Source organism: Pseudomonas sp. 13159349 (assembly GCF_013305685.1).
GTDB classification, from domain to species: Bacteria; Pseudomonadota; Gammaproteobacteria; order Pseudomonadales; family Pseudomonadaceae; genus Aquipseudomonas; species Aquipseudomonas asiatica.
Genome location: NZ_CP045553.1, coordinates 3314714 through 3372123 on the forward strand (window position 1 = coordinate 3314714; position 57410 = coordinate 3372123).

The following is a 57410-nucleotide window of genomic DNA, read 5'->3' on the forward strand; positions in this document are numbered from 1 at the left end:
CCAGATTCGGGGGTGCTGCCAGGGCGCTGGACTGGCTCAACCATCTGCCGCCACAGGGCGACGGCCAAGTGCTGCGCCTGGCCCGAGCCAACTTCGCCGAACAACTGCGCAACTGGAAGGAAACCATCGAGCAGTTACAGCCGCTGGCCGAGCAAGGCCAATTGCCTGCGCAGGACTGGCAGCGCCTGGCCAATGCGTATATCCAGCAGGTGGATGAAAAAGGGTTGAACGCGCTGTTGCCCAGCGCCCCTTCCCCCGAAGCAGCCAACCAGGCCCGCCTGGCCATGGCCAACCGCGCCATCGCCGTCGGCCAGAACCAGCAGGCCCGGCATTGGCTGCAGGCACTGCCCGCCGAGCAGTTGAACCAGCCCGAGCAGCGCCAGCAACTGTGGGAGCTGGCCCGCGCAGGCGACGACGCGCCGCTGGTGCAGCGCCTGAGCAACGAACTGCAACGCCCCTGCCTGGAAACCGTCGACTGGCTGTCGCGCCGCGACCCGCAGCTGGCGCGCGAGCAGTTCAAGGGCTGCACAGCCAGCACTGACCCAAAGGCCTACGCCGTGCTCAAGCAACGCCTGTACGGCGACCCGCCCCAGCCCCCGCAACCACGTACCGCCGCCGAGTGGGAGCAACGCTATCGGCAGAGCGGCGATATGGCCGCACTGGAGCAAGCTACCTTCCTGCTGATGCAGCAAGGCCATGACGAACACGCCCGGCAATTGCTGGAGCAGGCCTACGACCGCCACCAAGGCCGCCTTGCACCGTCGCTGCTGCAACGCCTTGGCAACCTGTATGCACGTAACGACGGGCCGCTGGACACCCGCCGCATGCTCGGCCTGGTCCCTCGGGTCGACGCCAGTACCCGGGCCCAGTTGCTCGGCCGCCTTGCCGAGGCTGGCCAGTGCGATGCCGTGCGCCAGGCAGTACCGGCCACCCCGAGCGAACCTGGCCAGTACCGCGCCCTGGGCCGCTGCGCCATGCCCGACCAGCCAGGCGAAGCGGTGGTCTACTACCAGGCCGCCGAGCGCCTGGGCGACAGCGGGAGCCGCCTGCCCCTGGCCTATGCCCTGGAAGCCGCTGGCGACTCCGAAGCGGCCCTGCCCATCTGGCGCACCCAGCCGGACAGCGCCTGGACCGACAACGCCCGCCTCACTGCCGCTCGCGGCGCGTTGAACGCCGGCGACGCACAAGCGGCCCGGCGCTATTGGGACGCCGCCGCACACGATAGCGCCGACGATTGGGCCCTGGGTGCCGCCATCGCCCAGCGCCAAGGCGATTACCAGGCGGCGCTGGGCTTCCAGCGCCAGGCCCTGGCACACAACCCGCGGGCCGACCACTACTACGCGGCCTCCAGCACCGCGCAACTGGCTGGCGACAGTGCCCAGAGCAGCGCCTGGCTGGCAGAAGCCGTGCGCCTGGCTCCCGACCAGCCACGCTACCGCGCCGACTACGGCATGCGCCTGGCCGGCTCGACGGACAAGGCCCAGCGCCGCCAGTCGATCCCCTACCTGGAACGCGCCACCCACGACTTCCCCGAGGACTACCGCCTTGGCGAGACGCTGGCCTTGCGCTACGACGAAGCCGAAGACAGCGCTTCGGCGCGCCGCGAACTGCGCCGCATCCTCGATGTGGAGCAGGACCTGGTCGACGGCGACGACGAATACGGCAGCCTGGAAGCGCGCAAGTACCGCCAGCGCCGCGCCCACGAAAGCCTGTCACGGCGCGACACCATCACCCTGGCCAGCACCTGGTCGCCGGCCGGCACCTCGACCAACGACAAGTTCCTCGACAATGGCCAGCGCAGCGGCACTTCGCGCCGCGCGCAATCGCAGAACGTGCAACTGGCCATGTGGGACCACGCCCTGGGCGAAGAGCCCAGCCGCAACGGCAGCACCCTGTCTGTGTATGGCCGCGTGCTGTTCGGTGGGCAAAGCCGCACCGACTACGCGCAAAGCATGGGTACCGGTGTCGGCCTGCGCTACAAACCATTCGGCCAGGCCAACCTCAACCTGTATGCCGAGCTGTACCACCAGCGTCAGATCGACGAGGAACACTACCGCGGGCTGAGCCTGGGCCAACTGCTTAGCCCCGCCAAGGTCGGCGGCAACTGGGGCGACCTGCGTCACCACGCCGAATCGAGCAACGACCTGCTGTTGCGGGCCACCGCTTCTTTCCTCGACCAGGGCGACTGGCGCAACGACTGGCGGGTCGATGAAGACGACTGGAACGAACGCTTCCTCTACCTCGACGCCGCCTGGTGGACCCGTGCCGGCGACCACGCCTGGCTGTCGCGCTACCAGCAAGGCCACGCCTGGAAGCTGCCGGGCAGCTCACCGCAAACCATCATGCCCTATGGTTTTGTCGAGTTTTCCAGCCAGGACCCGAGCAACGACTGGCGCCAGGACGCTCGGGCCGGGGTGGGCGTGCGCTGGCAATGGTGGTTCGATGACGACCGCTACAATGCCTACCGCGGTTCGCTGAAAGTGCGTGCCGAATACCAGCAATCGCTGGGCGGCAATCTATACGAGCGCGCCAATGGCGTGCTGGTCGGTGCGGAGATGACCTTCTGATGCGTACGTTCCTGGCCCTCTGCCTGGTTGCCCTGTGCCTGCCAGCCAGCGCCGACCAGCGCCTGTTCTACCAACCCCTCAACCGCGACGCCAATGTCACCCCCGCCCAGTGGCAGCAACTGTGGCACGCCACCGTGGCCCAGGGCGGCAAAACCCTGATCGTGCAGTGGAGCGCCTATGGCGACAGCGATTTCGGCGGTGCCCAGGGCTGGCTGGCCGACAGCCTGCGCAGCGCGCGTGCCCAGGGCCTGCAACTGGTGCTGGGGCTGTACATGGACCCGGCCTATTACCAGCGCATCGACGAGCTGGACGGTGAAGGCCTGAACAGCTACTGGAAGGCGCAGCTGGGGCGCTCGCTCAGCCAGTATCAGCAACTGCGCCAGGCGTGGCAGTTGCCGGTGGACGGCTGGTACCTGCCCATGGAGCTGGACGACCATCACTTTCGCGAGGCCGAGCGCCGGGATGCCCTGCGCAGCCAGTTGCAGGCCTTCAACCGGCAACTGGACAAGCCTTTGCACATCAGTGCTTTCAGCGCCGGCAAACTCTCACCGCGAGTCAATGCCGCATGGCTGGATCAACTGGCCGGGTTGGGCTTGACTGTGTGGTGGCAGGATGGCGCCGGGACCGGGCGCTTGCCCGCGTTGGTGCGCCAGGGTTACGAGCAGGCTTTGCCGTGCCGGGTTGGCGTGGTGCGCGAGGCGTTCCGCCAGGTGAGCGCGCCAGGCCAGGCGTTTCGGGCTGAGCCTGCCCAGCCGAAGCTGGGCGCCGGGTGCCATGCCGAGGCGGTGTTCGACCTGCGTTACCGGCCATGGGCCCGGGGTGTTCTGCCCACCAATTGAGTCCCCAGGCCTGGCCTCTTCGCAGCACAAGGCTGCTCCTACAGGAGAAATGCGTCACCTGTAGGAGCAGCCTTGTGCTGCGAAAGGGCCGGGACCGGCATGGTAGTACTCTCAGGAGCCCGAATGTTCAAGACCATCGAAGCCCACGTTCGCAAACAGGTCGCCCCCGCCGCCCTGCGCGCCGAATTCCGCCAGCACGAATTCGAGCTCATGCGCCCGTTCTGCCTGCTGGTATTCTGCGTCAGCATTCTGATCTGGCTGGTTTTCGACCTGATCGTCAGCTTCCTCGGCGGCCAGGGTTTCACCTGGCTGTCCTATCTGTTCATCACCCTGCTCGGCAGCCTCACCGTGGTACTGCGGTTCACCCGTCGCAGCCATCACTTCGATGTACTCAACCTGCTGTTCATCGCCGCCATCACCCTGGGCATGCGCCTGGTGATCGAAGGCATCCCGGTGGCCCAGCGCCCGGTATGGCTGGTGCTCGGGGTGTCCACCGTGCTGTATGCCGTTTCGGTGCTACCGGTGCGGCGCTGGTCGTTCTTCTGCGCCATGGCCATCACCTGGGTGGTGCTCAACCCGTTCTACCACACCCGTATCGGGCCGGACGAACTCGAAGGCGCCATGCTGATCAGCTACGCGGTGTTCCTCAGCGGCCTGGTCATCTACAGCTACCTGCAGATGCGCAAGGCCAAGCTGCACAACTTCTACCTGTCCAAGGTGCTGCTGGACCAGGCCTATGTCGATGCCCTGACCGAAATCCCCAATCGCCGCTCGTTCATGGCCCAGGCCGGCCACCAGCTGCGCCTGGCCACGGCCGAGCAGTACCTGGCGATGATCGACATCGACAACTTCAAGCGGGTGAATGACCGTTTTGGCCATGACGTGGGCGATGAAGTACTCAAGCGCGTGGCCCTGCATATCAAGGCGAGCATGGCCGGTTACGAGTTTGCCCGACTGGGTGGTGAGGAATTCGCGATCTTTTTCCAGGGGCTGGACCAGCAAGGCGCCGAGCAACGAGTGGCGGCGCTGTGCCAACGAGTACGTGAAGATGTTGGCGAACACCCGGTAACCATCAGCATTGGCCTCACCCGGGTGGACCAGGGCGACAGCCTGACCACGGCGCTGGTGCGCGCCGACCAGGCGCTGTACGAGGCCAAGCACAGTGGCAAGGACCGGTTTGTGCTGTGGTCTGCCCGGCTGGCAGAAAGTGATTAGCAGGCCCGGCCCTTTCGCGGGTAAACCCGCTCCCACAGGTGCTCCACAGTGTTTGAAATCTGTACGGCTCTTGTAGGAGCGGGTTCACCCGCGAAAGGGCCGGCACAGGCACCCAATCACCCGGCAGGCAAGCGAATCCGGAACTGCGCGCCACCCAGCGCCGACTGCGCCACGGTCAAGGTGCCACCCTGCCCCTCGATCGCCCGCCGGCTGATCGCCAAGCCCAGGCCAAACCCGCCGGTATTGCGGTCACGGCTACGGTCCAGGCGGTAGAACGGCTGGAAAATCCGCTCGCGCTCCTCCACCGGAATACCAATCCCGTCATCCTCCACCGTCACCAGGCAGGCGCCATCGTCTTCCAGGCGCAAACGCAGCAACAGGCTCTCGTCGCAGTAACGCATGGCATTGCGCACCAGGTTCTGCACCGCCCGTGCCGTCAGCCGTGGGTCCAGCACAAAACGCGGCAGATCCCCCTCGGCCCGCACCTCCCACTGGATACCCCGGCCATCGAGTTCCTCGGCAAAGCCGCCGAGTACACTGTCGACCAGTTCCAGCAACGACACCTCGACCCGCTCGCGGGCCTGGTCGGCGTTGTACAGCCGGCTGTAGGACAACAGCTCCAGCACCAGCTCATCCAGCTCACGCACATGCCCCACCAGCTCCAGCAGGCGCTTGCGGCTGGCCGGCGGCACTTCGTCGAACAGCAGCACCAGGCCGAAATCCAGCCGGGTCAACGGCGTGCGCAACTCGTGCGACACCGCATTGAGCAGCTCGCGCTGCTGGTTCACGTGGCGTTCCAGGTCACTGGCCATGGTGTCGAACACCCCAGCCAGCTCACCGATGTTGGAGTGCGGCGAGATGTGCGTACGCTCGGCCATCTGCCCCTGGCCCAGGCGCCGGGCGGTTTCCTTGAGGCGCTCCAGGTCGCGCCAGTGCGGCCATACCCACAGCAACAGGCAACCGAGCATCGCTGCACCGATCAGGACGGTCACACCCCACGACAGCACGTTGATATCCAGCGGGTCTGGCGGTGAGTGCAGGCGCACCAGCCATTCCTTGTCCAGCGGCGCCAACACCGTCTCGTAGTAGCCCCATTCGGCAATGCGCACGGCGTACAGGCCGTGCTCCAGGCGCGCCTGCTCGTCCTCGCTCAGGTCAGCCTGGTCCATGCGCAGCAGTTGCAGTTCCAGCGGCGCGAAATCACTGGCCAGCTCTTGCTCCACCGCCGGCCACTGCTCACGCGGGGCCTGACGGAACTGGCGCACGATCAGCGACTGCACGCCCTTGGCCTGGTCCAGGTTGTAGGCCATGAAGCGGTCCTGGAACAGGCCGACGATGGTGTCGGGGATGAACAACAGTGCACCGGCATAGGCAACGATGATCACCAGGTACAGCCGCACCAGAATCTTCAGCATGGGTGGTCAGCACTCCCACTCGACACGGCTGAACAGATAGCCCTTGCCCCACACGGTCTTGATCTTGCGCGCTTCGCCGGCGTTATCGTCGAACTTGCGCCGCAGCTTGGAGATGGCCACGTCCACCGAGCGGTCGGTGCCGTTGAACTCGATACCCCGCAGTTGCTGCAGGATGCGGTCGCGGTTCAGCACTTCGCCGGCATTGCGCGCCAGTACCACCAGCAGGTTGTACTCGCCGCTGGACAGCTCCACCTCTTCGCCACGCCAGCTCACGGTGCGCTCGGCCAGGTCGATGCGCAGGCCACCGATCAGGATCAGGTCGTTGTCCAGGCGCGGCTCGTTGACGCTGCTGCGACGCAGCAGGGTACGCACGCGGGCCAGCAGTACACGCGGTTCGCAGGGTTTGGTCACGTAGTCGTCGGCGCCCATTTCCAGGCCCAGGACCTGGTCGTGGCTGTCGTCGCGGGCGGTCAGCATCAGGATCGGCAGGCCCTGCGACTCCTGGCGCAGCAGGCGGCACAGCTGCAGGCCGTCGATGCCCGGCAGCATCAGGTCGAGGATGACCAGGTCGGGCTTTTGCCGGCGGTACTCGTCAAGCACATGATCGCCACGGGCGATCACCTGGACATGGAAGTCATTGCGTTGCAGGTAGCTGGCGATCAGTTCGGACAGGGCGCTGTCGTCTTCGACCAGGAAAATATTCGGCATAGGCGCTTGAGAATCTGGGTTGGGGTAAGACCTCACCGGCCTCTTCGCGGGCTTGCCCGCTCCCACAGGGACCCAACAGCACTTGAAAGCTGTGCAGTCCCTGTGGGAGCGGGCAAGCCCGCGAAGAGGCCGGTACAGGAATACTCAGGATATAGAACACTACAGGCAGACAGGATTGTTCTTCACACTTTTTCACACTCGTCCTACAGGTATTAACAGCCACGCAAGGAACGCCTGCCGTAGCATACCGGCGGTCATCATCGGAAGATCCGTATGTCTACTACCCTCCCCCCACGCTTGCGCCCGTTGGCGCTTCTGGCGCTCCTGAGCCTGTCCCTGGCCGGCTGCGACGACAGCGCCGAACAGGAAGAACAGGCCCCCACCCCGCAAGTGCGGGTGGAAACCCTGCAACTGCAGCCACTGGCCATCAGCAGTGAGCTCAGCGGCCGCATCCTCGCGCCGCGCACCGCCGAAGTGCGAGCACGTGTCGCGGGCGTTGTGCTCAAGCGGGTGTATCGCGAAGGCAGCGACGTCAAGCAGGGCGATGTGCTGTTCCTGATCGACCCGGCACCGTTCAAGGCCGACCACGACAGCGCCCGCGCCACCCTGGCCAAGGCCGAGGCCACCCTGTACCAGGCACGCCTGCAGGAGCAGCGCTACCGCGAACTGGTCGACGACAAGGCCGTCAGCCGCCAGGAATACGACAACGCCAAGGCCAGCTACCTGCAGGCCGATGCCGCAGTGGCCGAGGCCAGGGCCGCCCTGGAACGCGCCCGCCTGAACCTCGGCTACGCCACCGTGACGGCTCCGATTTCCGGCCGTATCGGGCGCGCACAGGTCACCGAAGGTGCGCTGGTCGGGCAGAACGAGACCACGCCCCTGGCGACCATCCAGCAGCTGGACCCGATCCACGCCGATGTCACCCAGTCGACCCGCGAGCTCAACGCCCTGCGCCGCGCCATGCGTGCCGGCGAGCTGCAGCAGGTGGGCGACGGCCAGGCCCGGGCCACGCTGATCCAGGACGATGGCAGCACCTACCCGTTGCCGGGCAAACTGCTGTTCTCCGACATCAGCGTCGACCCCAGCACCAACCAGATCACCCTGCGCAGTGAGTTCCCCAACCCGGACCTCGACCTGCTGCCAGGCAGCTACGTGCGCGTGCGCCTCGAGCAGGCCGTGCAGCCCAAGGGCCTGAGCGTGCCGCAGCGCGCCATCCTGCGCGACAGCGCTGGCGTGCCCAAGGTGCTGGTGGTCGACCCGCAGGCCCGGGTCAGCGACCGCCAGGTAGTACTGGGCAGCGCCCAGGGCGACCGCTGGATCGTCAGCGAAGGCCTGGCCCCCGGCGAACGGGTGGTGGTCGAGGGCCTGCAACACGTCAAGGCCGGTGACCAGGTGCAGGTCGACAACGCATCAGGGGCATCGCCCATCGCACAGCACACTGGCCAGTGAGGGCCTGATTCATGCCGCAATTCTTCATCGACCGCCCGGTATTCGCCTGGGTGGTCGCCCTGTTCATCCTGCTGGCCGGTGCCCTGGCCATCCCGCAGCTGCCGGTGGCCCAGTACCCCAACGTGGCCCCGCCGCAGGTGGAAATCTACGCCGTGTACCCGGGCGCCTCGGCGGCGACCATGGACGAGAGCGTGGTCAGCCTGATCGAGCAGGAGCTTAACGGCGCCGACAACCTGCTGTACTTCGAGTCGCAGAGCAGCCTGGGCAGCGCCACCATCACCGCCACCTTCGCCCCGGGCACCAACCCGGACCTGGCCCAGGTCGACGTGCAGAACCGCCTGAAGGTGGTCGAGTCGCGCCTGCCGCGCCCGGTGACCCAGCAAGGCCTGCAGGTGGAAAAGGTCTCCACCGGCTTCCTGCTGCTGGCCACCCTCACCTCCGAAGACGGCAAGCTCGACGAAACCGCCCTGTCGGATATCCTTGCGCGCAACGTGATGGACGAGATCCGCCGCCTCAAGGGCGTCGGCAAGGCCCAGCTGTACGGTTCGGAACGCGCCATGCGCATCTGGATCGACCCACGCAAGCTGATCGGCTTCAACCTCACGCCCAACGACGTGGCCGAGGCCATCGCCGCGCAGAACGCCCAGGTGGCCCCCGGCAGCATTGGTGACCTGCCCACCCGTGGCACTCAGGAAATCACCGCCAACGTGGTGGTCAAGGGCCAGCTGAGCACCCCCGAGGAGTTCGCCGGGATTGTCCTGCGTGCCAACCCGGACGGTTCCACGGTGACCATCGGCGATGTCGCCCGGGTCGAGATCGGTGCCCAGGAATACCAGTACGGCACGCGCCTGAACGGCAAGCCGGCCACCGCCTTCAGCGTGCAGCTGTCGCCGGGCGCCAACGCCATGGAAACCGCCACCCTGGTGCGGGCGAAGATGCAGGACCTGGCGCGCTACTTCCCGGAAGGCGTCAAGTACGACATCCCCTACGACACCTCGCCATTCGTCAAGGTGTCGATCGAGCAGGTCATCAACACCCTGTTCGAAGCCATGCTGCTGGTGTTCGCGGTGATGTTCCTGTTCCTGCAGAACCTGCGCTACACCCTGATCCCGACCCTGGTGGTGCCGGTGGCCCTGATGGGCACCTTCGCCGTGATGCTGGCCATGGGCTTCTCGGTCAACGTGCTGACCCTGTTCGGCATGGTGCTGGCCATCGGCATCCTGGTCGACGATGCCATCGTGGTGGTGGAAAACGTCGAGCGGATCATGGCTGAGGAAGGCCTGCCGCCCAAGGAGGCTACGCGCAAGGCGATGGGCCAGATCAGCGGCGCGATCGTCGGCATTACCCTGGTGCTGGTGGCGGTGTTCCTGCCGATGGCCTTCATGCAAGGCTCTGTGGGGGTGATCTACCAGCAGTTCTCGCTGTCGATGGCAGTGTCGATCCTGTTCTCGGCGTTCCTCGCCCTCAGCCTGACCCCGGCGCTGTGTGCCACCCTGCTCAAGCCGGTGGCCAAGGGCGAGCACCACGAACGCAAGGGCTTCTTCGGCTGGTTCAACCGGCGCTTCGAGGGCATGAGCAACGGTTACCAGCGCTGGGTGGTGCAGGCGCTCAAGCGCAGCGGCCGCTACCTGCTGGTATACGCGTTGCTGCTGGCGGTGCTGGGTTATGGCTTCAGCCAGCTGCCCACGGCGTTCCTGCCCACCGAAGACCAGGGCTACACCATCACCGATATCCAGCTGCCGCCGGGCGCCAGCCGCATGCGCACCGAGCAGGTGGCGGCACAGATCGAGGCGCACAACGCCGAAGAGCCCGGCGTGGGTAACACCACCTTGATCCTGGGTTTCAGCTTCTCGGGCAGCGGGCAGAACGCAGCGCTGGCCTTCACCACGCTCAAGGACTGGTCCGAGCGCGGTGCCGACGACAGCGCCCAGTCGATCGCCGACCGCGCGACCATGGCCTTTACCCAGCTCAAGGACGCCGTGGCCTATTCCGTGCTGCCACCGCCAATCGACGGCCTTGGCGAGTCGACCGGCTTCGAGTTCCGCCTGCAGGACCGCGGCGGCATGGGCCACGCCGAGCTGATGGCCGCCCGCGACGAACTGCTGGCAAATGCCGGCAAAAGCAAGGTGCTGACCAACGTGCGCGAAGCCTCGCTGGCGGAAAGCCCGCAGGTACAACTGGAAATCGACCGCCGCCAGGCCAACGCCCTGGGCGTATCGTTTGCCGATATCGGTTCGGTGCTGGACGTGGCCGTGGGTTCCAGCTACGTCAACGACTTCCCCAACCAGGGCCGCATGCAGCGGGTGGTGGTGCAGGCCGAAGGCGACCAGCGCAGCCAGGTCGAAGACCTGCTGAAGATCCACGTGCGCAACGACAGCGGCAAGATGGTGCCACTGGGCGCCTTCGTCCAGGCCAGGTGGGTCAGCGGCCCGGTGCAGCTGACCCGCTACAACGGCTACCCGGCGGTGTCGATTTCCGGCGAACCGGCAGCCGGCTACAGTTCGGGCGAAGCCATGGCCGAGATCGAGCGCCTGGTGGCCCAGCTGCCGGCCGGTGCCGGCCTGGAATGGACTGGCCTGTCGCTGCAGGAGCGGCTGTCCGGCAGCCAGGCACCGATGCTGATGGCGCTGTCGTTGCTGGTGGTGTTCCTGTGCCTGGCAGCGCTGTACGAAAGCTGGTCGATCCCCACCGCAGTTCTGCTGGTAGTACCGCTGGGCGTGCTCGGTGCGGTGCTGGCGGTGACCCTGCGCGGCATGCCCAACGACGTGTTCTTCAAGGTCGGCCTGATCACGCTGATCGGCCTGTCGGCGAAGAACGCCATCCTGATCATCGAGTTTGCCAAGAGCCTGGTCGACCAGGGCGTGGATGCTGCCGACGCCGCCGTGCAGGCCGCGCGCCTGCGCCTGCGCCCGATCGTGATGACCTCGCTGGCGTTCATCCTGGGCGTGGTGCCACTGGCCATTGCCAGCGGCGCCAGCTCGGCCAGCCAGAAGGCGATCGGTACCGGGGTGATCGGCGGCATGCTCAGCGCCACCCTGGCCGTGGTGTTCGTGCCGGTGTTCTTCGTGGTGGTGATGCGCCTTGCCGGGCGACGCCAGGCGGGTAATGCCGACACGCAGGCCGTGACCAGCGACAGCTGACTGGACAAGCCCCGCGTGAAATGGGAGGGTTCCCGGCATTGACTGCCCGGAACCCTTTTTCATGCCTGATGCCCTGCCCCCCTGCTCCATCCTCATTCTCGCCGGTGGCCGCGGCCAGCGCATGGGCGGCCGCGACAAGGGCCTGGTCGACTGGCAGGGCGAACCGCTGGTGGCGCATGTGCAGCGCGTGGTACGGCCGCTCAGCGATGACCTGGTGATTTCCTGCAACCGTAACCAGCAGGCCTACCGGGCGTATGCCGACCAGTTGGTCGGCGATGCCGAGGCGGACTACCCCGGGCCGTTGGCGGGGGTGATTGCCGGGCTCAAGGTGGCGCGGCATGAATGGGTGGTGCTGCTGGCCTGTGATGCACCGCTGGTTGACCGGGGGTTGATCGAGGACCTGCTGCACCTGGCGGTGGCGGGTGACAGTGCGGCCATGGTGCGCCAGGGTGGGTACTGGCAGCCGATGTTCAGCGTGCTGCCACGCCGGGTGTTACCGGTGCTGGAGCAGGCCTGGGCGACGGGCGAGCGGAGTTTGCAGAAGGCCTTGCTGCGTGAAGCGGTGCAGGGGCTGGAATGTGCCGACGATGATCGCAGGTTGAGCAACTTCAACAGCCCGGAGTTGCTGCAGGGCTGAGGTCATCTGCTGCCTGACCATCAGGCCTGCGCGGTCCTTGTAGGAGCGGCCTTGTGTCGCGAAAGGGCCGCAAAGCGGCCCCGGGATTTCGGCGCAGATGCACAAATTGCCGGGGCTGCTCTGCAGCCCTTTCGCGACACAAGGCCGCTCCTACAGGGGCCCACTTCCTTTTCAATGGGTGATTTACCCGGCAAACAGCTCCTCGACACTGATCTCGCGCATGCGGAACTTCTGCACCTTGCCGGTCACCGTCATCGGGAACTCATCGACAAAGCGGAAGTACCGGGGCACCTTGAAGTGTGCGATCCGCGCCTTCGCCCAATCGCGCAGTTCCTCCGCGCTGGCCGTATGCCCCGGATGAAGCCGCACCCAGGCCACGATCTCTTCACCGTACTTGCTGCACGGCACGCCAATCACCTGCACATCGGCCACCGCCGGGTGGGTGAAGAAGAACTCCTCCAGCTCGCGCGGGTAGATGTTCTCGCCGCCGCGAATGATCATGTCCTTGCTGCGCCCGACAATACGCACATAGCCCTGCTCGTCCATCACCGCCAGGTCGCCGGTGTGCATCCAGCCTTCCTCATCGATGCTTTCGGCCGTGGCCTTGGGGTTGTTCCAATAGCCCAGCATCACGCTGTAACCCCGCGTGCACAATTCGCCGATCTCGCCCCGCGGCAGCGTGTTGCCATCGGCATCAATCACCTTGTTCTCCAGCCTTGGCTGGGTGCGCCCGACGCTGGTCACGCGGCGCTCCAGGTCGTCGCTGGCGCCGGTCTGCAGCGACACCGGGCTGGTTTCGGTCATACCGTAGGCAATCTGCACCTCGGCCATGTGCATCTCGCCGATAACCCGGCGCATCACTTCGATCGGGCAGGTGGCGCCGGCCATGATCCCGGTGCGCAGGCTGGACAGGTCGAACTCGTCACGCTGCGGGTGGTCCAGTTCGGCAATGAACATGGTCGGCACACCGTACAAGGCAGTGGCCTTTTCTTCCGCCACCGCACGCAGGGTGGCCAATGGGTCGAAGGCGTCGTTGGGGTAGATCAGGGTGCTGCCGTGGGTCATGCAGCCGAGGTTGGCCATGACCATGCCAAAGCAGTGGTACAGCGGCACCGGCACCACCAGCCGGTCATGCTCGGTCAGGCCCAGGCTTTCACCGACCATGTAGCCGTTGTTGAGGATGTTGCTGTGGCTGAGGGTGGCGCCTTTCGGGAAACCGGTGGTGCCCGAGGTGTACTGGATATTGATCGGGTCGTCGCAGCGCAGCTGCGCCTGGCGCTCGGCAAGGGCTTCGCGGCTGACGGCCGCGGCACGGGCCTGCAGGTCGTGCCAGGCGAGAAAGCCCGCCGGTGGCGCAGCGGCCAGGCTGACCACACCGCGCAGTTCGGGGAAGCGTTCGCAGATCAGGGCGCCCGGCTGGCTGCTGGCCAGGCCCGGAACCAGGCCCAGCAACATGGCGTGGTAGTCGGATGTCTTGAACGCGTCGGCGCAGATCACCCAGCGGCAGCCGGACTGGCCGAGGGCGTAGTCCAGTTCGCTGGAGCGGTAGGCCGGGTTGATGTTGACCAGGATCGCGCCCACCTTGGCGCTGGCGAACTGGGTGATGCACCACTCTGCGCAGTTGGGTGCCCAGATACCGAGGCGGTCACCGGGCTGCACGCCCAGGGCCATCAGCGCACGGGCGTGCTGGTCGACCGCGTCGGCCAGCTGCTGCCAGGTGTAGCGCAGGGCCTGGTGGCGGACGACCAGGGCGTCACGGTCGGGGAAGCGGGCGACGGTGGTGTCGAAGGCGTCGCCGATGCACTGGGTAAGCAGGGGTTTGTCCTGGTTGCCCTGGGAGTAGCTTGGCTGGGGCATGGGCGGTCTCTTGTTGTTCTTGTGTTGATTGAGCGGGCCTCTTCGCAGCACAAGGCTGCTCCTACATTGGAGCGCAGTAGCCTGTAGGAGCAGCCTTGTGCTGCGAAGAGGCCAGTGAAGCCATCCTGGAGCTAACGGATGAACACCTGCGGCGTGGTGGTGGACATGTCCCCACCCGGCAACTTGATGTTCTTCACTTTCTCCAGCGTATCCGGGTTGAACACCGCCAGGTCATTGAAGGTGCCGCCCAGGTACAACTTGTCGCCTTTCTTGTCGAAGGCCACGCAGTAGTAAGTGTGGTCCAGATTCGCCGCCTTGATCAGCTTGCGCTGTTTGAGGTCGTACTTGGCCAGGCGGTTGAGCACGCCGTAGATCTGGTTCGGGTCTTTTGGCGAACGCAGCCCGGTGAAGTACAGCTCGGTCAGGTCGGCAAATTCCTGGGTGTGGGTCTTGCCGGTCTTCAGGTCGACGCTCAGGTAGCCATACAGCAGATCGGCGGTGGCCGGGTCCTGCTTGTCATCCTTGAACCTGGCAATGGTGTACAGCATCGAAAACTCGTGGCGCGGGCTCTGGTGCGGCCAGAAGTACAGCACGTCCGGGGCGCTGTAGCCTTTGCGGTTCCAGTTGCGTAGCGGCAAGGCCACCGTGTACTTGCCGGTCTTCACGTCCATCTTGTAGATGTCCGGCCCGGCGACGTACAGGCTGCCATCGTCCGCCGCACGCATCAGGTACACCTGGCGCGGCATCGGGAAGGTGCGCACCGGCTTGGCCTCCAGGCCATCGGCGGTGCTGAACACCTCCAGCCGCGGTGGCTTGACCACGTAGTGGTCGTTCAGGCGCTGGGTCGGGTTGACCGTGGCGTACACTTCCTTGCCGTCCGGGCTGATGGCGAACGAGTACATCGACCGGCCCACCTCACCCGGCACACTGGACAGGTTGGCGTGGAAGGTGTTCTTGCAGGTGTCCAGGTCGATGCCGTAGATGTCGCCGTAGTGGTTGTTGAGCACGTAGGCGGTGCGGTTGTCCGGCGCCATCATCGCGGTGCCGGGGCCGAACTTGTCGGGCATCACGCAGCTCTTGTACACCGTGTCACTGGCCACATCGACCACGTGCAGGTTGTTCGGGTAGTTGGTCACGATCATGTATTCGTGGCCAGCCTTCAGCGCCGGCCCGGTGTCGGCGGCCTGTACCAGCCCGGCACAGGCCGTGGCGGCGATGGTGAGCGCGAGTGACGCGCAGCGTCCAGCTTTCATGCGGTTTCCCCTTGTCATTCTTGTTGGGCCGGTCACTTGTCTTTCGGGAACACGGTGCCGAGGTTGCGCCAGTCTTCCGCCGAGTTGCTCGCCTGGGCGTTCCAGTCCTGGTAGGTGCTCATCATGTCCGGCACCTGGGCCGGCCACCAGCAAGGGTCGGAGCAGCCATACAGGTCGGCCTCCATCGGCTGGCACAGCGAGCTCACGCCACCAAAGGCGTCCACTTCCCAGCCCGGGTCGGTGGTGGCGGTGCAGCCCGCCACTGCGCTCATGGCCATGACTTCTTCGACGCGGTCTTCGGCGGCGGCCTGCTCGAGGATGCGCGCCTTGTTGTTCAGGGGCTTCAAGTGCTTCATGTCAGTGCGCCTTCCGCGGGGTGATGTAGCGATCGATGAAGGCCGGGTTGGCGGCCATGATGCGGCTGTAGACTTCGATGCCGAAGTCGACCCAGTCGCGCATCAGTTCGCAATAGTGGTAGGTCGGGTGCTGCGGGTCGCCATAGCGGGCATAGCTTTCGTGGTAGCAGCCGCCGGAGCACAGGTTGCGGATGCGGCAGCTGTCGCAGCCGGTGTTGCTGCGGTCCAGGCGCTGCGACAGGAAGTCGTTGAGCTGCGCCTGCTTCACGCCCTGGTGCACATTGCCGAAGGTCGGCAGGCTGGAGCCGGTGAAGCGGTGGCACAGGTTCAACTCGCCCTCATGGTCCACGGCCAGCATCTTCAGCCCGGCGCCGCACGGCAGGGCCTTCTTGTGGCCTTCGTGGATGTCGGTGATCAGCTGGTGCAGGTTGGAGAAGCCGATGTTGCGGTGCTCCAGCGCAGCCTCCAGGTAACGCCGGCCCAGCGCCTTCATGTTGGCGAACACCTGCACCAGCTCTTCGCCCGTGAGGTTGAAGTTGGCCATGTCGCCGGAGGTGACCGGGGCAAAGCCGACTTCAGCGAAGCCCAGTTCGTTGAACAGGTGGTTCCAGATGGTCTCGACATCGGTGATGCCACGGGTCAGCGTGACCCGCGCGCCCACCGGGCGGCTGTGGTAGCGCGACAGCAGCATGTCGACCTTGCGCCGCACCACGTCATAGGTGCCCTGCCCGCCCACGGTGATGCGGTTGCGGTCGTGCACGGTCTTGGGGCCGTCGATGCTGATCGACAGGCCGAAGCGATGGGCATTGAGCCAGTCGACGATCTCTTCGTTGAGCAAGGTGGCATTGGTGGTCATGATGAACTCCACCTGCTTGCCCGCCTCGGCGAAGCGCCGCTCGCAGTAGGCGACCATGTGCTCGATCAGTGGCCGGTTGGACAGCGGCTCGCCACCGAAGAACACCACGCTGTAGCGCTGCTCGTCGGGCGACTCCTTGAGCAGCATCTCCACCGAAGCCTCGGCGGTGGCAGTACTCATCTTCTTGCCCGCGGACGGTTTGTCCAGGTCTTCCTTGTAGCAGTAGGTGCAGCTGAGGTTGCAGCCGGTGTTGACGTTGAGCACCACGGTGTTCAGCGCCGTGCGCTCGACCTGCTTGAGGGCGATTTCCGGGGTCAGCGGCGAGCCGTCGCTGACCAGTTCCAGCGCGATCAGCTCGCGCAGGGTGTCCTGGATATCGCTGCCGGCAAACCGCTGGCCAAGGCGCTGCATCAGCTCCTCGGCCGAGCAGCCTTGCTGGCGCAGGGTGTCGATGATGCCGCCGGTCACCGCGTCGGCGGTGAACAGCGAACTGCTGGGGATATGGAACAGCATGCGGTCGGCGTCGACCTGCACTTCATGCAGGTTGCGTTCGACCAGATTCAGTAGCGCGCCCATGGCGACCTCCCGATAATCGATCCGTTGGAAAACCGTAAGCCCCCTGCCGTTACGGCAGCGGCGGGTTGTTCCAGCGCTGTACGGTGACGATCATGTGCCCCTCGCCAGTCTGGCCACCGTCGGCCAGGGTGGCGATGACCTTCAGGTTGCCGGCGTTGTTGGTCATCATCTTGCGCTCCGGGTTGGGGCCAGCGCCGCCTGGCACGAACACGCCATCGGCCTGCATCTTCCCGGCGAACTTGACGTCTTCGTCCTCGACCGCACGCTCGTTGAACGGCTCGACCTTCCAGCTGGCCGGCAAGTAGCCGATGCGCAGCGGCTGGCCATTGGCGTCCTTGCCCCAGGCTTCGGCCTCGAAGCGGCCCTGCACCTTGGGCACCGAGGCGCCGTTTTCACCGATGCGGGCGATGGAGAACGCCGGCACCACTTTCACTTCCTCGACCTTGTCGTACACCGCCAGGTTGACGCCCTTGAGCGCCCCTACGGCGACTTCGCGCTGGCCAGGCCTGGCATCGGCCGCGGCGCGGGCCTTCACCCGTACCAGGGTTGGGGTCTGCTCCAGTACCTCGGTCACTTCCACGCCAGCGCCCAGGTCCGGTTTGCCGGCCAGGCCGCTGCCGACCAGGGTGATCTCGCTTTCGCCACCGGCCTTGATGAATGCCGGTTGTACCGCCAGCAGGCGCGCCTTGCCCTCCTTCACTGCGGTGAAGTCCAGGCCACGCTCGTCGTGCTCGGCCTCGAACATGCGGCCCTTCATTTCGCCATCCAGCGCGGCGAACACCTGGCGCAGGTTGGCGTCGCCGACCTTGACGTTGCCACGCCATTCATAGCCGTTGTAGAGGATCGCCGACCCGCTGCCATTGAACGGCGTGCCGTCGGCATAAGCGCCCTTGACCTCGACCTTGAAGGTGTCACCCTGGTCAGGCGTGACGCTCATCACCCCGCGCACATCGCCCTTGGCCAGCATGTGGCCGCTGAATGTCCACTGGCCCGGCAGCGTATCGGCCTTGGGCCTGGCTTTCTGCCATTCGGCCCACGCCGCGCTTTCCAGCGGGTAGCGCTTGGCCAGGTCCGGCACCACTTGTTGCAGGGCGATCGGCAGCCAGTCGCGGTCACGCGCCTGGGCCTGGTATTCGAGGGACGGCCACTGGCCGAGATGGAAGTTGACCAGGTGCTCCCACTCCTTGGCCGGGCGCCGCTGCAAGGCGACACGGGCACCGGAGTGGCAACGGCCACAGGTTTCGCTGAGCTGGGTGTCGAACTGCTCGACGGTGTTCAGCCGGCGCTCCATGGCATACCGCACGCCATCGGTTTCGCTGGGCGCCAGGCCCTGCTTGTCGGCCAGGTACTTGACCAGGGTGCGGCGGTCGTCGTCGCTGATCTGCAGGCCGTGCATCACCTGCATGCGGGCGATGCTCATCAGCCAGCCTTCCGGCGTCTTGCGCTGGTGGCTGATGCGGCTGTAGGTGTCGTTGCCTTCGGGGATATGGCACCCCATGCACTTGTTCTGCAACAGGCTCGGGCCCTGCTCGGCCGCCATGGCCTGGGTGCTCAGCAGCGCGGCGGCGACCAGCGCCAGTTTGCCCGCATGCCGCCGGAGTCGAGTCGTCTTCAAGGTCAGACCTCCACGGTTGTTGTTCTTATCGTTTTCGCACGCTTTGGTACAGCAGGTGTGCATGTGACGGTTGTGATACAGGAACTGTGCCAGGTGATGTAAAAGTGTTTTCTTTCAACCTTTTAGCCGGTTTTCCGGCCTTGGCCAGCAGCAGGTATGGCCAATTGCAGCGTGCCATTTCGCGACAGGGTGTTTCATCCTGAGACAAGGGCCTGCTGCGCAGGCCTTCGCGGGCATGCCCGCTCCTACAGGTATCGCACCGGCTCCAGGCATTGTGCATTCCCTGTGGGAGCGGGCGTGCCCGCGAAGAGGCCGGAACAGCCACTGTTTCACCACCGTCTCACACCGTCTCAATGTGCAACAGCGCAACCCTGCAATCCCAACCTTGCAGCAGGAAAAAACCCAACCCGTTCAACGGTTTGCAGCCATCTACCGACCTTGGCACGCCCATTGCGCCTATGCCTGTCACATCCAATGACAAGAGGCACCGTCCCATGCTTTCCGAACTGCCCATCCTGCCCGCCACCCGCGCCTTTCTCGAACGCAAGCTGAAGATGCGCATCGGCGCCGACTGGCAGGACGCCGCCAGCGGTCGCACCCTGGCGTTCCGCAACCCGGCCACTGGCGAGGTACTGGGTGAAGTGCCCGCCGCCGAGGCCGAAGATGTCGACCGCGCCGTGCGCGCCGCTCGCCAGGCCTTCGACGATTCGCCGTGGAGCCGCCTGCGCCCACGCGAGCGGCAGAACCTGCTGTGGCGCCTGGCCGACCTGATGGAGCGCGACGCCCGCCAGCTGGCCGAACTGGAATGCCTGAACAACGGCAAGAGCGCCGCCGTTGCCCAGGTGATGGACGTGCAACTGGCCATCGACTTCCTGCGCTACATGGCCGGCTGGGCCACCAAGATCGAGGGTAGCACCGTCGAAGCCTCGATGCCGTTGATGCCCAACGACCAGTTCCATGGTTTCGTGCGGCGCGAGGCAGTGGGCGTGGTCGGCGCCATCGTCGCCTGGAACTTCCCGTTGCTGCTGGCCTGCTGGAAGCTCGGCCCGGCCCTGGCTACCGGTTGCACCGTAGTGCTCAAGCCCGCGGACGAAACACCGCTGAGCGTGCTCAAGCTGGCTGAGCTGGTGGACGAAGCCGGCTACCCGGCTGGCGTGTTCAACGTGGTCACCGGCACCGGCCTGAACGCCGGCGCCGCACTCAGCCGCCACCCCGGCGTGGACAAGCTGACCTTCACTGGCTCCACCGAGGTCGGCAAGCTGATCGGCAAGGCAGCCATGGACAACATGACCCGTGTCACCCTGGAGCTCGGCGGCAAGTCGCCGACCATCGTCATGCCCGACGCCAACCTGCAGGAAGCCGCCGCCGGCGCCGCCACGGCGATCTTCTTCAACCAGGGCCAGGTGTGCTGCGCCGGGTCCCGCCTGTACGTGCACCGCAAGCACTTCGACAACGTGGTGGCCGACATCGCCGGCATCGCCAACGGCATGAAGCTGGGCAGCGGCCTGGACCCTGCGGTGCAGATGGGCCCGCTGATCTCGGCCAAGCAGCAGGACCGCGTCACCGGCTACATCGAGCTTGGCCGCGAGCTGGGCGCGACCATCGCCTGTGGTGGCGAAGGCTTCGGGCCTGGCTACTTCGTCAAGCCGACGGTGATCGTCGATGTCGACCAGCGCCACCGCCTGGTACAGGAAGAGATCTTCGGGCCGGTGCTGGTGGCGCTGCCGTTCGATGACATCGACGAAGTGATCGGCATGGCCAACGACAACCCCTATGGGCTGGGTGCGAGCATCTGGTCCAACGACCTGGCCGCCGTACACCGGATGATCCCGCGCATCAAGTCGGGGTCGGTGTGGGTCAACTGCCACAGCGCCCTCGACCCTGCCTTGCCGTTTGGCGGCTACAAGATGTCCGGCGTCGGTCGTGAGATGGGGGCGGCTGCCATCGACCACTACACCGAGCTGAAATCGGTGTTGATCAAGCTCTGATCATTTTCCTGTACCGGCCTCTTCGCAGCACAAGGCTGCTCCTACAAAGGTAGCGCGGTCCTTGTAGGAGCAGCCTTGTGCTGCGAAGACGCCGGCACAGGCAACCCGAGAACAACAACAAAAACATGGAGCACACCATGAGGCACAAACTCGCCTGCACATTGGCCCTGCTGTTCGCCGCCCCGGTCACCCAGGCCTACGAGCTGTACAACCACGACGGCACCACCCTCAACGCCGACATCGAAGCCCTGTTCGGCGCTTTCCACAGCGACGAAAGCTTCAACCTCGCCGGCAACCGCAAGCCTGGTAGTACCGCCTGGCAGGAAGGCTACGTCAAGTATGGCCTCAGCGGCAGCCAGGCCCTGGCCGACAGCGGCGCGCTCTACGGTGCCTTCAACCTGCTCAGCTCCGCCACCTGGGGCGACGGCGATGCCGCCGGCCTGACCCTGGGGGACGAGCGCCGCACCGCCATCGAAGACCTGTACCTGGGCTGGCGCTCGGCCAACCTGTTCCCGGCCCTGGGCGAAGACGGCGTGAACATTTCCGGCGGCCGCCAGGTGGTGACCCTGGGCGACGGCTTCCTGATCCAGGGCGACCCAGTGAACCTGGGCAAGGTCGACCTGGGCGCCAACTTCGACCGCGGTGGCGCCTACTACCTGGCCGCACGCAAGGCCTTCGACAGCACCGCCGTGCTGCGCCTTGGCGGCAAGCAAGGCTGGCGCAGCGACCTGATGTGGCTGAAGTCCGACAACCACTACCAGGCCGACACCTCGCTGGCGGTGGCCAACCTGGAGCACGTCGCCGAAGCCGGCACCGTCGGCCTGAGCTGGATCCGCGGCCTCGACGTGGACCAGCGCTACGCGCAGATCATGGGCCTGGAACACCGCGACGGCATGGACACCGCCAGCCTGCGCGGGCGTGGCAACCTGGGGGTGAAAGACCTGGAGCTGGCCGCCGAGTACGTGACCCAGGACAAAACCGGCGGGCGGGAGAACGCCTGGTACCTGGAAGGCAACTGGACCTTCTCCGAACTGCCCTGGTCCCCCACCGCCACCTACCGCTACAGCCGCTTTTCCGAAGACTTCGACCCGCTGTTCTATGGCCTGAGCCGTGGCTATGGCACCTGGTTCCAGGGTGAGGTGGCAGCCAATTATGCCGGGCCGTTCAACAGCAACAGCCAGGTGCACCACGTGGCGCTGAAGGGCAAACCACGGGACAACCTGACCGTCGGCGCGCTGTACTTCGACTTCGATACGCTGGACACCGACCAGGGCAACCTGGGCGGGCGGGAGCTGGACCTGTATGTGGAATGGATGGTCAACGACCACCTGCTGATCAGCCCGCTGGTAGGGTTCTACAAACCGGAACGCAGCGCGGCCAATGGCGGGACGCAGCTGGGTGGGCGGGATACCGGGACCTATATGCAGCTGATCGTCGGGACTTTCTTCTGATTCGAAATCCTGGGGCTGCTACGCAGCCCATCGCGACACAAGGCCGCTCCTACAGGTACCGCACAAGCATCATGGGCATCACCGAACCTGTAGGAGCGGCCTTGTGTCGCGAAAGGGCCGCAAAGCGGCCCCGGCAATCTCAAACCAAGCCCTGCTCCAACAACCACCGCCGCACCATCCTCTGCTGCTCCCCTGGCAGGCCTGACAACACTGCCTCGAGAGGTCGGCCGCTACGCAGCCCGCGCACCACCGGCGCCAACTCCACCCCCTGCAAATGCCACACCCCCAACGGCTGATCCGCCGTCACCACCACCTCGGCCTCATCCACCAGCCCGTCACGCAACACCGGCCGCCGCTCGACCCTCACCGCGCTCCAGTCCGCCGCCACGTGCAATGCCTGCATGTCCGGCCAACCCTGCCGCCGCGCCCAGAACGGCTGCCCCACCCGACCCTGCTCTTGCCCATAGAAATCCCGCCCGATCCGGGCAAAACGCAAAAACAGCTGTTCGATCCGCTGCTGGTGAAACTGCCGCGCCAACCCGGCCCGCTCGGGCCTGCGCAGCAAGGTATTGATCACCACCGGCGCCTGCAGCGCCGAAGACAGCGACTGGAAGATCCCGTTACCTGATAGCGGGTCAACGGCCATCGCGGCATCGCCCACGCGTATCCAGTCCTGCCCGACGCACTCACCGGCCAGAATCGCGGTACTGCTGCGCGCATGCACCTCTGCCGGCGCCAAGGCCCTGGCATCGAACAGCTCGGCCACCAGCACGCTGCCAGCTCGCCGCGCCGCACAGTAATCCGCCAATCCGGCCTTGCCCGGCAGCCCGGCGGCGTCCAGGGTGACTTGCCAGTAGCAGCGGCCGTCTTCCAGGCGCGCCATCCACGCCCAGCCATCTGCCAGGCTCTCCACCGCCGACGCTGGCGCCCCGGGGGCGGCCTGCCAGACATTCAGCAAGCTGACCGTCTCCGGCCCGCGCAGGCGGTCGGCGGCCAATGGGGCCTGGCGGCCTCGGGCTTCGACCAGGAAATCGGCCTGCAGTACCTGCCCGTCGTCCAGGCGAATGCCATGACCGACTTCGCGAACCACCTCACGCACCCGCCCCTCGACCACGCTCACACCCGCGCACTGAAGGTCGTCGCGCAGCGCCCGGTCAAACATTTGCCGATCGAGCAGAAACTCCTGGTTCAGGTGCAGCTGCTGGCCGTTCCAGTGCACTTGCCGAGTCGCCGGCATCGCCGCCTGGCGCAACGCCCCACCAAGGCCGGCATGGCGCAGCCCGTCCAGCACCCGCTGCGAAACCCCTTCGACCGCCGCGAACCGGCGCCACTCGGACACCACCGTTACCGCATAACCCAGCCGCCGCAGGCCAATGGCCGTGGCCGCACCCGCAGGGCCTGCCCCCAACACCACAATACGCGGTTCAGCCATGGCCGACACCTCGTCGCTCGGGGCCGGTAAACGCCGCGTGGTGGCGCAACCAGTCATGAACCTGCTGCTGGCCCATGCCCGGCTCGTCACACAGCAACGCAGCGATCCTGCCACTCAGGGCCGCACAGCCCAGGCTCGCGCCCGCCCTGCCGCCCGCCCCCACATAACCGCCAAAGTCCGCCTGCCGGGTACCCAGCCAGGACCACTGGCCAGGCGCACAGCGGGCATCGCCGGTAACCCGGATCACCCCGGAGTAGCTGGCCGGATACACCGGCCCGCCCTGCGCCGGGCTGGAGGCGCACAACAGCACACCCGCGGCCAAAGCCTCGGCGCAGGCCTGGTGCAGCACAGGCCGGTCCTGCTGCAGGCCAAGGCTGAGGTTGACCAGCGTAACCCCCGCCTCCACTAGCCACAGCAGCGCGGCCGCCACCTGCAAGGCACTGGTGCTGGCCTGGGCGCCGAAAACCTGGGCCAGCAGCACAGGCACCGGCCCGGCCTCCCGCTGCAAGCCGGCGAGCACCGCGCTACCGTGCCCAAGCTGGTCGGGCAGCATGTCACCTTCGCGCAACTGGCCGTCCTCCAGCCAGAAGCGGCGCGCGCCCAGCAAGGCGCTGGCCTGCTCCGGCGTGCAACCACTGTCGATCACGCCAACACGCACGTCAGTGCCCATGCTTGATCACCTCCTCGGGCAGCACCTGCAACTGGCCAGCGTGCAACTGCAGGTGCAGGTCGGCATCGGCCAGGGTCGAAGCACGGTGACTGATCAGGATGCGCGTGCGGCCGGCGAACAGCTGGTCGATGGCCGCGATCACTTCGCGCTCGGTGGCTTCGTCCACCGCCGAGGTGGCCTCGTCCAGCACCAGGATCGCCGGCGCCTGAAGCACCGCGCGGGCGATAGCTATGCGTTGTTTCTGCCCGCCGGACAACTGCTGGCCACGCTCACCGAGCAGGCCGTCCAGGCCCAGCGGCAGGCTGTCGACCAGGCTGTCCAGCCGCGCCAGGCGCACCACCCGCTCCAGTTCCTCACGGCTGGCCTCGGGCACGCCGTAGGCCAGGTTCTGTGCAAGGGTGCCGCGGAACAGCACGATATCCTGGCTGACCACCGCAATACGCCGGCGCAGCGCGGCCAGGTCCAGCTCACGCAAGTCGATGCCATCCAGCAGGATGCGCCCGGCGTCCGGGTCGTAGAAGCGCTGCAGCAGGTCGATCAAGGTCGACTTGCCCACCCCCGATGCACCGCTAATGGCGACCTTCAGGCCACCCGGCACGCACACCTGCACGTCGTTCAGCACCGCGCCCTGGCGCCCTTCATGGGCAAAACTCACCCCCTCGAGGCGCAATTCGCCCGGCCCGTCGGGCACCGGCTGCGGGTTGGCTGCCGGGCGCACGGCCACGGCCTCCTGCTTCAGCTCCATCACCCGCCCCAGGCTCACCGCCATGCGCTGCACCGCCACGTACAGGCCCAGCAGGCTCTGCACCGGCCCTACCGCCATGCCCATGTAGGTGGAAAAGGCGATCAGCGCCCCCAACTGCCAAGTACCCTGGATCACCCACCAGCCGCCGACCAGGAACGCGCAGGCGCGACACCAGGAGGTCAGCGTGCCAGGGATTGCCTGGGTGAAGAATTCGGTCACCTGCACCTTGAGCAGCTGGCGCATGTAGCCCTGCCCCAGTTGGTCCAGGCGCCCCGCCTCGCGGCCTTGCTGGCCGGCGGCCTGGATGAACTTCATTGCCGGCAGGGTTTCGACCAGGAACGACGACACATCTGCCGAGCGTTCGCGCAGGTTGCGTACTTCGCGCTCCACCTTGCGCCGCATCCAGCGCAGCCACAGCACTTCTATCGGTACCAGCAGCGCCAGCAGCAAAGACAGTTGCCACGACAGCATCAGCATCAACACCACCGCGCCCACCAGGCCGATCACCGCCGACACCGCCGAAAACAGCGAGTCCACGGCAAAGCGCTGGATTTCCGCCACATCGCCATCCAGCCGCGAAAGGATGTCGCCGATGCGCCGCCGCCCGTAGAACGTCGGCGACAGCTGCTGCAGGTGGCGGTAAAGGTCATCGCGCAGGGCAAACAGGATGCGCCCCGACAAGCGCGTGTGCAGGTAGCGGTTGACCCCGGCCAGCACGGTACCCAGCAGGCCCGCGCCGATCATGATCGCGGCCATGTGCCAGAGGGTCTGGTAGTCCTTGGCCAGCAGCCCCTCGTCGATCAGCGTCTTGACCAGCCAAGGTTGCGCCAGCGCCAGCAATGAGGCACCCAGCGACAAGCCGAGCAACAGGCCTATGGCGCGTCGATGGGGGCGCACGAAACCATACAGCCAGGCCAACGCCTGGCGCATGAGCACAGGGTCGCTGGACTCCACCAGCCGGGCGAACAGGCCGCCCACGTCAGCCGCGCAACTGTTTGAGCTTGCGGTACAGCGTCGCCCGGCTGATACCCAGCGCCTCGGCCGCCGCGGACACATTGCCCTGATGGCGCGCCAAGGCGCCACGTATCAGTTCCAGTTCGTTGTCCTTGAGGCTGCCGGAAGGCGCCGTGCCACTGGCCAGTTCGTCCAGCAGGCAGTCGGTGAGGTGGTCCAGGGTCAGCACCTGCTCGCCGTCCTCGCGCATGGCCAGCGCGGTGCGCACGACCATTTCCAGCTGGCGGATGTTGCCCGGCCAGTCGAAGCCTTCGAGCAACGCGGTCAGGGCCGGGTCCAAGGTCACGCCCCGGGCATCGGACTTTTCCAGCAGCCCCTGGATGATCGCAGTCAGGTCATCACGCTCGCGCAGTGCCGGCAGGCGCAGCGACACGCCGTTGACCCGGTAGTAAAGGTCTTCGCGGAAGTGCTGCTCCTGCACCAGGCGCTTGAGGTCGCGGTGCGTGGCACAGATCAATGCCACATCGATGTCCTGCTCGTCGCCCGCCCCCAGCGGTGCCACTCGCCGTTCCTGCAGTACCCGCAACAAGCGCGCCTGCAGCGCTAGCGGCATGTCGCCGATTTCGTCGAGGAACAGCGTACCGCCGTGGGCCTGCATCAGCCGGCCGACCATGCCGCCCCGGCGCGAGCCGGTGAACGCACCTTCACGATAGCCGAACAGTTCGGACTCGATCAGCCCTTCGGGGATGGCCGCGCAGTTGACGGCCACGAACGGTTTGTCGGCACGCGGGCTGGCCTGGTGCAGGGCCCGGGCGACGACTTCCTTGCCAGTACCGGTCTCACCCAGCAACAGCACCGGCAGACCATTGCCCAGCCCCTGGCGGGCCATGCGCAGGTTGCGCGCCAGGCGCGGGTCGCCACCGGCCAGGGCGTCGAGGGCGGGTGACTGCTTGCCCGGCGCCGGCTTGCTCACCGGCGTGCTGCCGTTGACCCGGCCATGGCGCGGCAGCTGCAGGGCGCGGAAGTAGAACTCGCCCTTGGCCGTTTGCACACTGCTCACCCCGCCCTGCCACAGGCGGGCGATGAAGGCCGGTGACCGTTCACCCAGCAGGTCGCTGCTGCGCCGGCCCAACAGCTCATGGCGCGGCACCTGCAACAGCTGGCAGGCACTGTCGTTGGCAGCCAGCACTTCACCGTCCAGGCTCAGCGCCAGCAGGCCATGCCAGGCGCTGTTGAGGTATTGCGGGCGGCTGTGAAAAGCCAGCACCAATTGCTCCGGGTGGCACAGGCCGAACATGCGGCTTTCGATGTTGCCGGCCGCCAGCATCAGCGTCGACAGGCTGTCCTGTGGTTGCGCCATCACCCCTTCACGGGTGATGTCGAGCACGCCGATCACCTCGCCGCGCGGGTCGCGCAGGGGTACCGAAGTGCAGGAGAACGGGCTGAGGCGGTCGAGGTAATGTTCGCCGCAGTTGATCAGCGTCGGCCGGCCTTCCACCACTGCCGTGCCGATCGCGTTGGTGCCACGCAGCGACTCGCTCCAGCAACTGCCCGGGTGCAGGTCGCGCAGGCCCTCGCGCTGCAGCACGTGCTTTTGCCCTTCGATGGCCAGCACGTTGGCCTGGGCGTCGCCGAGGATGACGATGCCGGCCTTGCCCTGACGCGCGACCAGGTAGTCCAGTTCCGGGGTAACGGCGTCGACCAGCAGACGGTTGCGCTCCAGCAGCATGCGCAGGTCGTGGCCCTGCTCCAGGCCCAGGCCCACCTGCTCGCCCTGCAGACAGTCCAGGCCATGGCCCAGGCTGCGGCGCCAGGAGGCATCGATCTCGTCGCGCAGCATGCCCAGTGGCAGCTCGCCTTCGCTGGCCAGCTTCAGGCGGGCCTGGCGGGATTCGTGCAGCGGGTCGTGGGCGTTTGTTATTAGTTGTCGCGCCATTTTCTACTCCGGCTGTGCCCCGCAAGGTGGCGGGGAACGGGCTTGGGAATTTTCCGCAGTGTGCGGGAGAAATCCCTGGCCGTCATCAGGCTGAGGTAGAAGGTGGCATATGGTGACGTTTACGTAAAGGGACACGCAGGAGCGCCGCCTTGCTCAAGATCTGGAAGCTTGCGCAAGCTTTGTGGGAGCGGGTTCCTCGAGGTCGATCACGGCTGCCGCTTGATTTCAACAAAGCCCAGGTGCCCGCCAGACACCTGGCACCGGCCCATTCGCGGGTAAACCCGCACACAGGGACGGCGTCGCACTTGAGATCACGCGGTACTTGTGGGAGCGGGCATGCCCGCGAACACCGGCAAAGCCGGTGCCATCCACCGCGTTGCCTGCTTCGCGGGCGCGCCCGCTCCCACAGGTACTGCGCTGGCTTCGAGTTGGCGCTGAACCTGTGGGAGCGGGTTCACCCGCGAAGAGGCCCTCAAGCTCAATCACGGCTACCGCTTGATTTCAACGAAGCCCTGGCGCCCATCAGTCACCCGGCACCGCCCCATTCGCGGGTAAATCCACTTCCACAGGGACGGCGTCGCACTTGAGATCCCACAGGTACTGCGCTGGCTTAGCCACCATAAAACGAAACAACCGGGCACAAAGCCGCTCCTGCAGAAACAGCGCACAACTTGTTCTCAACTAATGGCCGCGAAGACAACTTAAAGCCAACCCAACAACCAAGAAAAAAACACTAAGTTACAAGTTTCAGAAAGTCCCTACTTATAACCCAAAACAACAACACCCTGTTTATTTAAATCCCGCCGCAGCCCGCCTACCCTGCAAGTCCGCCCTCGCCATCAACCTTACCCCAGGCCCAATCTTCACCGGGCCTACGGCTGATACCGGAGCAATTCCTAACAAGGGAAAACACGCCATGTACCGACAATCTGATCTGCGCTTCAGCTTTCAACCCTTGGCTGGCGACATTCAATTCGAGGTGATTTCATTCGAACTCGACGAAGCCATCAGCGCACCATTCCAGTTGAAGCTGGAGCTGATCAGTCACGAAGATGAAGTCGACTTCGGTCAGTTGCTCGACAAGCCGGTACTGTTCACGATCTGGCAGCACGAACGCCCACTGCGCTACGTGCACGGCGTGACAAGCAGCTTCAGCCAAGGTGAAACGGGCTTTTATCGCACCCGTTACCATGCCTTGGTCGAGCCCCTCCTGGCCCGCGGCGGGTTGCGTTCGAACTGGCGAATCTTCCAGCAGAAAACCGTGCCGCAGATTCTCGAAATCATGCTCAAGCGCCAGTGCATCCTTCATTTCGAGTTGCACACTTTTGGCGACCATCAGGTGCGCGAGTTTTGCGTACAGGCCGGTGAAACAGACCTCGACTTCATCGCCCGCCTGGCGGGTGAAGAGGGTTTCATCTATCGCTTCGAGCACACGCCAAAACAACACCTGCTGGTCATCACCGACCGACTGCTGGCGCTGGGGCAGATCAGCCGAGGCGCGATCAAGACCGAAGACGACGATGAAGGGCTTCCTGAAGAGGACGACGTCGGCCCCGACCAGGTGCTGTACCGCGCCAACAGCGGTGGTGATCAGGCCAGGCCTTGCCTGCGCCGCCTGCGCTACAGCGAGCAGGTACGCACCGCACGACAGGTACAGCGGGACTACACCTTCACCAACCCGCAGTACCGGCAGGAACACCGCGCAGATGACAGTGGCATCGCCCATCAGTCCCGGGATTATGAGCGCTTCGACTACCCCGGCCGTTACAAGCGCGATGTGGTCGGCGTCCCCTTCACCGCCACGCGACTCACGGCCCTGCGCCATGACGCCCGTATTGCCGAGGTAGAGGGCGACGATGTGCGGCTGCAACCAGGCCTGAGCTTCACCCTCATCGAACACCCCCGCAAAGACCTCAACACACACTGGCGCGTGATGCGCGTGCATCACGAGGGGAGCCAATTCACCAGCCTGCAAGAAGAAGCAGCCGGAGCCGAACAGGGAACGCGCTACTCGCAGGAAGCCGTGCTGGTGCCCGGCCGGATCGAATGGCGACCTGCGCCGCTGGACAAACCGCGCATCGATGGCCCGCACATGGCCACCGTCGTCGGTCCACCCGGCGAGGAGATCTATTGTGACGAATGGGGACGGGTCAAGGTCAGCTTCCCCTGGGATCGCGAGAGCAGAAACAACGAGTTCAGCTCCTGCTGGGTGCGCGTATCACAAGGTTGGGCAGGCGGCAGCTGGGGCTCGATGGCTATCCCACGCATCGGCCAGGACGTGATCATCCAGTACGTCAACGCCGACCCCGACCAGCCAATGATCACCGGGCGCACCTACTGCGGCGATCAACTGCCGCCCTACGAGCTGCCGGAACACAAGACGCGCATGACCATCAAGAGTCAGACCCACAAGGGTAATGGCTTCAACGAACTGCGTTTCGAAGATGAACTGGGTCGGCAGGAAGTGTACGTGCATGCCGAAAGGAACATGAATACCAAGGTCAAACACGACCAGACCCTGAACGTCGGCAATGATCGCGCCACTGCGACAGGCCGGGACCAAAACACCAGCATTGCGCGTGACGAGACTATCGATACCGGACGTGATCGCCGCGATCATGTTCACCAGGACCGATTCACCAGCATCGACCGCAACGATATCCACACCATTGGCAACACAAGCCGCATCACCATTGCCGCCGACCACAGCCTGAGTATCGGCGGCAATCAGTCGCTCGTCATCGAAGGTACGCGCGCCATTGAAGCCCGTACTGCACAACGCCTGCTGACCCGGTATTACATGCTTCAGGGCACGGAACGCATCCACATCCGTGGCCCGAGCGGCAAGATCATCCTCGATACCAACGGCATCACTATCGAGGCTCCCAACATCCACTTCAAAGGCAATGTCACCTACCAGACACCTGTGCAGGCCCAGGTCGAAGCCATCGAGGCCGCCATTCGAGAAGGCTCACCGCTGATTGAAGAATGCCCCTTTGCCGGGAAGGACGACGCATGAGCCTGCACCAGCAATTAAGCGAAGGCAGCCTGTACACGGGTGTCGTCAGTGCAAGCCTGTTCGTGCTTGCCGAAGCGTCGGCCAATCCGGGCCTGCTGGGCAGGCTCGAGTTTCATTCCACCCGACACCAATGCCTATGGCACCTGGACCATCACACCGGGCTGGAGAAGCATGCGCCATTACTGTTCCAGCTGACAGCAGGCAGCGAACTGGATGCCTGGCTTGGCGGCCTGGACGGGGCCTTCGCCTGTACTGTCGCCGAGACCACTCTGCCCCTCGAAGCCCTCGCGAGGCACCTGCGCCGCTTTGGCAAAGTCCAGGAAGGCCGACGTCGGTACTTCATGAGGCTTGGTGATCCTCGGTCGCTAAGCTTCTATGTCGGCTCACTGACGCACCAGCCAGACACCCTGGCCCGGCTGTTCGATCACGGACGCATACGCAGACTCTACTTTCACGATTCACGAACCGGGCTTGCACTTGGCGCACAGCCGCTGTTCGAGCAAACAGAAAGCAGCATCGAACGGGAAGGCTGCCTGGCCTGGCTGCCATTGCGCCACGAGGTCCCTGCATGAGCCTGCCGAAACTGAATCTGGGTGCGCTGCAAGCTGCCTCGCTACGGACCACCAACCGTCGACTGTCCCGCTTCCTGCTGGGGACGTTGGACGGTTCGATTGCGCGCTTTCATACCCGTCCCGAGGATGTTCCCCTGCTGGTAGCCAATGCGGGGGCTCTGGTCAGCAACAGGGGCTACACCTGCGGCAAGGAATACAGCTTGCTGGTGCTGAGCCATTTCTTGCTGGGTCTGGGCTGGTGGAACGACCCCGCAAGCGTATCGGTGTGGTCAATCCACCAGGTTCCCGGCCTTACCCAGGATGAGCGACTCGACATGCTGACCGTGCGGGCAGTAGCCCACCGTATGCAGTGGGAGGGTCAACTCACCCTTATGCATGACGTTACACGGCAGATTTTGCGCTTGCCCGATGACGATTGCGACCACGACCGGCAGTGGCGATCACTGGAGCAACTGATGACCCTGCGCGGCATACCGGCTGACGCGCAGCAGTCTTGTTACTGCTGCTATGAGTCGGATGCCAGCCGCCGCTATGCGCTGCCCGCCATCACTCACAAGGAGCTGAACGGGAACGAGATCCTCGCCCACCGCTATTACGGAAAACGGCTACCTCAGCCGTCCGATGACCTGTACAAGCTGCCCCCGTTGCCCCGCAGCCAAGTGCTGATGCATGTGCTCCTGGCGATCGCGTTCGGTCGACACTTTTACCTCAACCCATTGTTCACCCCTTGGGTGAAGTTGCTTGAAGCCACCGACTCTCCCCGAGAGCGCTGCCGGGTGTTGGCAAGTCAATTGGCAGCCCACCAACAAGCACTCAAGGAGCCGAGCCCGCATGGTTGAAGCATCTGCTTTACAAACGCTGGGGCAAGCCGCACTCAACGGGGCGCTGCCTGTTCCACCCGACATTTGCGTACCCTGCTCCCTTCCCGGCGCGCTGTTCTCCCTCGACGGCGGCGACGGTTGCGACCAGTTGCTGGGCATCCCCTCCCAGAACGGCGTCGGCCCTGCCTGGTTTCGCAACAACCCCTGGATCCGCGACCAGGCGCGCAACCACCGCGATACCTTCCTCCAGCAGGTGCTGGAGCATGCCGGCGACACGCTGGGCAATGCCTGGCTGGCTGAGTTTCATGCCTTTGCCGCCAGCGAAAAGCTGCAGTTGGTTTGCATCGACGACGAGATCCGCCTCGACGAACTGCCCCCACCCGTACTCGACCACATGGGCGAGCGCAGCCAGCACGGTTATGCCTTTGCCCTGCACAGCAATTTCTTGTTCACCGACCACAAGATCTATTTCGCCACCTTCACCCATGTGCAGTGGGCCGAGGCGCAACGGGAAGAGTACGTCGACGAGCACGGCACCCAGCGTATCAGCCCGCCCTACACCTGGCACACGCCCAGTGGCCTGTACCCGGTCGAACAGGCCTGTGAACAGCTGGCCCGGCACTACGCCGAAGCCAAGGCCCGGGCTCGCTTCTGGCAAGGCGTCATTGGCGCGGGCGAATTCGCCCTCGGAGTGCTGGCATTCATACCGGTGGTGCGCGGCATCAAGGGCACCGTATCGCTCGGCCGCTATGCCTTCGTCGCCCTGGAAGCCGCGCTGGCCGCCGATGCCATGGTCGACGGCAGCAGCCGCATGATCACTGGCGAAGGCCTGAGTATCGGCGAGCAGTTCTTCACCGACCTGGCGCGCCTGGCCAATCCCGACACTGCCGAGGCACGTGGCAAGCAGGTATTCATGGCCATCAACCTGGCCCTGCTGCTGCCGGCCGCCATCGGCGGCGCCCGTTGGCTGATGCACAAGTTGCAGCCCGGCAGCATGACCACCGTACGCCTCGACAACGCCGCGCTGTCGCAAGAGGAAGTCCGGCGCCTTGGCAACCGCAGCGCCGGCGAAGTCACCGTACTGGAAACCCGCATCCAGCGACGCCCCCGTGAGGGTGAGCTGCCGGTCACTGCCCGTGAACTGCACTCGGTGGAGCGCAATGCCAGCCTGGTCGCGCTCGATGTGGCTGGCGGCAAGGCCGACTATGCCTACATGGCCACCACCCTGCGCGACAGGCTGGTGGCCATGATTCAGCACAGCATCGGGCCGGTGCGCATGGGCGGCAGCCTGACCCGGGTCGTCGCCGATGCCGGCGAAGAAGCCCTGGCGGCGGCCCTGGTCAGCCACTGGAAGGTCAAGCCGGAGAACATCCTCGGCCTGAGCACCCACCCTTCCCGGCCCAGCCAGTTCGGTTTGAAAAACAAGAGCGACCAGGGGATCGACATGCTGGTGTACGTGCCACCACCGCCCTCGATGACGGTGCGTAACCCGACGACGCTGGAAATGCGGCATCACATCGACGGGCTGAAAGGGACGGCACCCGTGGAAGAGTTGAAGTTCGAGGCTGGGACGTTGTTGGTGATTGAAGTGAAGACGACGTTGGGGAAGAGCAAGACTCCTGGTTTTTTGAAGACACAAGCCAGTGGCGGAGCAGCCAACTTAGAGCGCATACAATATTTATCAGACCGAAAGCTACAAGGCTGGAACGAAAAGCTACTAGAAAGTTTTGACCAAAATTTCCCCGATAAAGTGAAAGCTATAACTAAGGCCGTGGAATCTGGGAAAATTTCATTCCTTCATGTTCAAATCTTCTTCAGCCCAACCGGACAGTTAAGTAGCCTGACGGGAATTCAAACCGGAATCCAGTTAAATCTATGGAACCATAAATGAATAAGCAACAAAAAAAACGACTCGACCGTAGTCTGCACGCCCTGCCTGAATGGGCTAAACATGACCTTTCCGTCGACCATGGAATGCTGAATTCATATATCAACCATGGTGAGTCCATTGGAGCAGCGTGCAAGCAGATTTTCAGAACAGGCATAAACGAAATCAGTGAAGGGCTATTGCAGGAGCTACACAAACCGAAGTACTACGCTAACGAGCTTATCCGTTGCGGGATTGTGAAAATGCTCGTAGCAGATTGCCTATTAATTCAAACAAAGAAAGGCACTCAAAGGTGGTCCAGTGACACACTAGATGGGATAACTCAAATCATGCTCTGCGCCATGGCCGTTGGCCACTTTGGCTCGATAAAACCATTTCACGCTACCGTTTTCGCTGGTTTAGAGAATGACTATGGCGTTCGCGACGGTCGCAATGCCCCCCTTGGCACCACCCTACGATACGCCGCCTTCGGCCTGACCATCATCGGCGACTGGCTGGGCAAACCGCTCGACCTCGACAAACATGCCCTGCCCCGCGACCCAGCCTGGGGTCAATTGGTCGCTCATTGGCGCGAACCTGATCCCGACAAACTGGCGCCTATTTTGGTGGCGGCCTGCGATACCCATGTCGAACGCATCGCGCTGACGTCCCGCGAACTCGACTCCGGCAATTTCGAATTCGGCTCCCCCTTCGAAGCCGTCTACCCCGCCGAGATCCTGGCCATTCTCAACCTGCGTCGGTCGTTGGGGCTAACCAACCCCTCGCCCATCGAACACCCGTTGATGCAAACGCCCTATGCAAGGCTGACCTGCCCGCCTGGCATGCGTTTCGAACCTGATGAGCTGTTGGTGCAGTTCTTGGCCGCCGTATGCAAACACGACCCGGCTGCAATGCCAGACGGCCTTTATGAAGCCGTTCTACAAACAAACTCGGCCAATTGATCATGGCCGGCTTGCAGGCGCTGCTCGAAAATACCCGCAATGGCGCACTGCCCATCCCCGTCGACATTTGCGTGCCCTGCTCCCTGCCCGGCGCGCTGTTCTCCCTCGACGGCGGCGACGGCTGCGACCAGTTGCTAGGCATCCCCTCCCAGAACGGCGTCGGCCCTGCCTGGTTTCGTAACAACCCCTGGATCCGCGACCAGGCGCGCAACCACCGCGATACCTTCCTCCAGCAGGTGCTGGAGCATGCCGGCGACACGCTGGGCAATGCCTGGCTGGCTGAGTTTCATGCCTTTGCCGCCAGCGAAAAGCTGCAGTTGGTGTGCATCGACGACGAGATCCGCCTCGACGAACTGCCCCCACCCGTACTCGACCACATGGGCGAGCGCAGCCAGCACGGTTATGCCTTTGCCCTGCACAGCAATTTCTTGTTCACCGACCACAAGATCTATTTCGCCACCTTCACTCATGTGCAGTGGGCCGAGGCGCAACGGGAAGAGTACGTCGACGAGCACGGCACCCAGCGTATCAGCCCGCCCTACACCTGGCACACGCCCAGTGGCCTGTACCCGATCGAACAGGCCTTTGAACAGCTGGCCCGGCACTACGCCGAAGCCAAGGCCCGGGCTCGCTTCTGGCAAGGCGTCATTGGCGCGGGCGAATTCGCCCTCGGCGTGCTGGCATTCATACCGGTGGTGCGCGGCATCAAGGGCACCGTATCGCTCGGCCGCTATGCCTTCGTCGCCCTGGAAGCCGCGCTGGCCGCCGATGCCATGGTCGACGGCAGCAGCCGCATGATCACTGGCGAAGGCCTGAGTATCGGCGAGCAGTTCTTCACCGACCTGGCGCGCCTGGCCAATCCCGACACTGCCGAGGCACGTGGCAAGCAGGTATTCATGGCCATCAACCTGGCCCTGCTGCTGCCGGCCGCCATCGGCGGCGCCCGTTGGCTGATGCACAAGTTGCAGCCCGGCAGCATGACCACCGTACGCCTCGACAACGCCGCGCTGTCGCAAGAGGAAGTCCGGCGCCTTGGCAACCGCAGCGCCGGCGAAGTCACCGTACTGGAAACCCGCATCCAGCGACGCAGCCGCGAGGGTGAGCTGCCGGTCACAGCGCATGAACTGCACTCGGTGGAGCGCAATGCCAGCCAGGTCGCGCTCGATGTGGTCGGCGGCAAGGCCGACTACGCCTACATGGCCACCACCCTGCGCGACCGGCTGGTGGCCATGATTCAACACAGCATCGGGCCGGTGCGCATGGGCGGCAGCCTGACCCGGGTCGTCGCCGATGCCGGCGAAGAAGCCCTGGCGGCGGCCCTGGTCAGCCACTGGAAGGTCAAGCCGGAGAACATCCTCGGCCTGAGCACCCACCCTTCCCGGCCCAGCCAGTTCGGTTTGAAGAACAAGAGCGACCAGGGGATCGACATGCTGGTGTACGTGCCACCACCGCCCTCGATGACGGTGCGTAATCCGACGACTCTGGAAATGCGGCATCACATCGACGGGCTGAAAGGGACGGCACCCGTGGAAGAGTTGAAGTTCGAGGCTGGGACGTTGTTGGTGATTGAAGTGAAGACGACGTTGGGGAAGAGCAAGACGCCTGGTTTTTTGAAGACACAAATGGCTGGCGGCAATGCGAATGTCGAGCGAATACAGAAACTGATTGCGCGAAAAAAGGGCGGCTGGAATATCGACGACCTAAAAACAGTAACCCCTGATATAGCCGCCAAAGCAGCACACCTGCGCAATGCAATGAGTAGTGGAAAGATCTCACACCTGCACGCTCAAGTGTTTTTTTCATCTGATGGACAGTTAAGTACGCTCGCAGGCAGCTCAACCGGAATTCAGATAAACACGTGGTGACGACATGATATCTACCAATAGTTCTCGGCTAACCCGTAGCCTCAAAAGCATTAAAAACTGGGCGTCAGCTGATGCTTCGCTAGAAAAACATAGAATCATTGATTACATAAACGGAAACGACAGCATCGCTATTGCCGCCGACGAAATATTCAGACTTGGCATAAATGACATAGGAAAAAGTCTGCTCCAAGCCTCTGAGAACCCTTACTTGGAAGCACCTCGTACAATTGCCATAGGCATATTGAAACTCCTCGTAGCCAACAGCGTAATCGTCGAAAATTTAAAGGGCACCACACGGTTTGGCCTTGATGATCTGGATGGCATCACTCACGTAATGCTGTGTGCCCTGGCCACCGGACAATTTGCCCTAATAACGCCTTGCCACAGTGCTGTGTTGTCGGGTTTTACCAATGGTTACGGTGTCAGCGATGGCCACAACCTGCCGATAGGCACCACCCTTCGCTACGCCGCCTTCGGTCTGACCATCATCGGCGACTGGCTCGGCAAACCGCTTGACCTCGACAAGCACGCCCTGCCTCGCGACCCTGCCTGGGGTCAATTGGTCGCCCATTGGCGCGAACCTGATCCCGATAAACTGGCGCCTATTCTGGTGGCGGCCTGCGATACCCATGTCCAACGCATCGCCCTGACATCCCGCGAAATTGACTCCGGCAATTTCGAATTCGGCTCCCCCTTCGAGGCCGTCTACCCCGCCGAGATCCTGGCCATTCTCAACCTGCGCCGTTCGCTGGGCCTGCCGAATCCTTCCATTGACCACCCATTGATGAAAACACCCTACGCCAGCCTGACCTGCCCGCCTGGCATGCGCTTCGAGCCGGATGAACTGCTGATGCGCTTCCTGGCTGCCGCCTGCAAACACGATCCTGATGCCGTGCCGGCCGGCCTTTACGAAGCAATCTTGCAAAACAGCGCAAAGGATTGAGCGATGTCCCGACAAGGTGCGATTCGAAAAGGCGATCCCCACAGCGGGGGTGGTCGGATGGGGGAAGGAAGCGGAGTTCTTGTCAACGGGCGGCAGCAATGCGTCCTCGGAGATCGTGCGCCATGCGCGCTTCATGGAGGGACATTTGCGTTGGTCTCTGGCGGTGACGGTAGTGTCTTGTTCAACGGTATTTCGTTGGTGTTCGAGCCGGCAGAGCTTGCTTGTGGGTGCAAGGTTTCATCTACCTGTTCGGGACCTTATGCCAAAGAGGGCTGAACGACCTGAAGATCGTGGTTTCATGCATCGACCTCTTCGCAGGCTTGCACGATTTGAACAGCGCACGCGTTGTCTGTTTCACGGGCGCGCCCGCTTTGACAGGTACTGCGCTGGCTTCGAGTTGGCGCTGTATATGTGGGAAATTGCAAAGAACAAATATCGCTCGTCTGACGCGTCCTTTGTAGGAGCAGCCTTGTGCTGCGAAGAGGCCGGTACAAGCAACAGACAGGCTTTGTCAGTACTGGCCTCTTCGCAGCACAAGGCTGCTCCTACAGAACCTCGCCGAACCAATGAGTCACGTGTTGTATGAGAGCGGGTTCACCCGCGAAGAGGCCCTCGTAGCCAATCACGGCTGCTGATTCTGGCTCAGGTACTTGTCCACCGTAGCCTGCCCTTCCCCCGCATCCCCCGCCACCTGCCACAGCCGCCGTTCGATCCCTTGCGCCAGCAAGTGCCCCACCGCCGCCTCGATCGCCGACAGCACGCACAGCTGCGCCGGTTCGTTGGTGGTGTACCCCACCTCGGCCTCGAGTAGCTTCTTGAACTCGATGAACTTGAACACCCCCGCACTGCGCCCAACCGAATAGATGGTCTTGCTGGTCATCACGTTGGCCAGCACCTGCCCGGTGCGCACGTCCACCGCGCGCAGGTTCACGGTCACCTGGTCGACGCGGTACTGGGCTCGTGCGCCGCAGCGAGATATCGGTGGCGAGTTAGCCATGATCAAAGTCGTATCAACAGTTTCTGGGCGCCAAAACCAGTTCAGCGATAAAAATGCGCATTCGGACTTTTTTCATAATATGAATCCCTACGAACGAGCGGGCCTCTTACCTCTGCACGAACAACTATTTTATCAAATGCACCCGGACGAATTACCATACTTTCATCCCCGGAATCTATATAGTCAAAATCAATGCCCTTTCTTAATTCGTTTATATTTTTTGAATACACTCCAAAGACATGTCCGCGGCGACGATTTGAGGGGATTTCCGCATACCCTGAGGCGACATTATAATTTTGTGAGATGTAAAATCCTACCCCACACCTGTCGTGCCCCCCTATTTGACTCGTGACTCCTGCCTCCAAGCTACCGGTATAGATTTCATTACTGCCGTGATACCCTACGAGCATATGACCTTCTGGTATATTCTTACGGGATACTCTCCCAAGAGGCACGATCGTTTCGAGCACCTTTCGCCCCCTTTGCATAAACCCATAAACGCCTGTGGCATTTCTCGCATATATCCCGTACAACCTCCCAAAAAATCCTCGCACTGAGAAATGCCCACTTGAATCTTCCGAATTTATAGGGTCCCCTAGGCAATACGCATATGGATTTAAACCACCAAGCATAAACGGACTCATGCTATCAGGAGTATTGAAACGCATCAAAACCGGACTAAACTCTCGATAGCCATTACCCAACGGATAATTTCGCGTAATTTGATCTGGTCGCTCACCATTGAAGCCAAGCGCCACCAGAATTTCCGAACAAAATCCATAAGGTGAATAGTTCAAGGCCTGCCGTACACGTTCGGTATTGACCACCGTTCGATGCTGATCCACTGCTAGCAATGTGTTAACGCATGCATCACCTTTACGCTGCTGCTGAGCTAATAATTGATCCGCATTCTGCATGAGGGAAGTATACAACAAGCCTTGCACTTCATTAACCATACGTTCTTTACAGTAGAACCTGTAAATCCTATGAGCCTTCCGCTCAACTGAGTGAACTTCGGAACCTGATGAAAGGCCGTCAAAACTGTTTGCCGAAATGAGTGCCATTATTGGATTCCGCTGAATTTGTGCGTTATTTGAATATCACAAACAAGACTAAATCCACCACTAGCAAAAATACCAGGTTGCATGCTGACGCCTCGATTGCCGACAGCACGCACAGCTGCGCCGGTTCGTTAGTGGTGTACCCCACCTCGGCCTCGAGCAGCTTCTTGAACTCGATGAACTTGAACACCCCCGCACTGCGCCCAACCGATCAGCATGCTTGCTGCACCCTGGGTGACGGTGGTGGAGAACGAACTGGCCGGGGTCGGCTTGTATTGCCCGGTCTGGTCGCGGAAGCCGTACATCTCTTGGGCTGAGGCAAGTTGATCAGGATAGGAGGTCGAGTCGCGCGATAGAATTGGCTGAACGGCATCTAGTAGTGTATGGATTGGGGTAAGGCTGGGTTATATTCCATAAAATTAGCGCAATCCTTGTGTGGCTTGTCGGCGATCACAAGGCTGCTCCTACAGAACCTCGCCGAACCAATGAGTCACGTGTTGTATGAGAGCAGGTTCACCCGCGAAGAGGCCCTCGAGGTCAATCACGGCTACCGCTAGAGTCCAACAAAGCCCAAGCGCCCGTCAGACACCCGGTACCGTCTTCCGCCCAACCAGTTGCTGTCTCTCCACCCCATCCAGCAACGCCTCCACCACCGCCTTGGCCGAATCCAGCCCATGGTCGTTGCTCAACAACAGATCACGACAGGTCCCCTTGGCCCAGCTCCAGTGCCTTGAGATTGGTCGCAAACGCGCCTTTGAGCAGCGTGGACAGATGCACCAGCGCATCTTCGTAGTCCACCCCCGAACGCACGGCAAACAACGGCGGATGGCTGCATTCGCACGTGGAGAAACTGGAGGACGCCGTGGTGGCGCGTACGGGAGGATCGGGTAAGCCTTTTGTCATTGTGTCGCTCCTTGATTCACTGGAGCCGCCACAAATCGCTACCAAACGAGATGGTGACGGCTGTACGCAGGTTGGTAGACCGGGAATCAAGGAAACCGGCGCGCACGGAGGCGCCCTACGCACAGCCGCCATAAAACGAAACAGCCGGGCACAAAAAAGCGCCAACTGTATCGCAGAGCGGGCGCTTGTGCGCCTTGATTGATCGTGGGCTACCAAACCCGGCTGCTGGACTTACAGCAGCGGGCAAAGACTACCGGTGTCGGGGAAGCGTTTCAAGCGAAGGGAATGTGCAGTAACACTTCCGTTGCCGCCTCCACAGGGACGGCGTCGCGCTTGAGATCACGCGATACCTGTGGGAGCGGGCATGCCCGCGAACACCGGCAAAGCCGGTGCCATCCACCGCGTCGTCTGCTTCGCGGGCGCGCCCGCTCCCACAGGGACGGCGCGGGCTTCGAGTTGACGCTGTACCTGTGGGAGCGGGTTCACCCGCGAAGAGGCCCCCGTAGCCAATCACGGCTGCTGATTCTGGCTCAAATACTTGTCCACCGTAGCCTGCCCCTCCCCCGCATCCCCCGCCACCTGCCACAGCCGCCGTTCAATCCCCTGCGCCAGCAAGTGCCCCACCGCCGCCTCGATCGCCGACAGCACGCACAGCTGCGCCGGTTCATTGGTGGTGTACCCCACCTCGGCCTCGAGCAGCTTCTTGAACTCGATGAACTTGAACACCCCCGCACTGCGCCCAACCGAATAGATGGTCTTGCTGGTCATCACATTGGCCAGGACCTGCCCGGTGCGCACGTCCACCGCGCGCAGGTTCACGGTCACCTGGTCGACGCGGTACTCGCGGGAGATGTCTATCCCCAGGTAGCGGGCACCTTCGCCGCCGCTGCGCACGTTGGTGTCGTAGGCGATGATCCCGCCCTCCAGCATCAGGTTGGCGGCCTGCAGCGGTGGCAGCTCGCCCATGATGTTTTCCGGCACGTCGGGCTTTTTCTGCGAAGCACGGATGATCTTGCGCTCGGTCAGCAGGTTCTGCAGGCCTTCACGCTCCAGCACCACGAACCAGCCGCTGGCGTTCAGGGCGTCCATCAGCATGCTTGCCGCGCCTTGGGTGACGCTGGTGGAGAACGAGCTGGCCGGGGTCGGCTTGTACTGCCCGGTCTGGTCGCGGAAGCCGTACACCACCGCCATCAACCGACCCTTGGGCCGTGGCATGTTGATCAGGTCGTAGTAGGTCGAGGCACGGGGGGTCAGGGTCGGGGTTTCCGAATCCTGTTCGGCGGGCATCGGTTCGCGCAGGCCACAACCGTGCAGACCCAGGGCGGTGAGGATCAGCAGCGTGCTCAGCAAACGTTTCATGGTGTTCTCTCCCCAAACAAATAGCCTTGCCCCCTCAAGGGTTCAGGCCGCTGACCTCAATGATCGAAATTTCTCCTGTGGCGCGATCGGTGACCTTGATGCTCAGGGCCCCGGAATCGTCAATGACGTCGATGAGAAACGCATCGGTCGCCATGCTGCCGGTGTTGCCGTTACTGATGTTGTCCAGCAACTGCGACAACATCCGCGACTCCAGCTGGTTGCTGAAGCGCTCCAGGGCCGTGGTGCCGGCAAAGGCCGAGGAACGGTCCTTGAGGTCGGGGTCGTCGTAGTCGTTCTGCGCCTGCGCATTGTTCAGCAACCAGGTGCCATTGAGCGGGTTGCCGCCAAAGGCCGGGTTGACCGGGGTGTACACCAGCTCGGTGGCCTGGGCGGCACACGCGCTGGCCAACAGGCAGGCGGCGATGCAACGGGGTATGTGGTGCTTCATAGCTCGTCCCTCTCCAGATCGGTGGTGTCCTGCAGCAGGCGTTGCAACTTGCGTTGGATGATTTGCTGCTTGACCAGGTCGGCTGCTGCAACGGCCTCGTCCTTGAGCTCGGTGGTGTTCGGCGGCAGGAAGCGGCGGTACACCACCTCACGCTCGAACTCCACGGTGACCAGGCTGCCCCAGCGGGCATCCGGGCGTTCGCGCACCACCAGGTTGAAATCCAACCGGCTGGTGGCGCGCAGGCGGTCGGCGAAGTAGTAGTAAAAGTCGTGGCCGATGTGCGAGATGGTGTTGTCGACGATGAAGCCTTGCATCTCGTCCTCGTCCCCGGCCCTGGCCGAGGTGGCCAGCACTGCCACCAGCAGCAGGCCCAGGCACAGCGCGGCCAGGCGGCTCATGGCGTGTCTCCCGGGCCGGCATGGGTCTGCACGCCACCGGCACTTTCGGTAAAGGCCTGTTCGGCGACGAACTGCCAGTCGCTGTAATGTTCCAGCCCATCGAAACCGCTCCATTCGGCGCTGAAGCCACTGCGCTTGAACGGGGTGGCGTCCGAGCGGCTGTGCACGCCGGTGATGCGGCCATCGATCGAGCGCAGCAGGCCCCAATCGTCACTGTTGGTGATGGGGTCGGGGTACAACCGGCGAATGTGCCGCCTGGCCTGCGGGAAGCGGTTGTCCTGCAGCAGGTCGGCCAGTTCCTGCGGATACTGGGCCAGCCCCGGCGAGGCGCGGTAGTAGCTGCGCAGGGCCTGGGCATACTGGCTGCCTACCCACAACAGCTGGCGTTCGCGGTCACGCTGGGCAGCACTGGCCCAGAGCGTGCCGGTGGCGGCCAGGGCCACGCTGCTGACCGCAATCAGCAGCAATACGCCCAGGTAGGTGAAGCCGGCGTCGGCCTTACCATTCCGCGAACAGGCTGCCATCGCGCGCCCTCCCTGTGGCACCGCTCTTGATATCGGCCACGCCGCCAGCCACGCCTTCGGGCGGTGGCACCAGCTGCCAGGCATCGCTGCGCTCGGTGATCGGGTCTATCGGGGTGTTGCGCAGGTAACGCTGTTCCACCAATTGCTCCAGCGAGTCCGGGTAGTGGCCGGTGTCGCCGTAGTAGTGGTCCAGCGCCTCGCGCAGCACCGCCAGGCTCTGGCGCAGGGTGGCTTCGCGGGAGCTTTCCAGGCTGTTGAAGTAGCGCGGCATGGCAATGGTCATCAACGTGGCGATGATCGCCAGCACCACCAGCAGTTCGATCAGGGTGAAGCCCCGGCTGCGTTTCATCGCTGTCACCATTGCCCGTAGGGGATGTTGTTCAGGCCTTTGCCGCGGGCCTTGGAATACACGTCGAACACGTCTTCACCTTCGCGCGGGTTGTCGGGGCTGCTGTCATAGGCGCGCAGCCCCCACCCGCCTTCGTCCTCACCCTTGGCCGCCACCAGCGGGTCGTGCGGGATGCGCCGCAGGAAGTAGAACTTGGCGCCCTTGGCGCTGCGCACATCGCGCACGCCGTCGACCAGCACCTGCAGGTTCGGCGGGTAGCCACTGGCGTCCAGGCGCTTCTCGATGTAGCCGGCATCGAACGCGCGCTTGTAGGCGTCGATGGCGTCGCGAATCTGGTACAGCGCCTCGCGCAGCTGCTGTTCCTTGCCGCGGCGCACCACGGTTTCGGTCAGCGGCGCGGCCATGCTGGCAAGCAGCCCGAGCAGTGCCAGGGTCAGCACCACCTCGATCAGGCTGAAGCCCTGCATGCGGCGCTGCGCGATCATGGCCGCGGGCTCCCTTTGGGCGGGGCGATCGCCATCTGGCTTTCCACCACCGGGGCATCGGTGGCCGGGGCATTGCCAGGCACATCCGCTGGCGGCAACGGCGCCATCTGCCGCACCTGCATGGCCGACTCGGTGCCGGTGGCGAACTCCATGTCCGACGGGCTCTGGTACGGCAGGTTGCGCACGATGCGCGGGGTGATCGCCAGCACCAGCTCCGACTTGCTCATGTCGTCCTTGTTGCTGCCGAACAGCCGGCCCAGGCCAGGGATGTCGCCAAGGCCCGGGATCTTGTTGCCGCTGGCGTTATGGTCGTTGCGCACCAGGCCGGCCAGCACCTGGGTTTCGCCATCGTGCAGGCGCAGGGTGGTCTGGGCGTTGCGGGTGTCGACCTGGACCGGAATGGTGCCCTGGCGGGTGGCTTCCAGCGGGGTGGCGTTACTCACCTCCAGGGCTACCTTGATCGCCACTTCGTTGTTCAGGTGCACGGTGGGCTGCACCTCAAGCTTCAGGCCCACGTCCAGGTAGGTGACGCTTTCGGTGATCACCGGGCCCTGGGTGGACGGCACCGAGGTGGCGCTGATGATCGGTACCCGCTGGCCGATGTGGATGCGCGCCTGCTCGCGGTTGCTGACGCGGATCACCGGGCTGGCCAGGGTGTTGATGTCCTTGTCCTGCGCGTTGATCTTGGCCTGCGGTGCCGGCGCGATGCTGATGCGGCTGGAGTCGATGCCCTTGAGCTGGTCGAGCACGCTTACCGGCTGGCCGTCGGAGCTCAGCACGCCGAAGGTGTTGGGCCATTGCAGGCCGAGGTCGAGGATGCGCGAAGTGGCCACTTCCATCACCTCCACTTCCAGCACCACCTCGGGGTTGGACTGGTCCTGCGACTGCAGCAGCTTTTCGGCCATGCGCACGGCATCGGGGGTGTCGCGCATGGTCAGGGTGTTGAGGCGCTCATCGACGAACACGTCGCGGGTCTTGAGCATGGTCTTGACCATGTTCAGCGCGGTGTTGGAGTCGATGCTGGTCAGGTAGAAGGTGCGCATGACCAGTTCCTGGTAGTCCTTGGTCTTCTGCGGCGAGTCGGGGTAGATCATCAGGGTGTTCTCGTTGACGATCTTCTGCCGCAGCTGGTTCTGTTCCAGCAGCAGCGCCACGGCGTCCTCGATGCGCAACTCGCGCACGAAGATGGTGGCCTTCATGTCCGGGCGCATGTCCTTGTCGAAGATGAAGTTGATGCCGGCGACCTGGGACAGCACCTCGAAGATGGTCTTCAGGTTGGCATCGCGAAACTCCAGGGTCACCGGCCGCTCCAGCTTGCTGCGCAGTTGCGGGAACGGTTGCGCGGTGCGCGCCTGCACGTTCTCGATGTCGCTGCGCAGGGCAATGCCCTTCTGGTTCTGCGGGTCCAGGCGCAGCACTTCGCGCATGTAGCGCTCGGCACCGAACAGGTCGCCCTGGCGCAGCGCCGCCTGGCCCAGCGCCACGCGCTCGTCGAGGGTGCGGATCAGCTCCAGCTGGCGGATGCCTTCCTGGGCGCGGCGGTTGTTCGGCTCCAGGGTCAGCACCCGGCCATAGCCCATGCGGGCGATGGCGAAGTCGTGGCGGATGCGGTCGGCGTCGGCCTGGGTCAGCAGCGCCTCGACCGCGGCCTGGCGGCTGTGGGCCAGGGCGATGTTCAGCTCGGTGTCACGCGGGTCCTCGCGCAGGGCTTCTTCCAGGCTGGCGATGCCGGCTTCGTACTGGCCCTCCTTCATCAGCTGTTCGCTGTCCTTGCGTACCGCACTGGAGCCGCAGCCGGCAATGGCCACGCACAGCGCCACTAGCAGGAACGGAGCCGGTTTGCACAGCTTTGACGACTTCATGGTGCGCTCCCTACAGACAAAGTCTGCGACTGATGCAAAGGCAGGTAGACCAGATGCAGCTCGCTGGCCGATACCCGCTCGAGGCGGTAGGTGTCTTCGATCACGTCGCCTTGGCGGACGACGTAGAGTTTTTCGCCGCTCTGCAGGAAGATCTGCAGGTCGTCGCGGTCGCCGATGCGGCCAATGAACTGGAATGGCAGGGCCGGTGCAGTCGGGGCTGCGACTACGGCGGGTGCGGTGACCACGGGTTGTTCGGTGACAGTGGCCAGAGCCTTGGGTTTGGTCCATTGCTGGGTTGGGAAGAGATCCCTGGAGGCTTGTTCCGGCCCTTTCGCGGGTAAACCCGCTCCCACAGGGACCGTGGATACCGCCGATTTTGTGGGAGCGGGCGCGCCCGCGAAGGGGGCAACACTGTCTTCCTCGCCGAACCAATGACCCGGCGCCCAGGCCAGCGCCGCACTCACGCCGAGGAAGCCAACCCAGATGACAGCACGTTGTGTGTTCATCATGACCTCGACAGGTAAAGGGTCATGCGCAGGCGGGCGTTGAGCTCGCTGTCGCCAATGCGTTTGCGTTGCAGCTCCAGGTCTTCCAGCACCAGGGTCGGCAACTGCTTGAGCAGGCCCTTGAGGAAACCGCGAATCTGCGGGTAGCTGCCGCGTACCGGCAGCACGATCTGGTAGCGCGCCAGTTGCGTCTTGGGGTCGATGCCCAGGGCATATTCGCCACGCGCCAGGCTGATATGCTCGGCGCTGGCCAGGTGGTACAGGCGCTCGATCAGCTCACTGGCCCGGGGCTGCCCCGGCAGTTGCTGGCGCAGGCTGTCGAGGGCCTGCTGCTCGGGTTTGATGGCAATCTTCAGCTCGCCACGCCTGACCCGCTCGACCTGCACGCTGGCGTCCGCTTCGGTGGCGCGCAGCTCGCGCAGGTTCTGCCATTGCGGCAACACCCCGGCGCACAGCACGCCCACGGCCAGCAGGCCCACCGCAACCGCAGCCAGGCCGACCGGGCCGACGCGACGCAGGCGCTCCTGGAGGATCAGGCTGTTCAGCGATTCACGGGCGCCCATGGCCAGTCTCCCAGGTAGCGGTGAGGGTGAAGCGCACCGGGTGTTCGGGCTGCGCGGCCAGCACTTCGTGGTTAAGCAACGACACATCGCTGAGCTCGGCACTGGCCTCCAGGCGCTGGTGGTACTGCAGCATCGCTTCCAGGTTGCGCGCCTCGGCGGTGATGCGCAGTTGGCCTTTGCGCGCGTCGGGGGCCAGGCTTAGCAGCGCCACGTCGTCCTGGGGCTGCGCTTCGAGCATGGCGAACAGCTGCTGCCAAGGCCGTTGCAGTTGCTGCGAGACGCTTTGCATCTGCGCCAGGCGCTCGGCCTGTTCGCGGCTGGCGGCGCTGCTCAGCGGCGCGACAGTGGCCGGGCGACGGCCCAGTTGCTGCTCCAGGCTGTGCACGCTGGCCTCCCGTTCGACCTGCTCGGCCTGCAAGCTTTGTTGCAGCAGCACCAGGCCGGCAACGGTGGCGCTCGCCACGGCCAGCAGCGACCAGGCCAACGGGCCGTTGCGCCGGGGCTGGAATTCCAGGTCGAGGCGGCGCATGTCAGGCCACCGCCCGCCACATGGCGCACAGTGGGTCGGCATCGCTGGCTGGCTGGCACAGCTGCACCGCCGCCAGTTGCGGCACGTCACCCCGGCCCGGGGCATGCAGGTAGACCCGTGGCAGGTGCTCGCCGTACAGCTCGCAGGTACGCTCGATCAGTGCTTGCAGGGCCAGGTCACTGTCGGCACAGCCTTGCGTCAGCACTTGCTGCCAGGCCCCGCCGGCAGCCAGCAGCAGCACGCTGCGGCGCGGTTCGGCCAGGACGAACAGGAAGTCGCCCTGCCCCAGCTGCGCCGAGCAGCGGTTGTAGGCGGCCATCAGGTACGGCTGTACCGAGCGCAGGCTCAGGTGGCTTTCCCGGCCCAGCGCCTGCAGCCGCTGCAGCAGGGCTTCGGGCAACGCCGTGGCGATGCGCGCGGCACCGGCCGGCTCGGGCGACAGCACGATGCGCCAGTCGTCCAGCGGCTGCCCGTAGAGGTTTTCGAAACAGGCCCGGGCGTAGGCGTCCAGCTCGCGCGGGTGGCTGATGGCATCACTCCAGGGCACCAGGCAGAAGCGGCTGTACCGGGCCGACAGCAGTACCCGCAACTGGGCACCGCGCACGGCATGCTCGGCCAGCAGCGTGGCCAGGGCGTCGACGGCGGCCTCCCAGGCCGGCTGGGCGGCATCGCAGGTAAAGTCGCGGCTGCCCAGCCATTGGTGGTGATTGGCGTGCCAGCTACCCAGGCCCACACCTTCGGCACCGAGTACGGCACTGTATCTGTAAGCGCCACGATCAAATGAATGTGACACGGTTGATCTCCTCGAGTGTGGTACGGCCATCCCGGACCAGGTCCAGGGCCGAGGCCCGCAGCAGGCGCAGGCCACGCTGGCAGGCGAGGTTCTTGATTTGCGACAGAGGGCGACGCTCGACGATCATCTGCCGCAGGTCGTCGTCCAGGTGCAGCAGTTCGGCGATGGCGCTGCGGCCGCGGTAGCCACTGCCACGGCACTGGCCGCAGCCCTGGGCGCGGACGAATTTCCAGCCGGCCACGCCCTCGCGGGTCAGGCCCGCGCCGTACAGGGTGTCGTCGTCGACTTCGCACGGCGTCGCGCAGTGCGGGCAGGCCAGGCGGATCAGGCGCTGGGCCAGCACCGCATTGAGCGCGGAGACGAAGCTGTAGGGGTCGACCTGCATCTGGCTGAAACGGCCGATCACATCGAACACGTTGTTGGCGTGGATGGTGGTGAACACCAGGTGGCCGGTGAGCGCCGACTGCACTGCGATTTGCGCGGTGTCCGGATCGCGGATTTCACCGACCAGGATCTTGTCCGGGTCGTGGCGCAGGATCGAGCGCAGGCCGCGGGCGAACGTCAGGCCCTTCTTCTCGTTGACCGGGATCTGCAACACGCCAGGCAGCTGGTATTCGACCGGGTCCTCGATGGTGATGATCTTGTCCACGCCGTGGTTGATCTCGCTGATCATGGCGTACAGGGTGGTGGTCTTGCCGCTGCCGGTGGGGCCGGTGACCAGGATCATGCCGTAGGGTTCGGCGGCCAGGCGGCGCAGGGCGCGCAGGGTTTCCTCGGCAAAGCCCAGGGCCTGCAGCTGCACGCCGCTGACCCGGTCGGACAGGTCCTGCTTGTCGAGCACCCGCAGCACGGCGTCTTCGCCGAAGATGCTGGGCATGATCGATACCCGGAAGTCGATCTGCCGGTCGCCCACGGCAACCTTGAAACGGCCGTCCTGGGGCACGCGCTTTTCGCCAATGTCCAGCTCGGCCATCACCTTGATGCGCGAGATCACCTGGTCGGCGAAGGCGCTGCCGCTGGCCTTGCCGGCGCCGTTGAGCACGCCGTCGATGCGGTACTTTATGGTCAGGCCCTGGCCGGTCATGCCCAGGTGGATGTCGCTGGCGTGCAGCTTGAGGGCGTCGTACAGCGTGGAGTTGACCAGCTTGACCACGCGGCTCTGGTCTTCGCTGATGCTGGCCAGCGACAGGCGCTGCAGCGGGTCGCTTTCGCTGCTGGTTTCGGCGTCGTGGTCAAGGGCGTCCACGGCGTGGAAGCTTTCTTCGTGGCGGGCCAGGAAGGTGGCAAGGTCGGCGGCATGGGCCAGGTACAGCGGTGCGCCTTGCAGCACATCGTCGATCCAGGCCAGGCGGGCGTGGTCGAAGGGGTCGGCGAACACGCCCAGCAGTTGGCCGCCCTGCTCGATCAGGACGAATTCACGCTTCAGGCACATCGCCAGGCTGACCTTGTCGAAGCGTGGGGTGCTGGCCAGCAGGGTGTGGCTGTCCAGCACCGGGTAATGCAGGGTCAGGCCCAGGCGCTGGGTGAAGGTGTCGGGGGTGTCGCAGGCCAGCTGTTCCAGGCGGGTGAGCAGGCGTTCGTCGCTGGTTTGCAGGCGGGCCTGGGCCAGCAGGTCGCGGGGGTAGGCTGAGAATGGTGCTGGATTCTTCGCGGGCATGCCCGCTCCCACAGGCACAGCGCAATCCTGAAGGCAACGCGAATCCTGTGGGAGCTGGCTTGCCGGCGATAAGGCCGTAACGGTTGCATCGAATGCTTCTGGCATGGCCTGCGACTCCGCTCAGGGGCGCGTCGCAGGCTGGCTCGGCCAGGGGTGCGGGCGCCGCTATTCCCCTGTGAGCAGTTGATCGTCGTCGGGCCCCGGGGGCTTGGCGCCGTTGCGGCGGCGGTCGGCCAATACCCAGCTTCCATCGTACAACTGCAGGGGGAACGATTCGTTCCTGTTCTGGCGTCGTTCGACAAACCCTTCAGCCGGGTTGTCCGTGGCCCTGCGCCGGCGCTCGATGCCCATCAGGTCGAAGACTGCACGGGCCAGTTCCACCAACGGGAACGGCTTGAACAGGACATGGCTCACACCCAGTTCGGCGGCCCGCTCACGCACCTCGACGGTGGGGTGGGCGGTAATCAGCACGAAGTGGCACTGCCTGTTCCTGCGTACGGTCTCCAGAACCTGAAAACCCTCCATGTCGGGCAAGCGGTAATCCAGCACGATCACTTGCGGTGCCAGGCTTGCAGCCTGCTCGATACCACTGGCACCGTCGTGGGCAACATGAACTTCCAGGCCTTGCGCCTGCAGGTACGCTTGCAGGTTCTGCGCAAGAGTCTGTTCGTCATCGACTACCAATACTCTGTTCACCAAGGTCGACTCCCAAGAACTGCCCGGTAACCCGGTCTGCGAAGTGCGCCCCTGTACAGGCTTGAGCAGGCTTCGTGCCAGGCGTGAAAAATCATGCTGCACCACTGTAAGTCATTGATTCGCCAGGGGGTACCGATCAACATCCGTAACGCAGCGGGCAGGCGCACCGGCCTGGTTCCCCACATGCGGGGAAACTGATGGCACACTGCCAGATCGTTATTCCCCATGATTGGGGAAACGCCATCAGTCACCTCAGTCGGCAATCTCCACGATAGCGGACGCACGCAAACGTTGGCGCACGGACTGGCGCGCCTGCGCCTCCCGCTGCCCGATGAGCGTGGCCCTGGCTTGAACCAGTCCCTGTTCGCGTATGACCGAAGGTTCGTCATTTTGTTTCTGCACTCCTTGCAGGGTTTCCAGGCTGGCATCGTAGAATGCCTCCACTTCGGCCTGGCTGGGCGCGGCGACAGCGCTGAGCTGGGCATACACCTGCTGCGCGGCCAGCTCGCGCCGGGTGTACTCATTGTACTGTGCCCTATCGAAGCCCGCTTCCGCCAGCCGCCGTTCAAAGATTGCCGGGCTGCCAAGCGCGGCCTCGACCTCGCCCACATGCGCCGACACCTGCTCGTCGCTGATGGCTATGCCGCGGCGCTGGGCCTCCTGCCACAACAACTCCTTGTCGATCAGTTCATTCAGTGCCTGGTCGCGCAGGCGCTGGTACAGGTTCGGGTTGCGGATGCTGGCCACCGCGCGGCCCTGGGCATCCAGGTATTCGCTGAAATAGCGCTCCAGGCGCATCGTTTCGATCTCCACACCATTGACCCGCGCCGCCGGCATATCGGCCCAGCTTGCCTTGGCCAACACCTGCAACAGGCACAACAACAGAACGCGCATGGCAACCTCCGCTCAAGGGCTGTCCGGCAGTGGCCGGTATGGGGTGACCGCGGTGAAGCGCGGCCCGGGCAGGGCCACCGCCACCACATGGGCACCGGCCATGCCCTGGCGGCGACCGGGGCCGAAGCCCAGGGCCGGGGTCAGGCCGGTGGACACATCATGCAGGCCTTCCAGCGCGGCAATCAGCTGCTCGCGGCTGGTGTCGCGGCCTGTCTGCTTCAACGCTTCACTCAGCAGGCGCAGCGCGCACAGGGTGTTGACCTGCAACGACGCCTGGCGAGGGTCGAGGCCCTGACGCTGCTGCAGGCCGGCCAGAATCGCCTGGCCCTGTTCGGTCCAGTCCCCAGGCACGTAGGGATAAGCCAGGAACACCCGTTGCGACCAAAACTCGGGCAAGCGCGCCACGGCGCCGGTCACCTGGCTGGAGGCGGCAAACAGGTATGGCTGGCGGCCGGCTGACTGCAGCGCCGAAGCCAGTTCGGCAAAGGCCTGGGCACGGCCGAGGAAGACAATGCCCTGCCCGTCCACGGCCTGGCCAGCAAAGGCCTGGGCCGCAGGTGGTGACCAGCCCTGCTGCTGAAGGCGTTCGCGCACCTGTTCGGCCAACGCCGCTTGTTCATTGCCGGCATACACCACACGCAGGTCGTTGGCAGCCAGCCCCAGTGCCGCGCGGGCGTGGCCGGCCAGGCTCAGCAATTGCGCGGGCAAGCCGGGCAACGGGTCGAAAATCTGTGGGCTGCCGCCGCTGCGTGGGGTGCTGCCGATCAGCGGTACATTGTGGGGCGCCAGCAAGGTTGCCAGGCGCTGGTCGAGCATGGGTGCCAATGGCGCGATCAGGGCGAACACCTGCTCCTGCTCCAGCAACTGCTTCAGCGCCCGTTCGGCGCTGGCCGGGTCGGATCCCGGGTCGAGCACCACCAGCTCCAGGCGTCGCCCGTGGATGCCACCCTGCTGGTTGAGTTGCGTCAGGCCGTCTTCCAGCACCGCACGCACCACCTGCCCGGCCTCGGTCAGCGGGCCGGATGCCGGCAGCAAGGTCCCCAGGCGCAGCACGCCCTCCTCCACGCCGGGGTCGCGCTCCTGGGCCAGGCGCTTGAGGTAGGCCGTGAGGTTGCGCTGGTCGGCCAAGGTGAGTTCGAAGCGCGGCATGGCCGGGTCCAGGCGATTGCCTGCCGGGTCGACGCCGTGCCGAATCGCCCGGGCCAGGCTGCTGTCGGTGTAGGCCGGATAGCGGCGGCCGTTGACCTCGCGTTCGCCCTGGCCTTGCGCCAGGCGCTGCCAGTCGAGGCTGGGCGGGCGTACGCCCCCTTCGGCACGGCCGCGGCCATCGTTGCCGTGGCAGCTGGCGCAGGGCAGCACGCTGGCGGGGACAGTCATGTCGCTGGCGCCGACACGGGCTTGCAGCTGTGCGTTGCTGCTGGAGACGCCCTGGCGGTAGAGGTGTTTGCCGGCTTGTTCATGTTCGGTCAGGTCCAGGGCGAGTGCACCGCTGCACATGGCAATGCCTAATGCGAATGCCAGATAGCGCAGCACTGCTTCAATACGGACGCGAATCCCTGTAGGAGCGGCCTTGTGTCGCGATCGGGCGCGCAGCGGCCGCAGGACCGGCGAATGTGTTTCATCAGGTACTCCGGGTATGCCGGTTTTACGGCCGCTGCGCGCCCGATCGCGACACAAGGCCGCTCCTACAGGGATTCGCGCCGGGATTCGCGCCAAATTTGGCGTGGGCATTGGCGAAGTACTGCGCATGATACTCACCGCCCTGCCAAAGGCAGTGCCAGCAGCTGCATGCGCTGGGCAATCGCCGCCGGCGGTGCATCCGGGCGGATCTTGCTCCAGCGCTTGCCGGCCACATCGCCGGCAATCAGCTGTGTCGAATGCTGCTCGGGGCTGGGCAGGAACTGGCCGATGCGGCCGAGCACCAAATCGACATTGGCCTTGTCACCGGTCAGGAACAACCAGTTGGGCCCATCCACGCCCTGCTTCCCGGCAAACGCCTTGAGCACTTCGGGGGTGTCATTGAGCGGGTCGCTGCTGATCGACACGAAGGTCACCTGGCTGGCCAGCTGCGGCCCCATGGTCTCGCGCACTTCGCGCAACTTGCGGGTAATCAGCGGGCAGGCGTCGGTGCAATGGGTGAAGATCACGTTGAGCATCACCACCTTGTCCTTGAGCACATCGCTGTAGAAGCGCAGCTCGCGGCCATTCTGGTCCTTGAGCACAGTGTCGGTGAACCAGGCCTGGGCATCGCGGGTACCGCCGCCACTGGTCATCGCCTGCGGTGCCGGCTGCGGTGCTGGCGCCTGCGGGGCATGGCCTTCATGGGCGAACGCCACCGAGGCGAGGATCCACAGGCAGCCACCCAGCATCAGCCAGTCAAAACCGCGCATGCCTGCGCGGCGGGAGCTTACCAGGCTCATGGTTGCACCTCGTGATGGTCGGCAATCGCCGTGCTCTTGGCATGCACCCGGCGGGCGCCGAGGCGGTTGATTTCGTCGATCAGCACTGCCGGGTCGGTGAAGCCGTAGTAGCGCGTCCAGTGGCCGGTGCGCCCGTCCCCCACCAGGATCAGTGGCGGGTGCTGGCTGAGGTCGGCGCTGAAGCTGCCCAGGCCCTTGAGGGTTTCGCTGATGGCATATGGCGTGCCGGTCAGCCAGCTCCAGCCCGGCCCCTTCTGGAAAGCCTTGGCGTAATCCTGCAGGCGCTTGGCGTCGTCACGTTGCGGGTCGACGCTGATCGATACCAGGTGAATGTCTTGCCCTACCCGGCCACCCAGTTGCTGCTGGACCTTGCCCATGATCGACGACACCACCGGGCACACCGTGGTGCAGCTGGTGTAGATAAAGCCCATGACCACCAGGTGGTCGCCAACCAGGTCTTTTTCCAGGCGTACCGGCATGCCGTCCTGGTTCAGCAGCGAGACATCGGCAAAGCGCACACTGGCCTTTTCCTGGCGCGCCGCCGGCGGCTGTTCGGCGTGGCCGTTGTGGTCGTGGCCGCCATGGGCCAGGGCCAGGTTGCCGGCAAAAGCCAGGCTCAGGGCCAACAATGTGCAAGCATGCTTGGCGTTCATCGCAGATTCCTCACGTCATTATCGGAAACGGTGGACGTTGCGGCCGGCAGCACGCGCAGGCTGGTGTAGTTTTCTTCGGCGAACTTGCGCCCCAGCGACGGCGACTGCACGTGCAGGTACCAGGCACCAGCTTCGGGCAGGCTCAGCGCTGCCTGATAGATGCCCTCGCCCACCTCCTCCAGCTGCAGGTTGCGTGGCATCGACGAAGGCGCCAGGAAGTAGCGCAGGCTCAGGTCGCTCAGGCCCAGGCGCGGCAGGCCGTCGTCGCCGACGATGCGCACCCGTGCGGTCACAGCGCTGTGCTGCGACAACGGCCGGTCCAGGCCGATGAACTCGGCATGCGCACCCTTGCGCTTGCCGGCATTCGGCGCTGCGACCACATCGGTGCTGAAGCAGTGGATGATCTGCGGCTGGTTGAGCAAAAAGGCCACGTCGAACTTGCCAGCGGCGGGCATCTTCACCGTCGAGCCATACACGCCCGGCGCCAGTTCGCGCAGGCTGCGGTCGACGACGATGGCGGCACGGGCCTGGTGGCCACGGTTGTTGTAGCCGGACATCGGTGCGTTCATGCCTTCGGCGTAGAAGTAGGTGGTGTTGTCCACCGGGTTGACCACGAACACCGAATTGTCATCGCGCGACACCGACAGCCCCTGAGCCAGCGGCAGGTCGCCAGCCTGGCGTGGCGCCGCCGGGCCGGCCTCGAAGCCCTGGATGATCGGCGAACGCCCTTCGCCCAGGCTGGCCAGGTTGATCATGCTCACCTTCGGTGAAGCCAGGCCGCGCACGTAGGCATAGCCCTTGGTGAAAGTCAGCTGATACGGTTCGGCCGCCACCGGGATCCGGTGGATCAGCTTGTCGGTACTGGCGTCGATCACCAGGGCCTGGTTCTCCAGGGTGTTGAGCACGATGCCATAGCGGCCATCGCTGCTGAAACGCATTGGCCCCAGGCCCTGCTCGGCCTGGACCGTGTGGCGTAGCTGGTGGTTGCGGGCATCAAACACGCGCACGCTGCCCTCCTCGCCATCGACCACGTACACCGCCTGGGACAACGCCGAATAGCTGACCGACAGCGGGTGCGGGCCAACCTTGATGGTCTTGGCCAGGCGCATTTCCGGGATGTCGATCACGCTCAGGGTGCCGCTGTCGCGGTTGCTGACATAGGCGTAGCGGGAGTCACCACTGAAGGCGATTTCGTGGTGGCCGCCGCCGGTGTTGAAGGTTTTCAGGGTGTTGCGCCCCGGTACGTCTATCACCGTTACCCCGCCCTTGGCCGGGTCGCTGCTGTTGTTGCCTACCCAAAGCCGGTGCTGGTCCGGTTGCAGGGCCACGCGCAGCGGTTGGTCGCCAGCGTCCAGGTCGGCCACGCGGGTGAAGGTCTCGGTGTCGATCACCGAGACCTTGCCGCGCTCGGGAATGGACACGAACACCTGCCTGTCGTCAGCGGTGGCTACCCAGTCCATGGGCCGCCCAGGCAGGTCGATGCGGGCCATGGTGCTGGTCACGCCGCCCACCGATACGGTCGGGTCGATCACCGTCAGGCTGGCGTCCTTGTTCATCATCAACAGGAAGTAACTGTTCAGGTCGAGCAAAGGCCGCGCGCCAATGCTGCTTTTGAGGAACAGCGCGACACGGGCCTTGCAGCTCTGGTCGCGGTCGCCCTCCGGGGCCGACTGCGTCGGGTCGAGCCACGCCCCCGGGGCCATGCCCGACAGCGGTTGGCCACTGGCCTGGTCGCTGACCTTGAAACGGATGTTGGCGAAGCTGCCCTCCTGCAGCTGATCCCCCGCCAGCGGCCGGGCCTCGAACTCCACGGTCACACCGTCGCGGCTGAGCCGGTGCGGGGCCTGCGGGTCGGCAGAGCCCTGCAAATACTCGCGCGGATCGCACCACAGGCTTTCATAGGCCACGCCCAGACCGATCAGCGCTGCCCCCAGTGCTACCCCCATGCATGCAAGGCGGGTCTTCTTGTTCATTTTCGCGCCCCCATTTACCGTCACTGCGCCGGTGCCGTTGCCGGCGGCGCTTCATTGGTCACCCGCAAGATCCCCCACAGCCCCGAGAGGTTGCCGTAGGCGGCGTAGTCGCGGAACAGGTAGTCACCCGCCACCGCGTTGGCGCCGCCGGCACTGGGCAGCATGAAGCTGAAGTGCGCAGCCGGCAGCACGCTTTCCTGGGCACCGATGTACATGGCCATCGGGTTGTAGCCGAAGCGCACCGAGCCGATGCCGGGCTGCCACATCGGGTAGCCGTACTCGTCGCTCTTCTCGGCCTGGTAGTTGTGCAGCGGCCACAAGTGGCCATCCAGCTGGTAGACCATGCCGCGGCTGCCGCCACTGGGCATCACGATATGGTTGCGCACTGGCTGGCCGGGCTTGGCGTACAGCACCGGGGTTTGCGGGTCGCCGCCGACCAGGGCGTTGGCGTAGGCCATGTGGGCATTGGGCACATCGCCAAAGCCCAGGCCACCGGCGCGGCCGAAGGGTGAGTCGGGGGCCATGCCGAAGCGCAGCCACAGGGGTTCGGTCTTGTAGTTGACCGCCATGTTGCCGTTGTCCTGCGGGTCGCCGGCGGCGCCGTTGCCTTCGGTATTGATGCCCTCCACCGG

Annotated in this window: 47 protein-coding genes and 3 pseudogenes (2 of these 50 running past the window's edge); 16 read left to right on the forward strand and 34 right to left on the reverse strand. The window is 64.4% G+C overall.

Features of this window, described 5'->3' with window-relative positions; translation table 11 throughout:
- From GEV38_RS15460 to GEV38_RS15470, 3 genes are all read left to right on the forward strand, one after another.
- Window positions 1-2567: the 3' portion of a phage receptor gene (locus tag GEV38_RS15460; protein WP_015270559.1), read on the forward strand. Its footprint begins 439 nt before the window's first position; only the last 2567 of its 3006 coding nucleotides appear in the window; its start codon lies beyond the left edge, outside the window; it ends in the stop codon at window positions 2565-2567.
- Window positions 2567-3406, forward strand: a complete 840-nt coding sequence (locus GEV38_RS15465) for a DUF4434 family protein (RefSeq protein WP_015270560.1) — start codon at window positions 2567-2569, stop codon at window positions 3404-3406. The genes GEV38_RS15460 and GEV38_RS15465 overlap by 1 nt, the downstream gene beginning before the upstream one ends.
- 123 nt (window positions 3407-3529) lie before the next feature.
- Window positions 3530-4621, forward strand: a complete 1092-nt coding sequence (locus tag GEV38_RS15470; RefSeq protein WP_015270561.1) for a diguanylate cyclase — start codon at window positions 3530-3532, stop codon at window positions 4619-4621.
- A gap of 116 nt (window positions 4622-4737) precedes the next feature.
- Here GEV38_RS15470 and GEV38_RS15475 read toward each other — a convergent pair whose 3' ends face one another.
- Both GEV38_RS15475 and GEV38_RS15480 read right to left on the reverse strand, forming a co-directional pair.
- Window positions 4738-6036: an ATP-binding protein gene (locus tag GEV38_RS15475; RefSeq protein ID WP_013972839.1), complete on the reverse strand. Its 1299-nt coding sequence runs from the start codon at window positions 6034-6036 to the stop codon at window positions 4738-4740.
- Between the two features lie 6 nt (window positions 6037-6042).
- Window positions 6043-6744 carry a response regulator transcription factor gene (locus GEV38_RS15480; RefSeq protein WP_003259958.1) on the reverse strand — a complete coding sequence of 234 codons (702 nt, stop codon included), beginning with the start codon at window positions 6742-6744 and terminating at the stop codon, window positions 6043-6045.
- A 273-nt stretch (window positions 6745-7017) separates the two neighbouring features.
- On the opposite strand from GEV38_RS15480, the gene GEV38_RS15485 reads away from it, so the two are divergent.
- The 3 genes from GEV38_RS15485 to mobA all read left to right on the forward strand — a co-directional run bounded on the left by GEV38_RS15485 (window position 7018) and on the right by mobA (window position 11970).
- Complete coding sequence (locus GEV38_RS15485; RefSeq protein WP_015270563.1) at window positions 7018-8193, forward strand: efflux RND transporter periplasmic adaptor subunit; 1176 nt, start codon at window positions 7018-7020, stop codon at window positions 8191-8193.
- An 11-nt stretch (window positions 8194-8204) separates the two neighbouring features.
- Entirely contained in the window at window positions 8205-11333 is a 3129-nt protein-coding gene (locus GEV38_RS15490; protein ID WP_015270564.1) for an efflux RND transporter permease subunit, read from the forward strand.
- A gap of 61 nt (window positions 11334-11394) precedes the next feature.
- Entirely contained in the window at window positions 11395-11970 is a 576-nt protein-coding gene (mobA, locus tag GEV38_RS15495) for a molybdenum cofactor guanylyltransferase MobA (RefSeq protein WP_015270565.1), read from the forward strand.
- 183 nt (window positions 11971-12153) lie between these two features.
- Here mobA and GEV38_RS15500 read toward each other — a convergent pair whose 3' ends face one another.
- The 5 genes from GEV38_RS15500 to peaA all read right to left on the reverse strand — a co-directional run bounded on the left by GEV38_RS15500 (window position 12154) and on the right by peaA (window position 18483).
- Window positions 12154-13827: a fatty acid CoA ligase family protein gene (locus GEV38_RS15500; protein ID WP_015270566.1), complete on the reverse strand. Its 1674-nt coding sequence runs from the start codon at window positions 13825-13827 to the stop codon at window positions 12154-12156.
- Window positions 13828-13958: 131 nt separating this feature from the next.
- Window positions 13959-15080, reverse strand: coding sequence for a quinohemoprotein amine dehydrogenase subunit beta (peaD, locus tag GEV38_RS15505; RefSeq protein ID WP_015270567.1), 1122 nt, complete (start codon window positions 15078-15080; stop codon window positions 13959-13961).
- A gap of 32 nt (window positions 15081-15112) precedes the next feature.
- A complete protein-coding gene (gene qhpC, locus GEV38_RS15510) occupies window positions 15113-15436 on the reverse strand; it encodes a quinohemoprotein amine dehydrogenase subunit gamma (RefSeq protein WP_004375838.1) in 324 nt (107 codons plus the stop codon).
- Between the two features lies 1 nt (window position 15437).
- Complete coding sequence (peaB, locus tag GEV38_RS15515; RefSeq protein WP_015270568.1) at window positions 15438-16868, reverse strand: quinohemoprotein amine dehydrogenase maturation protein; 1431 nt, start codon at window positions 16866-16868, stop codon at window positions 15438-15440.
- Between the two features lie 49 nt (window positions 16869-16917).
- Entirely contained in the window at window positions 16918-18483 is a 1566-nt protein-coding gene (gene peaA / locus GEV38_RS15520; protein WP_054572755.1) for a quinohemoprotein amine dehydrogenase subunit alpha, read from the reverse strand.
- Between the two features lie 494 nt (window positions 18484-18977).
- On the opposite strand from peaA, the gene GEV38_RS15525 reads away from it, so the two are divergent.
- Both GEV38_RS15525 and GEV38_RS15530 read left to right on the forward strand, forming a co-directional pair.
- Window positions 18978-20471: an aldehyde dehydrogenase gene (locus GEV38_RS15525; RefSeq protein ID WP_054572744.1), complete on the forward strand. Its 1494-nt coding sequence runs from the start codon at window positions 18978-18980 to the stop codon at window positions 20469-20471.
- A 137-nt stretch (window positions 20472-20608) separates the two neighbouring features.
- The gene (locus GEV38_RS15530; RefSeq protein ID WP_054572745.1) at window positions 20609-21922 is read left to right on the forward strand and encodes a hypothetical protein; all 1314 of its coding nucleotides are present in this window, start codon (window positions 20609-20611) and stop codon (window positions 21920-21922) included.
- Between the two features lie 139 nt (window positions 21923-22061).
- Here GEV38_RS15530 and GEV38_RS15535 read toward each other — a convergent pair whose 3' ends face one another.
- The 4 genes from GEV38_RS15535 to GEV38_RS15550 are packed head-to-tail and all read right to left on the reverse strand — an operon-like array spanning window position 22062 to window position 27659.
- Window positions 22062-23354, reverse strand: a complete 1293-nt coding sequence (locus GEV38_RS15535; RefSeq protein WP_015270572.1) for an NAD(P)/FAD-dependent oxidoreductase — start codon at window positions 23352-23354, stop codon at window positions 22062-22064.
- Window positions 23347-24024, reverse strand: a complete 678-nt coding sequence (locus GEV38_RS15540) for a hypothetical protein (protein WP_054572746.1) — start codon at window positions 24022-24024, stop codon at window positions 23347-23349. Before GEV38_RS15540 ends, GEV38_RS15535 begins: the two co-directional genes overlap by 8 nt.
- Entirely contained in the window at window positions 24014-25747 is a 1734-nt protein-coding gene (locus GEV38_RS15545; protein ID WP_054572747.1) for an ABC transporter ATP-binding protein, read from the reverse strand. The genes GEV38_RS15540 and GEV38_RS15545 overlap by 11 nt, the downstream gene beginning before the upstream one ends.
- Before the next feature lies 1 nt (window position 25748).
- Window positions 25749-27659 (reverse strand): sigma-54-dependent Fis family transcriptional regulator, encoded by a 1911-nt coding sequence (locus tag GEV38_RS15550; protein ID WP_054572748.1) that lies wholly within the window; start codon window positions 27657-27659, stop codon window positions 25749-25751.
- A 916-nt stretch (window positions 27660-28575) separates the two neighbouring features.
- Here GEV38_RS15550 and GEV38_RS15555 point away from each other — a divergent pair.
- The 8 genes from GEV38_RS15555 to GEV38_RS15590 are packed head-to-tail and all read left to right on the forward strand — an operon-like array spanning window position 28576 to window position 37984.
- Entirely contained in the window at window positions 28576-30678 is a 2103-nt protein-coding gene (locus tag GEV38_RS15555; RefSeq protein WP_054572749.1) for a type VI secretion system Vgr family protein, read from the forward strand.
- Window positions 30675-31250 (forward strand): DUF4123 domain-containing protein, encoded by a 576-nt coding sequence (locus GEV38_RS15560; RefSeq protein WP_015270578.1) that lies wholly within the window; start codon window positions 30675-30677, stop codon window positions 31248-31250. Before GEV38_RS15555 ends, GEV38_RS15560 begins: the two co-directional genes overlap by 4 nt.
- The gene (locus GEV38_RS15565; RefSeq protein ID WP_054572750.1) at window positions 31247-32089 is read left to right on the forward strand and encodes a hypothetical protein; all 843 of its coding nucleotides are present in this window, start codon (window positions 31247-31249) and stop codon (window positions 32087-32089) included. Before GEV38_RS15560 ends, GEV38_RS15565 begins: the two co-directional genes overlap by 4 nt.
- The gene (locus GEV38_RS27755; protein ID WP_256674046.1) at window positions 32082-33962 is read left to right on the forward strand and encodes a hypothetical protein; all 1881 of its coding nucleotides are present in this window, start codon (window positions 32082-32084) and stop codon (window positions 33960-33962) included. Before GEV38_RS15565 ends, GEV38_RS27755 begins: the two co-directional genes overlap by 8 nt.
- Window positions 33959-34900, forward strand: a complete 942-nt coding sequence (locus tag GEV38_RS27760) for a hypothetical protein (protein ID WP_236223344.1) — start codon at window positions 33959-33961, stop codon at window positions 34898-34900. Before GEV38_RS27755 ends, GEV38_RS27760 begins: the two co-directional genes overlap by 4 nt.
- 2 nt (window positions 34901-34902) lie before the next feature.
- Window positions 34903-36765, forward strand: coding sequence for a hypothetical protein (locus GEV38_RS27765; protein ID WP_239688282.1), 1863 nt, complete (start codon window positions 34903-34905; stop codon window positions 36763-36765).
- Window positions 36766-36769: 4 nt separating this feature from the next.
- Entirely contained in the window at window positions 36770-37708 is a 939-nt protein-coding gene (locus GEV38_RS27770) for a hypothetical protein (protein WP_224765913.1), read from the forward strand.
- Between the two features lie 3 nt (window positions 37709-37711).
- Complete coding sequence (locus tag GEV38_RS15590) at window positions 37712-37984, forward strand: PAAR domain-containing protein (RefSeq protein ID WP_080604882.1); 273 nt, start codon at window positions 37712-37714, stop codon at window positions 37982-37984.
- Between the two features lie 346 nt (window positions 37985-38330).
- On the opposite strand, the pseudogene GEV38_RS15595 reads toward GEV38_RS15590, so the two are convergent.
- The 23 genes and pseudogenes from GEV38_RS15595 to mnxG form a co-directional block, all read right to left on the reverse strand.
- Window positions 38331-38663, reverse strand: a pseudogene (locus GEV38_RS15595) (CsgG/HfaB family protein); the annotation flags it as partial.
- Between the two features lie 83 nt (window positions 38664-38746).
- A complete protein-coding gene (locus GEV38_RS15600) occupies window positions 38747-39769 on the reverse strand; it encodes an RHS repeat-associated core domain-containing protein (protein ID WP_080604883.1) in 1023 nt (340 codons plus the stop codon).
- 70 nt (window positions 39770-39839) lie between these two features.
- Window positions 39840-40155 (reverse strand): annotated as a pseudogene (locus GEV38_RS15605) (CsgG/HfaB family protein); the annotation flags it as partial.
- 192 nt (window positions 40156-40347) lie between these two features.
- Window positions 40348-40585, reverse strand: a pseudogene (locus tag GEV38_RS27920) (hypothetical protein).
- A gap of 594 nt (window positions 40586-41179) precedes the next feature.
- Window positions 41180-42028, reverse strand: coding sequence for a CsgG/HfaB family protein (locus tag GEV38_RS15615; protein ID WP_015270587.1), 849 nt, complete (start codon window positions 42026-42028; stop codon window positions 41180-41182).
- 34 nt (window positions 42029-42062) lie between these two features.
- Window positions 42063-42476, reverse strand: a complete 414-nt coding sequence (locus tag GEV38_RS15620; protein ID WP_013972854.1) for a curli assembly protein CsgF — start codon at window positions 42474-42476, stop codon at window positions 42063-42065.
- Window positions 42473-42874 carry a curli production assembly/transport protein CsgE gene (gene csgE / locus GEV38_RS15625; RefSeq protein WP_013972855.1) on the reverse strand — a complete coding sequence of 134 codons (402 nt, stop codon included), beginning with the start codon at window positions 42872-42874 and terminating at the stop codon, window positions 42473-42475. Before csgE ends, GEV38_RS15620 begins: the two co-directional genes overlap by 4 nt.
- Window positions 42871-43398 (reverse strand): type II secretion system protein, encoded by a 528-nt coding sequence (locus tag GEV38_RS15630; RefSeq protein WP_013972856.1) that lies wholly within the window; start codon window positions 43396-43398, stop codon window positions 42871-42873. Before GEV38_RS15630 ends, csgE begins: the two co-directional genes overlap by 4 nt.
- Window positions 43373-43747, reverse strand: a complete 375-nt coding sequence (locus GEV38_RS15635; RefSeq protein WP_015270588.1) for a type II secretion system protein — start codon at window positions 43745-43747, stop codon at window positions 43373-43375. The genes GEV38_RS15630 and GEV38_RS15635 overlap by 26 nt, the downstream gene beginning before the upstream one ends.
- 5 nt (window positions 43748-43752) lie before the next feature.
- Complete coding sequence (locus GEV38_RS15640) at window positions 43753-44232, reverse strand: type II secretion system protein (protein WP_015270589.1); 480 nt, start codon at window positions 44230-44232, stop codon at window positions 43753-43755.
- Window positions 44229-46094, reverse strand: coding sequence for a secretin N-terminal domain-containing protein (locus GEV38_RS15645; RefSeq protein ID WP_173895875.1), 1866 nt, complete (start codon window positions 46092-46094; stop codon window positions 44229-44231). The genes GEV38_RS15640 and GEV38_RS15645 overlap by 4 nt, the downstream gene beginning before the upstream one ends.
- Window positions 46091-46600: a hypothetical protein gene (locus GEV38_RS15650; protein WP_043936184.1), complete on the reverse strand. Its 510-nt coding sequence runs from the start codon at window positions 46598-46600 to the stop codon at window positions 46091-46093. The genes GEV38_RS15645 and GEV38_RS15650 overlap by 4 nt, the downstream gene beginning before the upstream one ends.
- Window positions 46600-47163 (reverse strand): GspMb/PilO family protein, encoded by a 564-nt coding sequence (locus GEV38_RS15655; protein WP_054572752.1) that lies wholly within the window; start codon window positions 47161-47163, stop codon window positions 46600-46602. Before GEV38_RS15655 ends, GEV38_RS15650 begins: the two co-directional genes overlap by 1 nt.
- On the reverse strand, window positions 47150-47692 hold the full coding sequence (locus GEV38_RS15660) for a PilN domain-containing protein (protein WP_054572753.1): 543 nt from the start codon (window positions 47690-47692) through the stop codon (window positions 47150-47152). The genes GEV38_RS15655 and GEV38_RS15660 overlap by 14 nt, the downstream gene beginning before the upstream one ends.
- Before the next feature lies 1 nt (window position 47693).
- Window positions 47694-48515 carry a hypothetical protein gene (locus GEV38_RS15665; protein WP_233467751.1) on the reverse strand — a complete coding sequence of 274 codons (822 nt, stop codon included), beginning with the start codon at window positions 48513-48515 and terminating at the stop codon, window positions 47694-47696.
- A complete protein-coding gene (locus tag GEV38_RS15670) occupies window positions 48469-50142 on the reverse strand; it encodes a GspE/PulE family protein (RefSeq protein ID WP_015270595.1) in 1674 nt (557 codons plus the stop codon). The genes GEV38_RS15665 and GEV38_RS15670 overlap by 47 nt, the downstream gene beginning before the upstream one ends.
- Before the next feature lie 165 nt (window positions 50143-50307).
- A complete protein-coding gene (locus GEV38_RS15675; protein WP_031325917.1) occupies window positions 50308-50841 on the reverse strand; it encodes a response regulator in 534 nt (177 codons plus the stop codon).
- Between the two features lie 249 nt (window positions 50842-51090).
- Window positions 51091-51732 (reverse strand): SurA N-terminal domain-containing protein, encoded by a 642-nt coding sequence (locus GEV38_RS15680; RefSeq protein ID WP_013972866.1) that lies wholly within the window; start codon window positions 51730-51732, stop codon window positions 51091-51093.
- Between the two features lie 12 nt (window positions 51733-51744).
- Window positions 51745-53229, reverse strand: coding sequence for an ABC transporter substrate-binding protein (locus GEV38_RS15685; RefSeq protein WP_224765912.1), 1485 nt, complete (start codon window positions 53227-53229; stop codon window positions 51745-51747).
- A 257-nt stretch (window positions 53230-53486) separates the two neighbouring features.
- Entirely contained in the window at window positions 53487-54152 is a 666-nt protein-coding gene (locus GEV38_RS15690) for an SCO family protein (protein WP_015270597.1), read from the reverse strand.
- Window positions 54149-54805 carry an SCO family protein gene (locus tag GEV38_RS15695; protein WP_015270598.1) on the reverse strand — a complete coding sequence of 219 codons (657 nt, stop codon included), beginning with the start codon at window positions 54803-54805 and terminating at the stop codon, window positions 54149-54151. Before GEV38_RS15695 ends, GEV38_RS15690 begins: the two co-directional genes overlap by 4 nt.
- On the reverse strand, window positions 54802-56778 hold the full coding sequence (locus GEV38_RS15700; protein WP_015270599.1) for a YncE family protein: 1977 nt from the start codon (window positions 56776-56778) through the stop codon (window positions 54802-54804). Before GEV38_RS15700 ends, GEV38_RS15695 begins: the two co-directional genes overlap by 4 nt.
- Window positions 56779-56798: 20 nt before the next feature.
- Window positions 56799-57410, reverse strand: the 3' end of a protein-coding gene (gene mnxG, locus GEV38_RS15705; RefSeq protein WP_054572754.1) for a manganese-oxidizing multicopper oxidase MnxG. It continues 5235 nt past the right edge of the window; 612 of the gene's 5847 nt are visible here — the last part of the coding sequence; its start codon lies beyond the right edge, outside the window — the gene reads right to left on this strand; the stop codon is at window positions 56799-56801.

Excerpts from the sequence above, each read along its gene's own strand:
- peaB (WP_015270568.1), bottom strand. The coding sequence starts at position 16,868 with ATGGGCGCGCTACTGAATCTGGTCGAACGCAACCTGCATGAAGTGCAG.
- GEV38_RS15550 (WP_054572748.1), bottom strand. The coding sequence starts at position 27,659 with ATGGCGCGACAACTAATAACAAACGCCCACGACCCGCTGCACGAATCC.
- GEV38_RS15590 (WP_080604882.1), top strand. The coding sequence starts at position 37,712 with ATGTCCCGACAAGGTGCGATTCGAAAAGGCGATCCCCACAGCGGGGGT.
- GEV38_RS15530 (WP_054572745.1), top strand. The coding sequence starts at position 20,609 with ATGAGGCACAAACTCGCCTGCACATTGGCCCTGCTGTTCGCCGCCCCG.
- GEV38_RS27760 (WP_236223344.1), top strand. The coding sequence starts at position 33,959 with ATGAATAAGCAACAAAAAAAACGACTCGACCGTAGTCTGCACGCCCTG.
- mobA (WP_015270565.1), top strand. The coding sequence starts at position 11,395 with ATGCCTGATGCCCTGCCCCCCTGCTCCATCCTCATTCTCGCCGGTGGC.
- GEV38_RS15560 (WP_015270578.1), top strand. The coding sequence starts at position 30,675 with ATGAGCCTGCACCAGCAATTAAGCGAAGGCAGCCTGTACACGGGTGTC.
- GEV38_RS15690 (WP_015270597.1), bottom strand. The coding sequence starts at position 54,152 with ATGAGCCTGGTAAGCTCCCGCCGCGCAGGCATGCGCGGTTTTGACTGG.
- GEV38_RS15700 (WP_015270599.1), bottom strand. The coding sequence starts at position 56,778 with ATGAACAAGAAGACCCGCCTTGCATGCATGGGGGTAGCACTGGGGGCA.
- GEV38_RS15615 (WP_015270587.1), bottom strand. The coding sequence starts at position 42,028 with ATGAAACGTTTGCTGAGCACGCTGCTGATCCTCACCGCCCTGGGTCTG.
- GEV38_RS15640 (WP_015270589.1), bottom strand. The coding sequence starts at position 44,232 with ATGATCGCGCAGCGCCGCATGCAGGGCTTCAGCCTGATCGAGGTGGTG.
- GEV38_RS15480 (WP_003259958.1), bottom strand. The coding sequence starts at position 6,744 with ATGCCGAATATTTTCCTGGTCGAAGACGACAGCGCCCTGTCCGAACTG.
- GEV38_RS15490 (WP_015270564.1), top strand. The coding sequence starts at position 8,205 with ATGCCGCAATTCTTCATCGACCGCCCGGTATTCGCCTGGGTGGTCGCC.
- GEV38_RS15655 (WP_054572752.1), bottom strand. The coding sequence starts at position 47,163 with ATGGGCGCCCGTGAATCGCTGAACAGCCTGATCCTCCAGGAGCGCCTG.
- GEV38_RS15650 (WP_043936184.1), bottom strand. The coding sequence starts at position 46,600 with ATGAACACACAACGTGCTGTCATCTGGGTTGGCTTCCTCGGCGTGAGT.
- GEV38_RS15695 (WP_015270598.1), bottom strand. The coding sequence starts at position 54,805 with ATGAACGCCAAGCATGCTTGCACATTGTTGGCCCTGAGCCTGGCTTTT.
- GEV38_RS15475 (WP_013972839.1), bottom strand. The coding sequence starts at position 6,036 with ATGCTGAAGATTCTGGTGCGGCTGTACCTGGTGATCATCGTTGCCTAT.
- GEV38_RS15685 (WP_224765912.1), bottom strand. The coding sequence starts at position 53,229 with ATGTGCAGCGGTGCACTCGCCCTGGACCTGACCGAACATGAACAAGCC.
- GEV38_RS15565 (WP_054572750.1), top strand. The coding sequence starts at position 31,247 with ATGAGCCTGCCGAAACTGAATCTGGGTGCGCTGCAAGCTGCCTCGCTA.
- GEV38_RS15630 (WP_013972856.1), bottom strand. The coding sequence starts at position 43,398 with ATGGCAGCCTGTTCGCGGAATGGTAAGGCCGACGCCGGCTTCACCTAC.
- GEV38_RS15540 (WP_054572746.1), bottom strand. The coding sequence starts at position 24,024 with ATGGGCACTGACGTGCGTGTTGGCGTGATCGACAGTGGTTGCACGCCG.
- GEV38_RS15525 (WP_054572744.1), top strand. The coding sequence starts at position 18,978 with ATGCTTTCCGAACTGCCCATCCTGCCCGCCACCCGCGCCTTTCTCGAA.
- qhpC (WP_004375838.1), bottom strand. The coding sequence starts at position 15,436 with ATGAAGCACTTGAAGCCCCTGAACAACAAGGCGCGCATCCTCGAGCAG.
- GEV38_RS15620 (WP_013972854.1), bottom strand. The coding sequence starts at position 42,476 with ATGAAGCACCACATACCCCGTTGCATCGCCGCCTGCCTGTTGGCCAGC.
- GEV38_RS15670 (WP_015270595.1), bottom strand. The coding sequence starts at position 50,142 with ATGCCCGCGAAGAATCCAGCACCATTCTCAGCCTACCCCCGCGACCTG.
- GEV38_RS15680 (WP_013972866.1), bottom strand. The coding sequence starts at position 51,732 with ATGCGCGTTCTGTTGTTGTGCCTGTTGCAGGTGTTGGCCAAGGCAAGC.
- GEV38_RS15645 (WP_173895875.1), bottom strand. The coding sequence starts at position 46,094 with ATGAAGTCGTCAAAGCTGTGCAAACCGGCTCCGTTCCTGCTAGTGGCG.
- GEV38_RS15555 (WP_054572749.1), top strand. The coding sequence starts at position 28,576 with ATGTACCGACAATCTGATCTGCGCTTCAGCTTTCAACCCTTGGCTGGC.
- GEV38_RS27765 (WP_239688282.1), top strand. The coding sequence starts at position 34,903 with ATGGCCGGCTTGCAGGCGCTGCTCGAAAATACCCGCAATGGCGCACTG.
- peaD (WP_015270567.1), bottom strand. The coding sequence starts at position 15,080 with ATGAAAGCTGGACGCTGCGCGTCACTCGCGCTCACCATCGCCGCCACG.
- GEV38_RS15660 (WP_054572753.1), bottom strand. The coding sequence starts at position 47,692 with ATGCGCCGCCTCGACCTGGAATTCCAGCCCCGGCGCAACGGCCCGTTG.
- GEV38_RS15635 (WP_015270588.1), bottom strand. The coding sequence starts at position 43,747 with ATGAAACGCAGCCGGGGCTTCACCCTGATCGAACTGCTGGTGGTGCTG.
- GEV38_RS27770 (WP_224765913.1), top strand. The coding sequence starts at position 36,770 with ATGATATCTACCAATAGTTCTCGGCTAACCCGTAGCCTCAAAAGCATT.
- csgE (WP_013972855.1), bottom strand. The coding sequence starts at position 42,874 with ATGAGCCGCCTGGCCGCGCTGTGCCTGGGCCTGCTGCTGGTGGCAGTG.
- GEV38_RS15465 (WP_015270560.1), top strand. The coding sequence starts at position 2,567 with ATGCGTACGTTCCTGGCCCTCTGCCTGGTTGCCCTGTGCCTGCCAGCC.
- GEV38_RS15470 (WP_015270561.1), top strand. The coding sequence starts at position 3,530 with ATGTTCAAGACCATCGAAGCCCACGTTCGCAAACAGGTCGCCCCCGCC.
- GEV38_RS27755 (WP_256674046.1), top strand. The coding sequence starts at position 32,082 with ATGGTTGAAGCATCTGCTTTACAAACGCTGGGGCAAGCCGCACTCAAC.
- GEV38_RS15665 (WP_233467751.1), bottom strand. The coding sequence starts at position 48,515 with ATGGCCGTACCACACTCGAGGAGATCAACCGTGTCACATTCATTTGAT.
- GEV38_RS15600 (WP_080604883.1), bottom strand. The coding sequence starts at position 39,769 with ATGGCACTCATTTCGGCAAACAGTTTTGACGGCCTTTCATCAGGTTCC.
- GEV38_RS15500 (WP_015270566.1), bottom strand. The coding sequence starts at position 13,827 with ATGCCCCAGCCAAGCTACTCCCAGGGCAACCAGGACAAACCCCTGCTT.
- GEV38_RS15485 (WP_015270563.1), top strand. The coding sequence starts at position 7,018 with ATGTCTACTACCCTCCCCCCACGCTTGCGCCCGTTGGCGCTTCTGGCG.
- GEV38_RS15535 (WP_015270572.1), bottom strand. The coding sequence starts at position 23,354 with ATGGCTGAACCGCGTATTGTGGTGTTGGGGGCAGGCCCTGCGGGTGCG.